Raw genomic sequence first — 57,671 nt, forward strand, 5'->3', positions numbered from 1 at the left:
GTTGAACCAAATGGCATTTATAAAATGGGAAGATAGGAATATGTAGAGATTTGTCGATTTGTGTGTTGCTTTGCTTATTGTCAAAAGTGGTAAGCCTCATCTTTATACTAATTTACGCTAGAATACGGTAAAACCAGCATAGTAAAATAGTCCTGTTTATAAATTAGGGAGAAAATCCGACTTTTTTTTACAAAGTCTTAATAGACTTTAAGACTATTATTTCATACAATTAGAGATGGAATTAACACATTTCGACATTATACGATTCGCAACTACGTTTCATTTTGTGGGGGGATATTATGAATTTTTTTTCAAATACAATCACAAGTTTAGAAAAAGCTATTTCTCAATCAACAGCAAAACAAAGAGTTATCTCTAATAATATTGCAAATGTTGATACCCCGAATTATAAAGCTCAAGATGTTCGGTTTAATACTGCATTAACAAATGAAATGCAAAAGCTTCAAGCAAAAAAGACAAACAGTAAGCATTTAGAGTTTGGTGGTTCAAATTCTTCTAGTTATCGAATCGTAACGAAGAATAATACAAACTACAACCATAACGGAAATAATGTTGATATAGATCAAGAAATGACCGAAATGGCAAAAAATCAAATTCAATATAATGCATTAATTGAAAGGTTAAGCGGGAAATTTAATTCATTAAAAACGGTAATAAAAGGTGGCAATTAACAATGTCTATTTTTCATTCAATCAATACATCGGGTTCGGCATTAACAGCTCAACGAGTAAGAATGGATGTTATTTCCTCAAATATGGCGAACATGGATACAACAAGAGGAGAATATGTGAACGGTGAATGGCAACCATATCGTAGAAAAATGGTTGTGACCCAACCACAAGGAGGTCAGTTTTCTTCTTTTTTAAGTAAGGCTATGGGCTCAAAGGAAATGTCAGGTGGGGTAAAGGTAACTGAAATTACTGAGGATGATACTCCCTTTGAACTCATATATGATCCAGAACACCCGGATGCTAATAATGAAGGTTATGTAGCAATGCCTAATGTTGATCCGTTGAAGGAAATGGTCGACCTCATTAGCAGTACAAGGTCATATGAAGCAAATGTAACGGTTATGAATGCATCTAAAGGAATGCTAATGAAGGCATTAGAAATAGGGAAATAGGTGATAGAGATGATTAATAGTGTGAATCCTTTCCAGTTAACAAATCAACCCGTTCAAGTACAGCCCAAGTTTACGGCTGGTAACATAACTCAATCAGAAAACAAGGCAAGCTTTGGAGATGTGTTAAAGAAAGCAATTGATCATGTTAATAAAGCACAAATAGAATCAGATAAAATGACAGAAGCATTGGCGAGTGGGAAAAATATTGAACTTCATGATGTTATGATTACTGCCCAAAAATCTAGTATCACACTTTTAACAGCAGTGGAAGTGAGAAATAAAGCAATTGAAGCCTATCAAGAAATGATGAGAATGCAAGTATAGGCATTTTGAAATTTTACAGAATTTATTTAGAAAAGATCAGGAAGGATAAAAGACTTAAAGAAGATCATATAAAGAAACGGAGACTTTCGCCATTAGGATTAGGTGACAGTCCAAGTCTTTCTAATTAGTGAACAGCAAATGTATTGTTACCGGGGGATTTTATGGAATGAACGAAAAAATACTGAATGTTAAAGATAAACTAACCGGGTATTGGAAAGAAAAAAGTAAGATACAAAAAATAATCATGATAACTAGTATTATTTTGTTTTTTGTAGTGGTTGGGACCGCCACTTACTTTATGTCCAGACCGAATTTAGTTCCTCTTTATTCTAATCTTTCTCCAGCTGAAACAGGACAAATAAAAGAAACACTTGATGCTAAAGGTGTTAAGTCTGAAATCTCTAATAATGGTACATCAATATTGGTACCAAAAGAGATGGTCGACACGTTAATGGTTGAGTTAGCAGCAGAGGGTGTTCCTGATTCTGGAATGATAGATTATTCTTATTTCGGTAAGGATTCTGGATTTGGGATGACGGATAAAGAGTTTGATGTAATTAAATTAAAAGCAACACAAACTGAGCTTGCAAATTTAATGAAAGGAATAGATGGAGTAAATAATGCAAATGTGATGATTAACCTTCCAACAGAATCAGTTTTTGTAGGTGATCAAACAGAAGGTTCTTCTGCTTCCGTCGTTCTTAATCTAAAGCCAGGGGCTCAATTGGATCAGGAAAAAGTTAATGCGCTTTTTCATTTAGTTTCAAAAAGCGTACCAAACCTTTCAACGGATAATATCGTTATTATGGATCAGAACTTTAATTATTATGATTTGAATGGTGGTCAAAGTACTACACTTGGAACTAATTATGCTTCCCAGCAAGAAATTAAATCACAAATCGAGCAAGACATTCAAAGAGATGTCCAAAAATTATTAGGCACTATGATGGGACAAGATAAGGTAGTAGTTGCAGTAACAACTGATATCGATTTTACACAAGAAAATCGTGAAGAAAACCTTGTATCCCCTGTAATTGAAGGTGAGGACGAAGGAATTGCTGTAAGTGTTGAGCGGATTACCGAAGCCTATACTGGAAATGGAGCTGCAGCTGCAGGTGGTGTAAATGGTACGGGTGAGACTGATGTTCCAGGTTACGAAGCAACAGTAGAAGGTACCGGTGATGGTGATTACGAACGAATTGAGGAAAGAATTAATAATGAAGTAAACCGTATAAATAAACAAATCGTTGAAAGTCCTTATAAAATTCGTGATTTAGGCATTCAGGTTATGGTTGAACCGCCAGATCCTGAGAACCCTCTTTCATTCACACCAGAGCGAGAAGAAGACATTCAGCAAATTCTTTCTACAGTAGTGAGAACTTCGATTAATAAGGATTATACTGCTGAGCCTCTAACTGATGAGGAAATCGCCTCTAAAATTGTTGTTTCTGTTCAACCGTTTGACGGCAAACAACAGGTAGAAGAAACAGTAACAGCACAAGCAGTTCCATTATGGATGTATATCGTTGGAGGAATCTTATTAGTTGCGATTGTCACCCTAATTATTCTTTTGATTAGGAAGAAAAAAGAAGATGAAGAAGAATACGAAGAAGATGAAATGCCTGTTGAAAGAGTGTTTGATGTTCCGGATATAAACAACGAAGTTGAATCAGAAACGACCGTTCGGAAAAAACAGCTTGAAAAGATGGCAAAAGAGAATCCGGAGGATTTTGCAAAACTATTACGTACATGGATATCTGAGGACTAGGAGGTTTGAGTTTTGGCTAGGAAAGACAATAACACATTGACAGGGAAACAGAAAGCTGCCATTCTCTTAATCTCTTTAGGGCCAGAGGTGTCAGCATCTGTTTATAAACATTTATCTGAAGAAGAGATTGAAAGACTTACTTTGGAAATTTCTGGTGTTCGTAAAGTTGAGGCAGAAAAGAAAGAAGAGATAATAGAAGAGTTTCACGATATTGCAATGGCACAAGAATTTATAAGTCAAGGTGGTATTGCTTATGCAAAAGAGGTGCTGGAAAAAGCTCTTGGTACAGAAAAGGCAACAAGTATCATACATAGGCTTACTTCGTCATTGCAAGTAAAACCGTTTGATTTCGCAAGAAAGGCGGATCCATCTCAAATTTTAAATTTTATTCAAAACGAGCATCCACAAACAATTGCACTTATTCTTTCATATTTAGAACCTTCGCAATCAGGTCAAATATTATCAGAGCTCCCACAAGAGCTACAGGCTGATGTTGCACGAAGAATCGCAGTGATGGATCGAACTGCTCCCGAAATCATAAATGAAGTTGAACAAATTCTTGAACGAAAGTTATCATCTACTGTTACTCAAGATTTTACACAGACTGGTGGAATTGAAGCTGTCGTCGAGGTGTTAAATGGAGTAGACAGGACAACAGAAAGAACAATTTTAGACTCACTAGAAATTCAAGATCCCGTTTTAGCCGAAGAAATTAAGAAAAGAATGTTTGTGTTTGAAGATATTGTTACACTCGATAATCGGGCAATCCAGCGTGTGATTAGAGATGTCGAAAATGAAGACTTAATGCTATCACTTAAAGTGGCGAGTGAGGAAGTTCGTGAAGTAGTTTATAAGAACATGTCTAAAAGGATGGTTGACACGTTTAAAGAAGAAATGGAATTTATGGGTCCTGTTAGACTTCGCGATGTAGAAGAGGCTCAATCAAGAATTGTTGGTGTGATTAGAAGACTTGAAGAAGCTGGTGAAATTGTCATAGCCCGTGGCGGGGGAGATGATATTATTGTCTAGGCTGATTAAATCGCAATATACGAATCATCAAGAAGAGAAAAAGAAGATCACTGTTCAAACAATTAGAAGTTTGCTTCAAGAAAAAATGAATGAAAAAGACCCTGAATTAGTAAAGCAGTCTTCTCTACTTATTCAATCGGCAAAAGAAGAGGCGGAACAAATTATTCAAAAGGCAATGGAAGATTCTTCAATTATTCAACAGCAAATAGAGTTTGAAAAGAATAATTGGGAACAAGAACGTGATCAATTCATTGAGCAAGCTAGACAAGAAGGATATGCAGAGGGGTTAGAGCTTGGAAGATTGGAAGCACTAAGACAATATCAGTCTACTATCGAAGAATCGAATCGTATTATTGACTTAGCAAAGCATGATTATGACGAAAAAATTCAATCTTCAGAGAATGCTATTTTAGAACTTTCTATAAAAATTGCTGAGAAAATCATATCTACTAAATTAAAAGAGTCACCTGATCATTTCCTTCCTCTCGTTAAAAAAGGATTAAGCGAAGTGAAAGAATATGAACATATTAAAATTCATGTCCATCCTCTCTTTTATGAATTAGTTTTAAGTCAAAAAGACGAACTTAGAACATTGGTGACAAATGACACAGACTTTAACATTTATGCTAATACAGAATTAAATGAGCATGATTGTTTTATTGAGTCTGCGTTTGGACGAATTGATATTAGCATTGATACACAGTTAGAACAACTGAAAAAACATTTAATCGATTTATTAGCGTAAGAGGTGACCTAACCTGAGAGCGGCAGATTTGATTCATGCAATTGATACATTAGATTCTTATAAACGATATGGAAAAGTGAAAAGAGTGGTAGGGCTCATGATTGAATCAAGAGGGCCTGAAAGTTCAATTGGAGACTTATGTTATATTTATGCTGGTTCAACTATTAAAACAAAAATCCCTGCGGAAGTTGTTGGATTTAAGGATGAAAATGTCCTTCTCATGCCTTATCTGCAAGTTACAAATATATCACCTGGAAGTATTGTGGAGGCCACTGAAGAGCCTTTAACAGTTAAAGTTGGAACAGGTCTTATTGGACAAGTACTTGATTCCTTTGGCTTACCATTAAACGAAATGGCTCTTCCAAAGGGATTGACTAGCGTTCCAACAGATCAATCACCTCCTAATCCAATGAAGCGGCCCCCAATTCATGAAAAAATGGAAGTTGGTGTACGAGTTATTGATAGTCTATTAACAGTTGGTAAAGGTCAACGTGTTGGTATATTTGCAGGTAGTGGCGTTGGGAAAAGTACCTTAATGGGGATGATCGCAAGAAATACAAATGCTGATTTAAATGTCATTGCACTTATTGGTGAACGTGGTCGAGAAGTACGTGAGTTTATTGATCGCGATTTAGGTCCTGAAGGGTTAAAAAGATCAATAGTTATTGTAGCCACATCTGACCAACCGGCATTGATGAGACTCAAAGCGGCATACACGGCCACAGCTATCGCTGAATATTTTCGAGATAAAGGATTAAACGTCATGTTTATGATGGACTCGGTTACTCGTGTTGCTATGGCCCAACGTGAAATTGGACTCGCTATAGGAGAGCCGCCAACGACAAAAGGTTATACACCATCAGTATTTGCTATTTTACCAAAGCTATTAGAAAGAACTGGTACGAATGAAGCCGGAACAATCACTGCATTTTATACAGTTTTAGTTGATGGTGATGATTTAAATGAGCCAATTTCTGATACTGTTCGAGGAATATTAGATGGTCATATTGTCTTAGATCGACAATTGGCAAATAAAGGTCAATTTCCAGCTATTAATGTGCTAAAAAGTATAAGTCGTGTCATGAACCAAATTATTGATTCGAATCATCGAAACTCAGCATCAAAGCTAAGAGATCTTTTATCAACATATTTAAACTCTGAAGATTTAATAAACATTGGTGCATATAAAAGAGGATCTTCGCGAGAGATTGATGAAGCCATTAAGTATTATCCTAAGATTCTTTCATTCTTAAAACAAAATGTAGAAGATAAAGTATCAATTAAACAGAGTATTGAATCGCTTAATTTGTTAATTGAAAAAGGTGATTTCTAATGTCAATTAATTTTCGATTTCAAAAAATTATGGATATTAAAGAAAATGAAAAAGAACAATCTTTAGCCGAGTATAACCAGTCTGTGAATGATTTTGAAACTGTTGCTAATAAACTCTATGAATCACTAAAACAAAAAGAAGTATTAGAAGAGAATACTCTATCAAAGCTTAATCATGGTATGTCTGTTCAAGAAATTAGACACTATCAGCAATTTGTGACAAACATCGAAAAGACCATTTCTCATTATCAAAACCTAGTTCTTTTAACTCGTAATCGAATGAATGAAAAGCAAACAAAGCTCATGTATCAAAACATGGAATTAAAAAAATATGAAAAGTTGAAAGAAAAGCAATATAACGAATTTGTCATGACAAATAAAAAGATTGAAAATAAATTTATGGATGATCTTTCTATACAAACTTATATGTACCGTGGAAATTAGGTGAATGCAAATGGGAACTGAAAAGCAGGACTATGGTAAATTTCAATGGTTTTTCTTTGTTATCTTTATTCCGATTATTTTCACATTAACATTAGTTGTTGTTATTCTATCTGTTGCAGGCTTTGATGTATTAGGAAAAGCAAAATCAACGTTTACAACTATTCCGGTTGTTGAGAATTTGTTTAATAAAGAAGACGATACAGATGAAACAGCACAAGCACTAAAAGAACAAGAAACATTGGAAGAAAATAAGAAGCTGGAGAAAACCATCGAAGAACAAGCGACAATGATTAGTGCATTAGAAAATGATGTTGGAATTAAAGAAAAAGAAATACAGAGGTTAACGCAAGAAATTTCTTCCTTAGAAAAGCAACTAGAAGAACTGGCAAAAGCTGAAGAAGAAAGCAAGTCGAGAGATATTGGTAAACTTTATGATAATATGAGCAGCAAAAAAGCCGCAGAAATTATACCAAATCTGTCACAGGATAAGGCTTTATTGATTCTGTCTTCTCTTGATGACAAACGAGTTGCGGATATTTTATCTAAAATGGCTGTAGAGGATGCTGTGAAATATACAAACTTATTATCATCAAGCTCACAATAGGAGGGAGGTCAATCTATTGGAGATTTTACCGTTTTTGCAAAATGTAAAAACATTAAGCAGTTCCGGCAAAAGTAATGGTCTCGACTCTACATCTACATCTAGTAGTAGTTTGGGTTTTCGAAACTTATTGTCTCGAACAAGTATGGGACAGCAAACTCAATCCGATAATCACATGAATTTTTCTCATTCTGAAAAGATTTCTCCTGATGAGATTATGAAAGATTTAAATAGTATTGTGGAGCAGATTTCACTTAATTTTAATGCATCTGAAACTTTTGGTATCGATAAGTATTTTGATGAACCGTTGGAAAACGTGGCTTTAAATACTATTATCAATGAAAATTCAGGTATACCAACAATCGTAAATGTGATTAACAATGAAGTAAAAGATGTACTTGCTGAAAATCAAACAATGAAAGACCTTGCAGAAAAAATTAAAAACAAACCTTCAGTTGTAAATATTTTATCTGTAGTTAAAGCAATCGAATTTTTTAATCCCGCACCACAATTGGATCTTAAACAAGTTTTATCAGGAATTAACACATTCTTAGAACAGGAATTTCCTTCGTTTAAAAATAACGAAACACCCAGTTTAGAAAACATGTTAAAAAGTATGGCTAATATGGATTCCAAAGATCAAGCAAAGCTAGTTGGACAGATTTTACACGATAGGTTACTAGATCAAGAATTGAAAAAAGAGACCATAGGAGTATTTGACTATCATCATGATACCTTATTGAATACATCAGATTTGCAAATGATTCAATCAATTCTTATGAAGACAGATAACCATTTCTTGCTAAAAAACACTGATCGTAAACTCCATACAGTAAATAATTTCGATGAGTATGGGTATTTTATGACGGTAAATGATAAAAAAAATGAAAAAGAATTTTCATTAAAGTTATTTCCATTGAAAACGGTAGAGGAAAATGTACAGCCCGAGTTAAGTAAATACAAGCAATCTCAACATATCGAAACATTACCATTTCATCAAAAAAGTAATGAGAGCTTGAAACATAATATAGATGATTCTAAAAATGTATTGAAAGAAAAAATACATAATGGCTCAAACCGTGAAACAATTAATACCCAATTTCAGTCCATTAAACAACCAGTTGATAATCAAATACAAGTTGAAAAGTTTGTTAAAGAAATAAGGGAAGAGACATATGGTATTCAATTAAATCATTTGAGTTCAAGTGAGAATGAGTCACAAGGATCTGCCAAAACAGATTTATCTACTCGTCAGGAGTTTACAAATCAGCTTTTGAATGTTTTTAAGAACAGTAAATTTGCACAAATGCCAAATGGGACCAATAGACTTATACTCAAGCTAAATCCAGAGCATTTAGGTGTCATTACGGTAAAACTCATTCAAAAGAACGGTGAAATGGTTGCACGACTCATTACTTCTTCTGGATCAGCAAAAGATTTATTAGATCATAGTATTCATCAATTAAAGCAGGTACTTCCTTCGGTTCAAATAGAAATTGAACGGTTTGAGGTTCAAATAGAGCAACCTCAAAAGACATTAAAAGATCATTCTGAAAAGAGAGATGACAATAGTAGAGAACACCAGCAACAACATCATGATGAAGAAAATAATAGAGAAGAATCTTTTATAGATTCATTGAAAGAAGCATTAAACACAACTGTGTAAGGAGTCGATATTGTGACATCAATTGATCCTAGCCTACTATTAGAAAACAGGCCAAAAACAAACAATACAGGTAGTTCAAATCTTGGAAAAGATGAATTTTTGAAGATTTTAATGACTCAATTACAAAATCAAGACCCGTTAAATCCTATGGAAGATAAGGAATTTATCGCACAAATGGCTCAGTTTTCAACTTTAGAGCAAACAACAAATATGGCTGGCATGTTAGAGAAATTTATTAATCTCCAAACTCAAGGGGAGTCCATCATAAAGTATTCAGAAATGATTGGTAAGCAAATCGAATGGAAGGACTCTAATGGAGAAACAGGAATAGGAATCGTCAAATCTGTGAAGAAAAATGACACAGGCTTTGAGCTGGAACTTGAAAATGGTCAATTTATTGCAGTAGATAGCATCATGAAAGTAAGTAAAGCAGATTCATAGTAGAACAATTATTATGAATGAACCGCTGGATCAATTTGGAGGCAATTGGTTGTGGAATGACAGAAGCAACCGTAACTAATTATCATTTAAAGGGAGAGACTACTGATGTTACGTTCATTATATTCAGGAATTAGTGGAATGAAAAACTTTCAAACAAAATTAGATGTTATTGGGAATAATATTGCCAATGTTAATACGTATGGGTACAAAAAGTCTCGTACAACTTTTGCTGATTTAATCAATCAGCAAATTACAGGAGCAGCTGCTGCAACCCAAACTCGAGGAGGAACGAATGCACAACAAATAGGGCTGGGTTCAAAAATTAGTTCTATTGACACAATTCATACTTCTGGTTCAACTCAAACAACATCTAGAACTTTAGACATTTCATTATCAGGAGATGGGTTCTTTCCTGTCGCTACAATTAAAGACATTGGTAGAGTTAATATTGATCAAGGAAATCAAATTAAAAACAATCAAATTATCGGAGCTATTGATAGTGCTGTGGATTTAAATTATACACGAGCAGGTAATTTTTATTTAGATGACCGCGGTTATCTTGTAACTGCTGAAGGAATGTTTATTGTTGGTGAGGCAGGCGAAAAAACAATACCTTCACAAGCAGCTTTAGATAAATCCCAGGATGCTTTAAATGCAGTTAAAAATTTTACAGACCCGTTTGTTAATATTTCAGAATCACTTGAAGGTGTTATTAAACAAGCAAATGAATTGATGAATGCATATCAAGAATACATTGATGCACAAAGCAGTTGGAGCAAGAATGGTTCACCAGAAACCGGTACGTTATATAATGCAATGAATAGTGCACACCAGGCACTGGAGTCTATTCTAAATCAATTCGATACCTCTGCTACAGCATTTAATACATTAGCAGAAAATTTCAGAAATAATAATGTAACTACTTTTAACACAGATGGAATAAATGAATTTAATACAGCTCAGCCCTTGGGAACTATCGTAAGGCAGATTACTACAATAATAGATTCTATTGAAAATGCGTATCCTGCAGATGTACCGGATTTAGAGGATCCTGTTACGGATAATGATCTTTCTTTAATGAATAACCTTATCTCAGATCTCGATAATTTTTCAGTGGACTTAAATAATATTGGAAGAGCTGTTATGGATTTTGAAACACTTGCAGAAGAGTTACAAGATCCCAAGTTCTCAAATAAATTAAGCGGTGAAGCCGGGCTGATCCAAATTCCGTTAACAGCTCAGAGCTTTAGTATTTCTCCAGATGGAACTGTAACATTCGTAAATGCTAAAGGAGAATTAAATGTTGCAGGACAAATTCGAGTAGCAACTTTCGCAAATGCTGGTGGACTAGAAAAATTAGGCGGCAATTTATTCAGACAATCTTCTAACTCTGGTTCAATTGATAAAAATAATAATGGCATTCAACTTGAAGAATTGTCAGTTGCTGGATCAGATGGCGTTGCTTCCATCATTTCTGGTGCACTAGAAATGTCAAACGTTGACTTATCAGAAGAATTTACTGAAATGATTGTTGCTCAACGTGGATTCCAATCAAACACAAAAATTATTACGACATCTGATGAAATTTTACAGGAATTAGTTAATTTAAAACGTTAATAAGGGGGTAAGAGGCTAACACTTAGTACTCTTGTTAGCCTCTGAATATATGATTCAATTAACAAGGTTGAATGGAAAGTCCTTTACTTTAAATGCATTATTCATAGAAGTAATTGAGTCATTTCCTGATACAACGATTACCTTAACAAATGGTCATAAATATGTTGTTAAAGAACCTGAACATGAGGTTATTACGAAAATTTCTTCCTTTTATCGAGATATCAATGTTTTGTCTCCTGAGAAAAGACACGGAGGTTATGGGGAATGAATAAGAAGCTTTTAACAATTATGCTTGTTATTATTGGGTCAATTACATTAATTGGTGTTACAGCACTTGTCATCGTTACTAAGTTTATAGGAAATGAAGATGAGCATAAAGAGCCCTCTATTGAAGAGGTTGTTGAAGCATCTGTTGATATACCCGAAATAACCACAAATTTATCCAGTGGTAATATTGTGCGCATTTCATTAAAAATTGAAACAGATTCCAAAAAAGCAAAAGAAGAATTAACAAAACGGTCTTTCCAAGTGCAGGATATCATCATTTCTGAGCTAGCTAACATGGAGGCTTCACAACTAGAAGGAACTGAAGGCATGAATAAGTTCAAAGATGCAATTACACAAAAAACTAATGAATTAATGCAAGAAGGCAAGGTCAATAAGGTTTATACCACATCCTATATCCTTCAATAATTGAACAACAATACAAATAGGAGGTGAAAAACTTTGGCAGGTGATATTTTATCACAAAGTGAAATTGATGCCTTGCTGTCGGCCATTTCAACTGGCGAAATGGATGCAGATGAGTTAAAAAAAGAAGAGTCTAATAAAAAAGTAAAAGTTTATGATTTTAAGAGAGCATTACGATTTTCAAAAGATCAAATTCGGAGTTTAACAAGAATACATGAAAATTTTGCGAGATTGTTAACAACTTATTTTTCAGCTCAATTACGAACCTATATACAGATCACGGTTGGATCAGTCGATCAACTGCCGTATGAAGAATTTATCCGTTCGATTCCGAAAATGACGGTTTTGAACATTTTTGAAGTAGCACCATTAGAAGGCAGAGTCCTCATGGAAGTTAATCCAAATATAGCATATGCTATGATGGATCGAATTATGGGGGGGATTGGGGCAAGTGTTAACAAAATTGAAAAATTAACTGAAATTGAAACGAAAATTATATCAAATATTTTTGAAAAATCATTAGAAAATTATCAGGAGGCATGGGAGTCATTAATTGAAATTGAGCCAACCATGCTGGATTTTGAAGTGAATCCACAGTTTTTACAAATGGTTTCCCCGAATGAAACAGTTGTTGTAATATCCTTGAATATTCAGGTTGGAGAAACAAGCGGAATGATTAACCTTTGTATTCCGCATGTTGTATTAGAGCCGATTATTCCAAAATTATCTGTTCATTATTGGATGCAATCTGATAGGAAAGAGCCTAAACAACATGAGATTGACGCTTTAAAAAGGCAAATTAATCTCGCTGATCTTACAATTGCAGCTGAGCTTGGGACATCGGATTTATCAATACAAGACTTTCTTCAATTGCAACCTGGGGATGTCATTCAATTAGATTGTGCCATCGACCAACCATTGGTGGTTAAAATAGGAGATAAGCCAAAGTTTACTGGACAACCTGGAAAAATAAACAAAAAATTAGCGGTTCAAATTATTGACCACTTATCGAGAGGTGACGAAGATGGTGAGTAATGATATGTTATCGCAGGATGAAATCGATGCACTCTTAAAAGGAGCAAGTATTGATGAAGATGAAAATCCTGCAGTAACGCAAGAAGAGGTACTATTAAAAAATGAAGATTACTTTGACCCAATGGAAGAAGACGCAATAGGTGAAATAGGAAATATTTCATTCGGAAGCTCAGCCACAGCTTTATCTACTCTTCTTCAGCAAAAGGTTGAAATTACAACACCAAGTGTGTCGGTCGTTCACAAAAATAAATTAGGTGATCAATTTCAACAACCTTATGTTGCGATTGAAGTGAACTATACAGAAGGGTTTTCGGGAAGTAACTTACTTGTTATTAAGCAAAGTGATGCAGCCATTATAGCTGATTTAATGATTGGTGGAGACGGGACAAGCCCTGATGAGATGTTAGGGGAAATTCAGGTTAGTGCTGTACAGGAAGCAATGAATCAAATGATGGGTTCTGCCGCTACATCAATGTCAACTATTTTTAATAAAAAAGTAGATATTTCACCTCCTTCTGTTGAACTTCTTGACGCAAATGAAACAGATGATGTGAATACAATTCCAAATGAGGATTTATTAGTACAGGTATCATTCAGGCTAAAGATTGGAACATTGATAGATTCAAATATTATGCAATTATTACCACTAAATTTTGCAAAGGATTTAATCGACCAATTAATCAATCCAAAGCAAGAGGCAGCTACTATGGAAGCGATAGAAGATGTCCAAGAACCACAAACACTAACACAAGAGGTGTCACCTTCATATCAACAAAATGTCCAACAAAGCACCTCTATTGGTCAACAAGTCTATGAACAACAAATGCAGCAACAACAACCAAACTATGAAAACCCTATGTACCAGCAACATATGGGACAACCAATGTATGGAACTGCTTCAAAGCAGCCTATTCAACATAGAGAGCAGCCATCAGTCAATGTAAAGCCTGTTGAGTTTGCTTCTTTTGAGCAAATTTCGTATCAACAACAAGAAATTCAAAACTTAGATATGCTGTTAGATATTCCTTTAAAGGTAACGGTAGAATTAGGCAGAACAAAACGTTCTGTAAAAGAAATCCTGGAATTATCCTCAGGTTCCATTATTGAATTAGATAAGCTTGCTGGTGAACATGTTGATATATTAGTAAATAATAAGATTGTTGCAAAAGGGGAAGTTGTTGTAATCGACGAGAACTTCGGAGTCCGTGTAACAGATATTATTAGTAAATCTGAAAGATTAAATAAATTAAAATAAACTTTCAAATTAGGAGTGGGGAAATAATGGCACATAAAATTATGATTGTAGACGATGCAGCATTTATGAGAATGATGATCAAAGATATTTTAACAAAAAACGGTTATGAAGTAGTTGCTGAAGCAGCTGATGGTGCACAAGCAGTTGAAAAATACAAAGAACATCAACCGGACTTAGTGACAATGGACATTACAATGCCAGAAATGGATGGGATTGCAGCACTTAAAGAAATAAAAAAAATCAACAGCAATGCCAAAGTGATTATGTGCTCTGCAATGGGACAACAAGCGATGGTTATTGACGCAATTCAAGCTGGTGCAAAAGATTTTATTGTGAAACCGTTCCAAGCAGATCGTGTATTAGAGGCTATTGGAAAAACATTAAGTTAAGGGTGGGAAGATTTTGCTTCATAGAAACTGCCTCAAATTAATGCTAGTATCACTTATCTTTTTTTCTCCGCATGCTACAGTTACTGTAGATGCGGAGGAAAATGAAAGTGTATATGAAAACATAAATAAACAAGTACAAGAAGATCAACAAGACCTTGAAGATGTAAACAAATCAAGTGAAAATCTCGTAAAGCAAGATGAAGAACTCAATGTACAAGGTGGTGCCTTGTCTGTCACAGCTTGGGATTTTATAAAAATGATGTTTGCCCTAGGATTTATCCTTTTTCTTATTTATGTTCTATTGAAGTTTGTCACGAAGAAAAATCGGGTTTTTCAACAGGGACAAGCAATTGTGAATTTAGGTGGAACAAGCCTAGGTCAAAATAAATCAGTTCAAATGATTAAAGTTGGAAAACGTGTTTTAGTCGTTGGCGTTGGGGAATCTATCACCTTATTAAAAGAGATTGATAATGAACAGGAAAGCAGCAGTATAATAGAAGACTTTGAGAAAAAGCAAGAAATGGTTGTTGATTCAAAAGATCTTTTCAAGAAATTAACTTCGATTCTAGTTCAACAAACAAATGGGAAGAAATCCAAAACAAATTCGAATACAACTGTTTTTTCATCAGAACTAAATGAACAACTACAAAAAATAAAGGAAGAACGGACGAAGCAGTTTGAAGATATTAAGAGAAAGGGTCTAAACAAGAATGAATGAGTTTATGGAGTTTTTTAATAATAGTAACCCAGAAGATGTAAGTACTTCTGTTAAGCTTCTATTATTATTAACGGTATTATCGATTGCACCCAGTATTTTAATATTGATGACTTGTTTTACAAGGATCATTATCGTATTGTCGTTCGTTCGAACTTCACTAGCAACACAATCAATGCCTCCGAATCAGGTGTTAATAGGCATTGCTATGTTTTTAACATTTTTTATCATGGCACCAACATTTTCTCAAGTAAACGAACAGGCGTTAACGCCTCTTTTTAATGAGGAAATAGAATTAGAAGAAGCTTACGAAAAAGCTGCAATTCCTTTTAAAGAGTTTATGAGCAAGAATACCAGGCAAAAGGACTTGGCTTTGTTTTTGAATTATGCCGGTATCGAAAACCCTAAATCTCTAGGGGACATACCATTAACCGCTCTTGTTCCTGCTTTTGCTATAAGTGAAATCAAAACAGCTTTCCAAATTGGATTCATGATTTTTATTCCTTTTCTAGTGATTGATATGGTTGTTGCGAGTGTTTTGATGTCCATGGGAATGATGATGTTGCCTCCGGTTATGATTTCTCTTCCATTTAAAATCCTTCTATTTGTATTAGTAGATGGTTGGTATCTAATTGTAAAATCGTTGTTACAAAGTTTTTAGAATGGGTGTGAATAAATGAGCTCAGAGTTTGTCATTTCATTAGCTGAAAAAGCTGTTTATACTGTATTGATCATTAGTGGGCCTTTGTTATTATTAGCATTAGTCATTGGGCTGATTGTAAGTATTTTTCAAGCTACAACACAAATTCAAGAACAAACACTTGCCTTTATTCCTAAGATCGTTGCTGTGTTAGTTGGATTGATTTTTTTCGGACCGTGGATGTTGTCTACACTCATTTCCTATGCACAAGATATTTTTGGTAATTTAAATAGGTTTGTAGGATAAAATGGTCACTCTACTCGAAAATTATCCCGCGTTTCTTCTCATTTTCATGAGGGTAACAGCGTTTTTTGTCACATTACCTTTTTTCTCATATCGAAATATTCCTAATACACATAAAATTGGGTTTTCCTTCTTTTTAGCTTGGATCATGTTCTTATCCATAGATCCTGAGACTATTGAGGTTGATGGGCAATATTTCATGCTTATTCTAAAAGAAGTATTGTTTGGGCTTGCTATTGGGTTTTCAGCTTTTTTTATCCTTTCTGCTATTCAAATTGCCGGGAGCTTTATCGATTTTCAAATGGGGTTTGCCATTGCGAATGTGATTGATCCTCAAACAGGTGCACAAAGCCCATTAATAGGGCAATTTCTTTATACTTTTGCATTATTATTACTTGTTACAACAAATGCACATCATCTTTTACTGGATGGTATTTATTATAGCTATCAATTTGTACCAATTAATCAACCTTTTCTTCCTATGGGAAATGAGAACATCATTGAGTTTATTATCACATCGTTTAATTCTATGTTTATTATAGCTTTTCAAATGTCCATCCCTGTAGTAGGGTCGCTTTTTTTAGTTGATCTTGCATTGGGAATAGTTGCAAGAACTGTACCGCAGTTAAATATTTTTGTTGTTGGTTTACCGTTAAAAATTATAGTGAGTTTTATTATGCTGATTTTAACAATGAGTGCACTATTTGTGTTAATGTCACAGCTATTTGAAACGATGGCATATACAATGCGTGGTTTAATGGAGTTGTTTGGAGGTGGAGGCAATCAATCTACTTAAATTAGATTTGCAGTTTTTTGCTGGTGAAAAGACAGAGAAAGCAACTCCACGAAAAAAACAAGATGCAAGGAAAAAAGGTCAGGTAGCAAAAAGTGCGGATGTAAATACTGCCATTTCTCTCCTTACAGTTTTTTTATCGTTATTATTTATTGGCGCATATATGAGAGATCGAATCCTCCTTATGATGAGAGGAGTTTTTCAGGATTATTTATTAATTGATATAACAGATGAAAATGTACATGACATTTTTTTAACACTAGCCTATCAAGCAGCCTTGATTTTAGGTCCGATTATGGGTGTCGCATTGGTTTCCGGTGTGTTAGCTAATTATTTACAAGTAGGCTTCTTGTTTTCAACTGAAGCCATTCAGATGAAGTTAAATAAACTTGATCCAATTCAAGGATTTAAACGAATCTATTCGATGCGTGCGATAGTTGAATTGTTTAAGTCGATGTTAAAAATATCGTTTGTTGGTGCTGTAACATTTTCAGTTCTTTGGTTTGAACTAGATAATGTGTTGAGGTTATCACAAATGACAGTGGAACAATCTCTACTATTTATAGGGTCTTTAACAGTTAGAATGGGATTATTTGCTTCTGTTGCACTATTATTATTATCTTTATTAGATTATTTGTATCAAAAATATGACTATGAAAAAAATCTAAGAATGTCCAAACAAGACATAAAGGATGAATATAAAAAATCTGAAGGTGACCCACTCATAAAATCGAAAATAAAGCAAAGGCAGCGTGAAATGGCGATGAGGAGAATGATGCAGGACGTTCCAACTGCAGATGTTGTTATCACAAATCCAACTCACTATGCAATTGCATTAAAATATGATGAAACAAAAATGGATGCTCCCTTTGTTGTTGCCATGGGAGTAGATCTAGTTGCACAAAAGATAAAGGAAATTGCAAAAGAAAATGACGTCATAATGGTAGAAAATCGACCTCTTGCAAGAGCGCTATATGATCAGGTTGATATTGGACAGGCCATTCCTGATGAGTTTTTTCAGGCTGTTGCAGAGATTATTGCTTATGTATATCAGGCAAGATCCATTTCACGATAGAGGCTGTTACCTACTATTAAAATAGATAGATTGGATTTAAGGAGAGAAAAACATGTCCGGAAAAGACTTATCCGTATTACTTAGTGTTATTTTAATTGTGGCAATGCTGATCATTCCGTTCCCGGGCTGGTTGTTAAGCTTTTTAATTATAATAAATATTTCTCTTGCACTATTAGTTATTCTTACGTCAATGAATATGAATGAGCCGCTGCAATTTTCAATCTTTCCTTCTTTGATTCTTCTTTTGACTTTATTTCGTTTAGGTTTGAATGTGTCGACAACCCGAGCGATTTTAGCAGAAGGTGATGCAGGGAGAGTAGTTGAAACATTCGGAACGTTTGTTACTGGAGGGAATGTTTTAGTAGGTTTTGTTGTTTTTATTATCTTAATCGTTATTCAGTTTGTTGTTATTACAAAAGGGTCAGAGCGTGTATCAGAAGTCGCTGCCCGTTTTACGCTTGATGCGATGCCAGGTAAACAAATGAGTATTGATGCTGATTTAAATGCAGGCATGATTTCTGAACAACAAGCTCGTGAGAGACGAGACAAAATCGCTAATGAAGCTGATTTTTATGGAGCCATGGATGGGGCCAGCAAATTCGTTAAAGGTGATGCAATCGCTGGAATTATTATGGTACTGATCAATATGTTATTCGGAATTATTATTGGGATGATGCAGCTTGGAATGTCAATAAATGAGGCTGCCTCTCATTTTACAATGCTTACAGTTGGTGATGGAATTGTGAGCCAAATTCCAGCGTTGTTAATTTCAACTGCTACAGGAATTGTCGTAACAAGAGCTGCATCAGAAGGAAACCTTGGTACAGATATCACCTCTCAGCTGTTTGCTTTTCCAAAAATGCTTTATGTAGCAGCTGCAACTATTTTTCTATTAGGCATTTTTACGCCAATTGGAATTCTATTAACACTTCCAATTGCAGCATTACTTGCTCTTGGTGGTTATATGATTACAAGGTCTAAAGAACAGAATGTACCAGATGAAGAGGAAATAGAACAAGAGATTGAAATGGACGAAATGAAGAGCCCGGAAAGTGTCGTGAATTTACTTAATATTGATCCAATTGAATTTGAGTTTGGATATGGATTAATTCCACTTGCTGATACAAACCAGGGTGGGGACCTTCTAGATCGTGTTGTCATGATTAGAAGACAGTTAGCCATTGAACTTGGGATTGTGATTCCTGTTGTACGTATACGAGATAACATTCAATTGCAGCCTAATGAATATCGCTTAAAAATTAAAGGGAATGAATTGGCTAAGGGTGAAATTCTCCTTGACCACTATTTAGCAATGGCTCCAGGTATTGAAGATGATTCAATTGAGGGAATTGACACAATCGAGCCATCATTTGGTTTACCTGCAAAATGGATTGCGGAAGAGATGAAAGATACCGCTGAAATGTATGGCTACACAGTTGTTGATCCACCATCTGTTGTATCAACTCATATTACTGAGGTTATAAAGCAACATTCTCATGAATTATTAGGACGACAAGAAACCAAACAATTAATCGACCATTTAAAAGAATCTTACCCGATTTTAGTTGAGGAAGTAACACCATCTCCACTCGGGATAGGTGAGATTCAAAAAGTACTCGCAAAGTTATTGCGTGAAAAAGTATCGATAAGAAATTTACCGATTATTTTCGAGACTTTAGCTGATTTTGGAAAAATGACATCAGATACAGAATTACTTGGAGAATATGTAAGACAAGCTTTAGCAAAGCAAATAACCGCTCAATATGCTGAGCAGGATGAGATTTTAAAGGTTGTCACTTTATCAGGGAAAGTAGAAAAAATAATTGCTGATGGTGTACAACAAACAGAACATGGTAATTATTTATCATTAAGCCCTGATGTATCTCAAATGATGATAGAATCAATCGCGAAGGAAGTAGAAATGTTATCACTACAACAGCAAACACCGATTATTTTATGTTCTCCTGCAGTGAGAATGTATGTAAGACAATTAACAGATCGATATTTTCCTCAAGTTCCTATTTTGTCTTACAATGAGCTGGAAGCAAATGTTGAAGTACAGAGTATTGGGGTGGTGAATGTAGAATGAAGGTAAAAAAGTATATCGCACCATCTATGCAAGAGGCTATGAAAAAAATTAGAACTGAGATGGGAAATGATGCAGTTATACTAAACTCAAAAATCATTCAAACCGGAGGATTTTTGGGACTTTTTACTAAAAAGAAAATAGAAGTGATTGCTGCTATGGACCCGGATGTTCCTGCAAATGAGAACAAGGCTGTAAACCCGATAAATAAAGAAACATCAAAGCCTCAAGTACATTTGAGTCAAAATGATTTAGGACGCCCAGTTGCATATGGCTCACAAATAAATTACGATCAAACACCACTCTTTGATGAAATCAGTGAATTAAAAAGCATGATTAGAGCTATTTCTGTAGATGGAAAAAGTGAAATTTATCCGCAACCTTTAAAACTTTTATTAGAAAAAATGACAAAACAGGAGATTTCCTCTGCATTAAGGGGGGAAGTAATAACAGATCTATTAGACTTTTGGTATTCGCAAAAAGGTAATGTTTCAAATGAAGACTTAGTAATAAAGCAAAAAGAATTTTTTGCCCATTACCTTGCCGAGCTTGATTTTGAAGGTATTTCATATAAACGGAAATATATTAATGTTATCGGTCCTACTGGTGTAGGTAAAACAACGACTCTAGCAAAATTGGCTGCTGAATGTGTTCTTCAAAAAAAGAAAAAAGTTGCTTTTATAACGACAGACACTTATCGAATTGCAGCAATTGATCAACTAAAAACCTATGCGAAGATTTTGGATGTACCAATTGAGGTCTGTTATACAATCGATGATTTTAAACAAGCAAAACAAAAACTTTCAATGTACGATTATATTTTCATTGATACTGCAGGCAGAAATTTTCTAGAACATAAATATGTTGCTGATTTACAAAAAATTATTGATTTTGATGATGAAATGGAAACATTTTTAGTTTTAGCTGCTACGGCAAAACTAGCTGATATGCTTGCAGTATATGAACAATTTGCTGTTATTCCAATTCATAAACTAATTTTCACAAAATTAGACGAAACATCAGCAAGTGGATCATTATTCGATGTCATGATAAAAACAAAAAAGGGCATTGCATATACAACTCACGGTCAAAATGTTCCTGATGATATCAAAGCCGCAACAAGAGAACATATAGTTGAACAAATTTTGAGGTAATGAAAAATGGGATATGATCAAGCACAGCGTCTTAGAGAACGTTTAAACAGCCTTAAAACAGAAGCGAGAACAGTTGCTGTTATGAGTGGAAAAGGGGGAGTAGGTAAGTCTAATTTTTCTCTTAACTTTTCGTTGGCATTACGGAAAGAAAATAAACGAGTATTGTTATTTGATTTAGATATTGGTATGGGCAATATTGAGATATTAATTGGTGAAAATTCAACCTATTCAATTGTTGACTTTTTCAATCATGATATGTTGCTCTCAGAAATCATTTCAACAGGTCCCGATGGTCTAGATTATATTTCAGGCGGAACAGGATTAGGGGAGATTTTTTCTTTAAATGAAGAAAAATTTCAACGATTTTTGCAACAACTAGGGATTTTATTTAAATTATATGACTTTATTGTTTTCGATATGGGGGCAGGTATTTCAGGAGATAGTTTGCGATTTTTATTATCTGTGGATGAAATTATCGTGATTACAACACCTGAGCCTACATCTATGACAGATGCGTATGCAGCTATAAAAAATGTCTGCGTAAATAATAATACAACCCCTTTTGCAATCGTTGTAAATCGAGCTTTTAATAAAAAAGTTGGTGTATCTACTTATAAAAGATTAGAACTGACGATTAATCAGTTTTTAAATCGAGGAATTTCGCTACTTGGAGTAATTCCTGATGATTCCACCATCATGAAAGCGGTAGTTGAACAAAAGCCGTTTATTCTTTTTCATCCAAGTTGTCAAGCTAGTAAAGCTTTAGTAACGATCTCAACAAAATATTTGAATAGCAAACACCCAATGAATGAAGCTCAAGATGAAACACCTTTTATTTCGAAATTAAAACATTTCTTCATGAAAGGCAGGTAACAACTTATGGATAAAACAAGTGTCTTGGTCGTCGATGATTCCGCTTTTATGAGAAGGTTAATTACAGATTTTCTATCTGAACATGACCAAATTCATGTAGTAGGAACAGCTAGAAATGGAGAAGATGCATTAAGAAAAATTGAACTGCTAAATCCCGATGTTGTTACTCTAGATGTTGAAATGCCTGTTATGGATGGATTAGAAACTCTTAAAAATATAATGATGAAATGTCCAAGACCTGTGATTATGCTTTCAAGTACAACGAAAGACGGTGCAGAAAATACTATTTTATCGTTGCAATATGGTGCTATCGATTTTATTTCAAAGCCTTCCGGATCTATATCTTTAGACCTATACAAAGTTAAAGAAGAGCTTAAAAATAAGGTTATTCTAGCAAAAACAGCAAATTTAAAGAAAGTAAATAATCAATTATTACCAAAAACTAAAAAATATAGTAAAATAGACTTATGTGTTGATGAAAAATCTATTTTGTTCGACAGAAATCGTCCTTTTCAATCGATCGTTTGTATGGGGACCTCTACAGGAGGACCCAGAGCATTACAACATGTATTAACAAAATTACCATCAAATATTAATGCACCTATTTTTATTGTTCAACACATGCCGCCAGGCTTTACAAAGTCACTTGCTAATCGTCTTCACTCAATCTCTTCAATTGAGGTAAAAGAAGCTGTAAACGGAGATGTTGTAAAAAACGGCACAGCATATATAGCACCTGGCGGATCACATATGAAAATTGTTAAGTCAGGGGCAACACTAACAATAAAAATAGACCAAACTGACATAAGGAATGGTCATCGTCCATCAGTTGATGTGATGTTTGAATCTATAAGTGAGCTAAAGAATTATCGCAAAATTGCGGTTATTATGACAGGGATGGGATCTGATGGTTCAGAAGGATTAAAAAAAATGAAGTCAAACGGATTTGTAAAAGCTATTTCTGAATCTGAAGCCACATCTGTTGTATATGGAATGCCTAAATCAGCTGTTGCGACAAATCTAGTTGATAGAATTGTAAATGTGGAAGAAATTTCAGATGCTATTTTATATTTTCTTTCAACCGCTAACGAATAACAGCCTGACTTTATTGTATTCAATAAGAATCATCTTATTAAATAAAAGTGGTCTTAGCTGTTTGATCCAATACTTAACTCGAAACTTAGGGGTGTTACCTTATGGAAATGAACCAATACTTAGAAGTGTTTATTGAAGAAAGTAAAGAGCATTTGCAATCTTGTAATGAAAAATTACTAGAATTAGAGAATAACCCTACGGATTTGTCAATTGTGAATGAAATATTCAGGTCTGCCCATACATTAAAAGGCATGAGTGCCACAATGGGTTATGAGGACTTAGCAAACTTAACACACCAAATGGAAAATGTTCTTGATGCTATTAGAAATGGAAAATTAAAGGTAACAGCTGAAATATTAGATGTAGTTTTTGCCTCTGTAGATGATCTTGAAGAAATGGTTTTCTCTATTGCTGAAGGTGGAAATGGGAAAAAAGATGTTACAAAAGTCGTAGAGATGTTAAAACAGATTGAAAACGGAGAATCGATAGCGGAAAATCCTGAGTCTACTAGTGATTTAGCTTCACAACATTCTTTACAATCAATTCAATCTTATGATGATTATGAAAATGCTGTTATCCAGCAGTCAAAAGAGCAAGGCTTTTCTGCTTACGAATTAACCGTAACATTAAGAGCTGACTGTTTGTTAAAAGCAGCAAGAGTATTTATGGTGTTTGAAATTTTAGAGCTGGCAGGTGAGGTTATTAAATCGGTTCCTTCAGTCGAGCTCTTGGAAGAAGAAAAATTTGACCGTACATTTACTGTAGCTCTTGTTACAAAGGAATCTTCAGAAGATCTTAAAAATAAAGTAATGAAAGTTTCAGAGATTGAAAAGGTTTTTACTCAACCAATTCCTAATCATGTGACTTCGACTACTGCAGAAACTATTGAAGGGAATGAACATGAACTGCCAGAAAAACACGAAGTTGAACAGGCTGTGGGGGAAGTGAAAACAGCAACGAAACAGGTAACTGCCACAAGTTCGAAAACTATTCGTGTGAATATTGAACGTCTAGACATCTTGATGAATCTTTTTGAAGAGCTTGTTATTGACCGTGGGAGACTAGAACAAATTTCAAGGGAATTAAAAAATTCTGAGCTTAATGAAACAGTCGAGAGGATGTCAAGGATCTCTGGTGATTTACAAAACATTATTTTAAATATGAGAATGGTTCCTGTTGAAACTGTATTTAATCGTTTCCCAAGAATGATTAGACAATTAGCAAAGGATTTAAATAAAAAAATTAATTTAGAAATTGTAGGAGCTGAAACCGAACTAGATCGTACGGTTATTGATGAAATTGGAGATCCGCTTGTTCACTTACTGCGTAATGCGATTGACCACGGGATTGAAATGCCGGAGGAACGTGTAAAAAACGGAAAGAGTGAAGAGGGACATGTTGTATTAAGTGCTTATCATAGTGGAAATCATGTCTTCATTGAAATCGAAGATGATGGAGCGGGAATAAATCGAGAACGAGTACTTAAAAAGGCACTAGATCGCGGGGTTGTGACAGACCAAGTAGCTGCTACCCTTACGGATAAACAAGTTTACGAGTTAATCTTCTCATCAGGTTTTTCTACTGCTGAAAAGATTTCGGATATTTCCGGCCGTGGAGTAGGTTTAGACGTCGTAAAGAATACTATTGAATCTCTCGGTGGTACAGTTTCTGTTGATGCCGAAGAAGGTAAAGGATCATTATTCTCTATTCAGCTGCCACTCACACTATCAATTATTTCTGTCATGCTAGTTGAATTACGAAATGAAAAATATGCGATCCCGCTTTCATCTATTATCGAAACCGCTGTTATTAAGAAAGAGGATATCCTTCAGGCGCATAATCAAAAAGTCATTGATTTTAGAGGAAAGATCGTTCCATTAGTTTTCTTATCAGAGATTTTTGAAGCCCCTGAAGCAACAGAAAATGAAGATTTCGTTTCTTTGATTATTGTCCGGAAAGGTGAAAAAATGGCGGCGTTAGTTGTAGATTCTTTCATTGGTCAACAGGAAGTTGTTTTAAAATCATTAGGGAACTATTTAAATGCAGTATTTGCCATTTCAGGAGCGACCATTTTAGGTGATGGTCAAGTAGCATTAATTGTTGATTGTAATGCCCTTATTAAATAATTGATTACTATACACAATTGAAAGATAAACATGTAAGGAGCTTGTCTTAGAAAGGAGTATTTACGATGAATGAACATTTAACTGGAGACCTTAAAGTGATTGTTTTTCAGTTGCAGGATGAGGAGTACGGGATACCTGTGCACCAAGTACGTTCTATAGAGAAAGTTCAACATATTACAAGAGTTCCAAGAACAGCTTCATATATAAAAGGTGTTATAAATTTACGAGGTGTTGTCACTCCAATTATCGATTTACGTAAACGTTTTGGTCTTCAAGAACTTGAGGATACTGAAAGTACGAGAATGATCATTGTATCAAAGGATGATATTGAAGTTGGTTTTATTGTAGATGCTGCCAACGATGTCATCGATATTCATTCAGACATCATTGAACCTGCACCTGAAGTAGTAGGTTCTGTAGAGGTTGAATACATTCTAGGAGTTGCAAAATTAGAGAAGCGTTTAATTGTTATGATAGACCTTGAAGAAGTATTAAAAACTGGTCAAACCCCGGAAATTCAGGGTGTATAGTAATAGACATGGATTATACAAAGTCAATAACGTCTACACATTTAGATATATTAAAGGAGATTGGAAACATAGGTGCTGGGCATTCTGCAACATCTTTGTCTAAGTTATTAAATAAAAAGATTGATATGACAGTGCCTGATGTTAAGGTTATTTCGTTTAATGAGCTTATGGGTCTAGTTGGCGGGCCAGAAGTGGTTGTTGCAAGTGTGTTTTTAAGAATGGAAGGTGATATCCCAGGTTCCTTATTTTTTGTTCTTAGCATTGAACAAAGTGAGCGGTTCATTAAGAAACTAATAAATGATGAAAGCTTTTCTTTACAAGAACTGCCATATAATGAACTGGGGTTATCTGCTTTTCAGGAGCTTGGAAACATTTTAACAGGATCATATTTATCATCATTATCAGACTTAACAAATCTGATGATATATCCTTCAGTTCCTGCTTTAACAATTGATATGTTTGGTGCAGTTATAACACATGGCTTAATTGAATTATCGCATGCAAGTGATTATGCAATTATCATTGATACCGCAATTAAAGAAGAAGATCAGCTTGATATTGACTCAGTGAAAGGACATTTCTTTCTATTACCTGATCCGGACTCTTTTAAAAAGCTATTTGATGCACTTGGTATATCTGATGAAAAATGAAGTAGTAGAAATCTTTAAAGTAGGTATTGCTGATCTCAATATTGTGAAAACTCCTAACAGAATCCGGACTTCAGGTCTAGGTTCCTGTGTAGGACTTATCCTTTATGACAAAATCAATAAAATTGCGGGTTTGGCACATATTATGTTGCCTGACTCATCACTAGCTAATCAATCTACGATTAATCATGCGAAATATGCTGATACTGCTATCCCGCTACTAATGAATAAATTAGGAGAATCAGGAGCGAAAATGAAGTTTCTTCAGGCTAAATTGGCTGGCGGTGCTCAAATGTTTCAATTTCAATCATCAAATGACATGATGCGGATTGGACCAAGAAATGTTGAAGCAGTTAAAAGGATTCTAAAGACCTATAATATTCCAATTCTTAACGAAGATGTAGGTGGGAATAGCGGAAGAACAATTGAATTTGATCCAAAAACATCTGAGTTATTGATTCGAACTGTTAATCAAGGGACAAAAATAATATAAGTTTATGAAACGAAGATTAGATTTTTTCATGATATTAAGTTAAGCAGGGGGATAAAAATGACACAATTGACACAAACCGATGAACATGTAATTTGGCAAAAATGGATTGATGTACGTGACACACATGCTGGTGATGCTCTTATCAAAAAATATATGCCCCTTGTAACTTATCATGTTCAAAGGATATCTGTAGGGCTCCCCAAAAATGTGAACAAGGATGACTTAATGAGCCTTGGGTTATTTGGGTTATATGATGCTCTAGAAAAATTTGACCCAAAAAGGGATTTGAAATTTGATACATATGCTTCATTTCGAGTACGTGGCGCCATTATCGATGGTCTAAGAAAAGAGGATTGGTTATCAAGAAGCTCTAGAGAAAAAGCGAAACGTGTAGAAGCTGCAATTGATAAATTAGAGCAAAAGCATCTTCGTACCATTTCTCCTAAGGAAATTGCTGCAGAACTAGGGATATCTGAGGCGGAGGTGGTAGGTGTTATGAACGAAGGATTTTTTGCGAATGTTCTTTCCATTGACGATCAAATGTTCGACCAAGAAGATGGAGAAACGATTGGATTCACAGTAAAAGATGATCATCAAAAAACACCTGAAGAAAAGATCATAAATGACGAGTTGATTGCCCAATTATCTGAAGTTATTACACAATTAAGTGAAAAGGAACAGCTTGTCATAAGTTTCTTTTACAAAGAGGAACTGACGTTGACTGAAATTGGACAAGTTATGAATCTATCGACCTCTAGAATTTCTCAAATTCACTCAAAGGCATTATTTAAGTTGCGAAAAATATTAGAAAATGTGATCCATTAATCCTATGAAAAAATATAATCTAAGTACAAGTATTTACGATATCACCAAAGATTAGTCAAACTTGATATTTGTACTATTTAAGGGTGTGACTAATCTGAGCCTCAAAAACATCGAAATGCAAATTGCTCTACCACGAACTCATGATGCAAGTAAGATTCAAGAGCAATTAAATCAAAGAAACCAGCTAATTCAAGATCAACTTGCACAGTCTACTCAAAAGGAAGTAGATTTAAAAAGAACACAGGTATTAGAAAATAGTGAAAGTGAAAAATTAAAGTTAAAAAAAGATCAATCACAACAGCAGCACGAGCAAAATAAAAAAAAGAAAAAAGATCAAAAACAAGAGGGAAATCCTAATCACCCTTATAAAGGGAAGGAAATTGATTTTTTTGGCTAAGAAAGGATGCCTATGTTGACAACCTTGCTACTATTAAGTTTACTCCTTCATGTAGTAGCTTTTTATTTTATTATCATCCTTTATATGAAATATTCAACTATGAAGGACATTACTAATACACAACGTCAGATTCTTGAAGAAACCGAAAACTCAATGACAAGCTTTTTAATCGACATGAAGGACGAAAATGAAAAATTGATTAAAACCTTACTTACCTCTACTAATATGAAAAGTCAAAAACCATTGGCTAAAGATCTTATTGAAGTCAACCAAAAACCGAATCCAGAAATAAAGGAACATCCAAAGATCGAGCTAGATCAAAACTCAAAAGAATTGCCTAGTCATTTGTCTGGTCTTGACGAAGTGAAGGACATTGTAGAATTCACACAAACATCTAAGAAAAATAAGTCTCCATTTGAAATTGAGGCAATAAATTTATATAAAGAAGGAAATACTGTAGAACAGATTGCTAAAAAATTAAACAGAGGAAAGACAGAGGTTGAGCTGCTTCTAAAATTCCGGGAAATGATAAAATGATGTTCAAGTCGAAATAAAGTAGGACATCTTGTAAAGATATTTCACTTTACTCTTGATTGTCATATTTCGATATGGTATATTAATTTTTGGTGTTATTACACACGCTTATAGATTTAAGTATTGGTGCTGTTTTTTTACATACTTGTTTAAAAAGACAGTTATGCTTAAAGATGATATAAGCGGAGGAGATCAAAACCATTTAGGAGGAACAAACACATGTCAGTAATTTCTATGAAGCAATTGCTTGAAGCTGGTGTTCACTTCGGTCACCAAACTCGCCGTTGGAACCCAAAAATGAAACGTTACATCTTTACAGAGCGTAACGGAATCTACATCATCGACCTTCAAAAAACAGTTAAAAAGGTTGAAGAAGCTTACAAATTCGTTAAAGAACTTGGAGCTGAAGGTGGTACAATCCTTTTCGTTGGTACGAAAAAACAAGCACAAGATTCTGTTAAAGAAGAAGCAGAACGTTCTGGAATGTACTATGTAAACCAACGTTGGTTAGGTGGTACATTAACTAACTTTGAAACAATCCAAAAGCGTATCAAACGTTTAAAAGATATTCAAAGAATGCAAGAAGACGGTACTTTCGAAGTACTTCCTAAAAAGGAAGTAGTTCAACTTAACAAAGAGCTTGAGCGTCTTGAGAAATTCCTAGGTGGAATCAAAGACATGAAGCAATTACCAGATGCATTATTCATTATCGATCCTCGTAAAGAGCGCATCGCTGTTGCAGAAGCTCGTAAATTAAACATCCCGATCGTTGGTATCGTTGATACTAACTGTGATCCAGATGAAATTGATTACGTAATCCCTGCTAATGATGATGCAATTCGTGCTGTAAAACTTCTTACTGCAAAAATTGCAGATGCAATTTTAGAATCTAAACAAGGTGAAGAAACAGTAACACCTGCTTAATGTGCAAAAGGTGATAAGGGGATTTGGCCTTTTATCACCTTTTTTTAAAGTAAGCTACATAATTAGAAAAGCGTAAGCCTAGAGTATAGTGAGCTTACTCATCACTTAGGCTGAAGCTAGTATTTAAACTAGGTAAAGAATATTTTTCTATCAGTTCTTTGAACTTTGTGTTATGTATCACAACATAAGGTGTAACCTAACATAATGTGCATAACATATCCATTCTATATGATGGATATTGGAAACTTAAACCTAATTGACCTTAAGGAGGAATACCGTTATGGCAGTAACTGCTCAAATGGTTAAAGAATTACGTGAAAAAACTGGCGCTGGAATGATGGATTGTAAAAAAGCGTTAACTGAAACAAATGGAGATATGGATCAAGCAATTGATTATCTTCGTGAAAAAGGGATTGCAAAAGCAGCTAAAAAGGCAGACCGTATTGCAGCTGAAGGTTCTACTTTAGTAAAAGTAAACGGAAATGAAGCTGTTATTTTAGAAGTTAACTCTGAAACAGACTTCGTTGCAAAAAACGAAGGTTTCAAAGAATTAATTAACGGTTTAGCTGATTTCTTACTTGAAAAGAAACCTGCTGATGTTGAGGCTGCTTTAGCAGAAACGATGAACAATGGTTCTACTGTAGCAGATTATATTAACGCTGCTATCGCGAAAATCGGTGAAAAAATTACTCTTCGTCGTTTTACAATATTAACAAAAACTGATAACGATGCATTCGGTTCATACCTTCACATGGGTGGTCGTATTGGCGTATTAACACTATTAGAAGGTACAACTGATGAAGAAGCTGCTAAAGATGTTGCAATGCACGCTGCTGCAGTTAATCCAAAATATGTTTCTCGTGACCAAGTTTCTGCAGAAGAAGCTGAGCATGAGCGTAAAATCTTAACTGAGCAAGCATTAAACGAAGGTAAGCCAGAAAACATTGTAGCTAAAATGGTTGAAGGTCGTTTAGGCAAATATTTCGAAGAGATTTGCTTATTAGATCAAAGCTTTGTTAAAAACCCTGATCAAAAAGTAAAACAATTTGTTGAGTCTAAAGGCGCAACTGTGAAAACTTTCATCCGTTATGAAGTTGGTGAAGGTATCGAGAAACGTCAAGATAACTTCGCTGAAGAAGTAATGAGCCAAGTGAAAAAATAATCATCCACAAATTTAAACACAACGAAAATATTGTGTTTAAAGTGGATAGGATTTTCTTATAATGGAAAAAGGGAACACAGCCTGTGTTCCCTTCTTTTCGAGATAGACATGTTCATGTGTAAATGTAGGATGGCAAGTTAAGAGCGGAACAGAGAGTTGGAGGTAATCATGAGTAAACCTAAATATCAACGTATTGTACTTAAATTAAGTGGTGAAGCACTTGCAGGTGATAATGGTTTTGGAATCAATCCATCTGTTATTCAATCAATTGCAAAGCAAGTAAAAGAAATTGCTGAATTAGATGTTGAAGTTGCAGTTGTTGTTGGTGGAGGAAACATCTGGCGTGGAAAAATCGGTAGTGAAATGGGAATGGACCGTGCGACTGCAGATTATATGGGAATGCTTGCGACTGTGATGAATTCCTTGGCTTTACAAGATAGCCTTGAAACACAAGGAATTCAGACACGTGTACAAACATCAATTGAAATGAGACAGGTTGCTGAGCCTTACATAAGAAGAAAAGCAATTCGTCACCTTGAGAAAAAACGTGTTGTCATTTTTGCAGCAGGAACTGGAAATCCATACTTCTCAACTGATACAACTGCAGCCTTAAGAGCTGCGGAAATTGAAGCAGATGTTATTCTTATGGCAAAAAATAACGTTGATGGAGTATATAGTGCTGACCCGAGAGTTGATAAGGAAGCTGTAAAATATGAGACATTATCATACTTAGATGTTTTAAAAGAAGGTTTAGCAGTAATGGATTCAACTGCTTCATCTCTCTGTATGGATAATGATATTTCATTAATTGTTTTCTCTATAATGGAAGAAGGAAATATTAAACGTGCTGTTACAGGTGAAAATATCGGAACAATTGTAAGGGGGAAATAATCATGGCTAAACAAGTATTAGCAAACACTAAAGAAAAAATGGAAAAAGCTGTAGGTTCTTTAAGTCGTGAATTAGCGTCTGTCAGAGCTGGTCGTGCAAGTTCAAATCTTCTTGATAAAATCTCAGTCGATTATTATGGTGCTCCAACACCTGTTAATCAACTTGCATCTATCAGTGTTCCAGAAGCTCGCTTATTAGTAATTCAGCCTTATGACAAATCTGTTCTTGGTGATATTGAGAAAGCGATTTTGAAATCTGACCTTGGTTTAACACCTGCAAATGATGGTTCTCTAATCCGTTTATCAATCCCTGCTTTAACTGAAGAGAGACGTAAAGAGCTTGTAAAATTGGTAAAGAAATATGGCGAAGAAGCAAAGGTTGCCATCCGAAATATTAGACGTGATGGAAATGATGATTTGAAAAAGTTAGAGAAAAATGGTGAAATCACTGAAGATGAATTGCGTAGTTATACAGACGATGTCCAAAAATTAACAGATGAATTCATCGTGAAAATCGATCAAGTTGCCAAAGATAAAGAAAAAGAAATTATGGAAGTCTAATTCAGATTTCCTAGAATTAGATGTCGAGTACGCTGATTTTATAGCACACGGAAATTTATCGTTTCCTAATCGACAAAAAATATGTACAATAGGTATGAAAAGACCCTCTAATGTTTACAGGGGGTTTTTTTGTTAATACTGTTAACGTCTGAGAATGATGAATTATTGGGTGATGGAGGAATCACATGCTCAACATATTAAAAAAATGGAAAGGCTCTCCTCAGCTTTCCGACGATAAAATTGTAAATAAAGAGGAAGTTTTAAAGGGGGAAATACCCAACCATATTGCTATCATCATGGATGGGAATGGAAGATGGGCAAAAAAACGTGCACTTCCAAGAATGGCTGGTCACCACGAGGGTATGAAGGTTGTAAGAAAAATAACGAAACAAGCTAACGCGCTCGGTGTCAAAGCTCTTACATTATACGCTTTTTCAACTGAAAACTGGAAACGTCCAAAGATAGAAGTAGATTATTTAATGAAACTGCCTGAAGAATTTCTTACAACTTATTTACCGGAATTAATTGAAGAAAACGTGCAGGTTAGGGTAATGGGAGATAAAAATAAACTTCCTATACATACATTAAAAGCGGTAGAAAAAGCAATAGAGGATACTAAAACGAATGATGGGCTTGTTTTGAATTTTGCATTAAACTATGGTAGCCGTACGGAAATTATAACGGCTGTACAACAAATAGCAAAAGATGTAGAATCAGGAAAGTTAAATAGAGAGGAGATCGATGAAAGTCTTTTCTCAAATTATTTAATGACTCAAACACTACCCGACCCGGATTTATTAATTCGAACGAGTGGAGAAATAAGATTAAGTAATTTTATGCTTTGGCAGCTTGCTTATACAGAGTTTTGGTTTACAGATGTGCTTTGGCCTGATTTTAATGAACAATGTTTATTACAAGCAATCTACACTTATCAACAAAGAGGCCGCAGATTTGGTGGCATATAAAGGTGATGAAGTAAAAAATGAAACAACGAATTTTAACAGGAGTTTTAGCCGCAGCTTTATTTCTTCCGTTTGTTATTTACGGAAAACTTCCGTTTGCAATATTTGTTTATTTACTAGCGTCAATTGGATTATTTGAATTATTAAGAATGAAAAAAATTTCTTTAATGAGTTTTCCAGGGCTCGTTAGCTTATTAATATTATGGGTTCTATTAATACCAAATTCATATATATCATTATTAAATGATATGATTTTCTCCAAAGCTGAATTTGCGTTACTTGGACTTCTGTTGCTTTTAACCTATACAGTTATGACAAAAAACAAATTTACCTTTGATGATGTAGGATTTGTAGTAATTACTGTATTTTACTTAGGTATCGGGTTTTACTTTTTCATTGAGACGAGAAACTTGGAATTAAACCTTGTATTTTATGCATTAATTTTAATATGGGTTACAGATTCAGGTGCATATTTTGTTGGTCGTTCAATAGGTAAAAATAAACTTTGGCCAGAAATAAGTCCAAATAAAACAGTTGAGGGTGCTTTAGGCGGTGTATTTTTCGCGGTTATATTTGCATGTATATATCAGTATTTCACAAATGTGTTTGATCATTATGTAAATGTGATTATTATGACTGTTTTCCTCTCTATTTTTGGACAAATAGGAGATCTTGTTGAATCAGCATTTAAGCGGCATTATCAAGTAAAAGACTCAGGAAGTATTCTCCCTGGACACGGCGGAATCCTTGATCGTTTTGACAGTTTATTATTTGTATTGCCGTTAATGCATTTTTTAAATATCCTTTTAGGGGGATAGAGTCCAAGCAAACGTATTTTATTTTTGATTGGAAGTGACTTCGTGAAAAAAATTAGTCTTTTAGGTGCTACAGGATCAATAGGAATTCAAACATTAGATGTGATTGAAGCACACCCTGATCAATTTAACCTAGTATCAATGTCATTCGGAAGCAATATCTCATCAGGAATTAAGATTATTCGTAAATTCCAACCAAGCTTTGTTGCCGTTAAAGATAAAGAAACGTATGAGAAATTAAAACTAGAATTACAAAATGAAACTGTTAAGATCGGATATGGTCAAGAGGGGCTTATTGAGGCGGCCACTTTTGACGGTGTTGATTGCTTAGTGAATGCTGTTGTAGGAAGCGTTGGTCTTGTCCCTACATTAAAAGCTATTGAGAACAAAATTACCATAGCATTGGCAAATAAAGAAACATTAGTTACAGCAGGTCACCTTGTAAAAGAGCATGCTAAAAAATATGGTGTTAATTTATTGCCGGTTGATAGTGAGCACTCAGCAATTTTTCAATGTTTACAAGGGGAAAACCCTAAAAAGATTGAAAGACTAATCGTTACGGCTTCAGGAGGAAGCTTTCGCGACAAAACACGTGAAGAATTAAAAGATGTGACAGTAGAGCAAGCTCTGAATCACCCTAACTGGTCAATGGGTGCAAAGATTACAATTGATTCTGCTACAATGATGAATAAGGGGTTAGAAGTGATAGAAGCGCACTGGCTATTCGATATCCCCTATGAAAAAATAGATGTTTTATTACATAAAGAAAGCATTATCCATTCCTTAGTTGAATTTCAGGATCATAGTATTCTTGCCCAATTGGGGACACCAGATATGAGGGTTCCGATTCAATATGCTTTAACATATCCCGATCGATTGCAAGTAAAGAACTCAAAAAAACTTGAATTGTGGGAAGTTGGAAAATTACATTTTGATAAAGCTGATTTTAACAGATATAAATGCTTACAATTTGCATATGATTCAGGTAAAATAGGTGGAACAATGCCAACAGTTTTAAATGCTGCAAATGAAGTAGCTGTTGCTGCATTTTTAAAAGGACAGATAAAGTTTCTTCAAATTGAGGAATATATTGAAAGAGCAATGGATAAGCATAAGAGCATCGCACATCCAGGTTTGGAGCAAATTCAGGAAGTTGATCAACAAACTCGAAATTTTGTACAAACATTAATCTCATAAAGGTGGTCATACAAAAATGAATACAGTGATAGCGTTTGTCCTTATTTTCGGTGCTCTGGTTTTTTTTCATGAGCTCGGTCATTTAATCTTAGCTAATCGAGCAGGCATACTTTGCCGGGAGTTTGCAATAGGTTTTGGTCCTAAAATACTATCTTTCAAAAAGAATGAAACAGTCTATACAATTCGTCTTTTGCCTATTGGCGGTTTTGTCCGGATGGCTGGAGAGGACCCGGAGGTTATTGAGGTAAAGCCGGGTCATAATGTTGGTTTACTCTTTAATAAAGAAGATAAAGTTGAAAAAATTATCTTAAATAATAAAGAAAAATACCCAAATGCAAGAATCATTGAAGTTGAAAATGTAGACTTGGAGCATAACATGTTCATTGCAGGTTATGAGCATGGGGAAGAAGAATATTTAAAAAGGTTTGAAGTGAGTGAGACATCTTATTTTATTATGGATGGGCAACAAACACAAATTGCACCTTATAACCGACAATTCCAATCCAAAACGGTTGGTCAAAGGATTGCAGCAATCTTTGCTGGACCATTCATGAATTTTCTTCTTGCATTTGTCATCTTGTTTTCTTTAGGTTTTATTCAAGGAGCTCCTGTTAATGAAGCTAGATTAGGTGAATTAACATCAGACGGTTCCGCAAATAAAGCGGGATTACAAGAAGGAGATGTCATTCATTCCATTGAAGGAGAAGCAACTTCAACATGGGAGAAAGTTGTCTCAATTATCCAAGCAAATCCTGATAAAGAACTAACATTTGAAGTTGAACGAAACGGTGAAATCTTAAGTTATGAGGTTATCCCTGAAGCCACAAAAGTAGGGGAGAATGTGATTGGCCGCATTGGTGCGTATAATCCAGTTGATAAATCATTTGGAAGCTCTCTGAAGTATGGATTTGTTGAAACCTATACCTGGACAAAAGAAATATTAATTGGCTTTGGTAAGCTTATAACAGGTCAATTTTCAATTGATATGTTATCGGGTCCTGTCGGCATCTATGATATGACAGATCAAGTAGCTGAGTCAGGTACAACTAACCTGCTTAGATGGGCAGCACTGCTTAGTATTAATTTAGGTATTGTTAATTTATTACCTATTCCTGCTTTAGATGGCGGTCGGTTATTATTCTTATTTATTGAGGCATTAAGAGGAAAACCTATTGACCGACAAAAAGAAGGAATTGTTCATTTTATCGGTTTTTCATTATTAATGCTATTAATGCTCGTTGTCACATGGAATGACATCCAACGCTTATTTTTATAAACAAAAGTTTAATTTAAAACAGAGGTGCTCGTAATGAAACAAAGTATGACGTTTATTCCTACTCTTAGAGAAGTTCCAGCTGATGCTGAAGTGAAAAGCCATCAGCTAATGCTACGAGCTGGATTTATTAGACAAAACACTAGTGGTGTGTATAGCTACTTACCTTTAGCACAAAGGGTTCTAAAAAAAATTGAACAAATTGTGCGTGAGGAAATGGATAAAGCAGGGGCTTCAGAATTATTAATGCCAGCCCTGCAACAAAGTGAATTATGGCAGGAATCTGGTCGATGGTATTCCTACGGTCCAGAATTAATGAGATTAAAAGATCGTCATAATAGAGAATTTGCACTAGGTGCTACACATGAAGAGATGATTACTAGTCTAGTAAGAGATGAAGTAAAATCATATAAACGCCTTCCATTAGCTTTATACCAAATTCAAACAAAATTCCGCGATGAGAAGCGACCACGCTTCGGTGTTTTACGTGGACGTGAATTTATCATGAAGGATGCTTATTCATTTCATGCAACAAATGAGAGCTTGGATGAAGGGTATGAAAAGATGTTTGCCGCTTATCAAAATATCTTCTCTCGTTGTGGATTAGATTTTAGAGCGGTTATTGCAGATTCAGGTGCAATGGGTGGAACAGATACACATGAATTTATGGTTTTATCTGATATTGGGGAAGATACAATCGCATATTCTGATACATCACAATATGCTGCAAACATTGAGATGGCACCTGTAAATGCTACTTATGAAAAAAGCACTGAAGCGTTAATGGATCTGGAAAAGGTTGAAACACCGAACCAAAAAACAATTGACGAGATTTCTAGCTTCATGCAAGTGTCAAAAGAGAAATGTATAAAATCTATTTTATTTAAAGTTGATGAAAAATATGTTCTCGTACTCGTACGTGGGGATCATGAGGTAAATGATATTAAAGTTAAAAACCTATTTGGAGCTTCTGTTGTTGAATTAGCAACCGCCGAAGAAACGAAAGAAGTATTACAATGTATTCCAGGTTATGTTGGCCCAATTAATGTTTCGGACCAAATAGAGGTTATTGCTGATCTTGCAGTAGCTGCAGTTGTTAATGGGGTATGTGGAGCAAATGAAGAATCATTCCATTATACAGGTGTAAATATTGAACGAGATGCAAAGGTTTCCCAATTTGCTGATCTTCGCTTCATTCAAGAAGGTGATGCTTCACCAGATGGTGAAGGTACGATTAAATTTGCAAAAGGCATTGAAGTAGGTCATGTGTTTAAATTAGGAACAAGATACAGTGAAGCAATGAATGCAACATTCTTAGATGAAAATGGCCGTTCTAAGCCTATGATCATGGGATGCTATGGAATTGGGGTATCAAGAACACTAGCCGCTATCATTGAACAAAACAATGATGATAATGGAATTCTTTGGCCTGATTCAGTGGCTCCATTCCAATTACACATCATTCCAGTAAATGTAAAAAATGATGCACAAAGAGATTTAGGTGACAAATTATACAACAGCTTCACCCAGGCTGGATATGAAGTGCTTTTAGACGACCGTCAAGAGCGTGCTGGAGTAAAATTTGCAGATTCTGATCTAATCGGAATTCCAGTTCGAATCACAGTTGGAAAAAAGGCAGATGAAGGTATTGTTGAAGTAAAACTTCGCAAAACTGGTGAATCCTTTGAAGTCTCAGTAGATGAATTAGAAGAAAAAATTACTGAATTACTTGGAAACTAAAAAAGCTTACTCCTAAGTTAAAACCATGATAAAATAAAAAAATGACAAGAAGAGGCTGACTCGATTTAATAGGACAATTCCCTTTGTGAATTGTCTAAAATGAGGCAGCCTCTTCAATTGTGATAAAACAAGTCCATACTTGTTTGAGAGGGGGAACAAAAAATGGAGATGCAAGCAAATCAGGTTGAGCGATTCCAACTTTTGCTTCAGCAAATTAATTTAACAGAGGATGCAGCAGTTGTTCATTTCAGAAATGGCTCAATTGCTCGTTTAACTGTCCATAAGCAATCGAAGAAATGGCATTTCCACTTTCAATTTGAAAAAATCTTGCCTTTTAATGTATATCATTTATTTCATACAAAACTAACAAAAGCTTTTTCACATATAGCAGATGTTTCATTCAGTTTTGAAGCAAAGGACTCTTCATTTGATGAAAAGTTAGTTCAGGATTATTGGTCAATATGTATACAAGAAATGGATGGAATATCTCCACCAATGTTAGCATTGTTGAATGAACAAAAGCCGACTGTTCAAGGAGTTAAAGTCATTGTAAAAACAAAAAATGATACAGAAGCAATGACGATAAAACGCAAATATGCTTCTCTTATTCAAGATAGTTTTCAACAGTTTGGATTCCCTGCTTTTCAATTGGATACGACAGTAGCTGTATCTGAAGAAGAAATAAAGCATTTTCAAGAGCAAAAGCTCCAAGAGGACAAGGCTAGGGGACTTCAAGCTTTAACTGATATGGAAAACGCTGAGAAGGAAGAATCAAGTCAGCAAGAATTGACAGGTCCGCTAACAATTGGATACACAATTAAAGATGACGAAGAGATTAGAACAATGGCTTCAATTGAGGATGAAGAACGAAGAATTGCTATTCAAGGTTATGTGTTTGATGCGGAGACAAAAGAGTTACGAAGCGGAAGAACATTATTAACGTTTAAAATTACTGATTATACAAGCTCAATCCTTGTCAAAATGTTTGCAAGAGATAAAGAGGATGCTGTATTGGTTCAAGCTGTTAAAAAAGGCATGTGGCTTAAAGTGCGCGGGAGTATTCAAAATGATACTTTCGTACGTGATCTAGTAATGATTGCAAATGATATTAACGAGATCTCTCCAAAGGAAAGACAAGACCGTGCTCCTGAAGGTGAAAAAAGAGTAGAGTTACACCTTCATTCCCCAATGAGTCAAATGGATGCCGTAACATCTATAAGTAAACATGTTGAACAAGCGAAAAAATGGGGCCACAAAGCTATTGCCTTAACAGATCATGCCGTTGCACAGTCTTTTCCTGAAGCTTACTCGGCAGGCAAAAAGAATGGTATTAAAATATTATATGGAGTCGAAATCAATTTAGTTGATGATGGTGTCCCTATAGCATATAACGATGATAACCGTTATTTACCTGATGAAACCTATGTTGTTTTCGACGTTGAAACAACAGGGCTTTCTGCCGTTTATGATACGATTATTGAGCTGGCGGCTGTTAAGGTTCGTGGTGGAGAAATTATCGATCGATTTGAATCCTTTGCAAATCCGCATCATCCGCTTTCTGCAACAACGATTGAGTTGACCGGTATTACAGATGATATGGTAAGAGAAGCTCCAAATGTTGATGTTGTATTACGCAAGTTTAAGGAATGGATTGGTCAGGATATTTTAGTTGCTCATAATGCAAGCTTTGATATGGGCTTTTTAAATGTTGGATACAAAAAGCTATTAGGAGAAGAAAAAGCAAAAAACCCTGTTATTGATACATTAGAGCTTGGACGCTTTTTATATCCAGAGCTTAAAAATCACCGACTTAATACACTTTGTAAGAGATTTGATATAGAACTCACTCAACATCACCGAGCTATTTACGATGCCGAAGCAACAGGTTATTTATTAATAAAAATGTTAAAGGATGCGGCTGAAAAAGGCATTGAGTACCATAATCAATTTAATGACAATATGGGAAAAGGAAATGCTTATCAACGTTCTCGCCCTTATCATGCGACAGTCCTTGCTCAAAATGATACAGGCTTGAAAAACCTATTTAAATTAGTTTCTATATCACATATTAATTATTTTTACCGTGTTCCTCGTATACCTCGTTCTCAACTAAATAAATATCGCGAGGGACTTATTATCGGTTCTGCATGTGATAAAGGTGAGGTTTTTGAAGGGATGATGCAAAAATCTCCAGAGGAAGTAGAAGAAATTGCTGCGTACTATGATTATTTAGAAGTCCACCCTTTAGATGTATATAAGCATCTTATTGCCCTTGATTATATTAAGGATGAGCAAGCTCTACAAGAAATCGTCACGAATATTGTGAAGCTTGGCGAAAAACTCAATAAACCGGTTGTGGCCACCGGAAATGTTCATTATTTAAATCCAGTAGATAAAATATATAGAAAAATATTAGTGAGCTCTCAAGGTGGAGCAAACCCATTAAATCGCCATGAGTTGCCAGATGTTCATTTCCGAACAACGGATGAAATGCTTGAATGCTTTTCTTTCTTAGGTGGAGAAAAAGCAAAAGAAATTGTCATCGAAAACACAAATAAAATTGCTGATATGATAGAAGAAGTAAAACCTATCAAGGATGATCTGTATACACCGAAAATTGAAGGTGCTGATGAAGAAATCCGTGAGATGAGTTACTCAATGGCAAGGCGGATATATGGAGAAAACCTTCCGGAGCTTGTTGAGGCACGGTTAGAGAAAGAATTAAAAAGTATTATCGGGCATGGTTTTGCCGTTATTTATCTAATCTCACATAAGCTGGTTAAAAAATCGCTGGATGATGGATATCTTGTAGGCTCACGTGGATCTGTTGGTTCTTCATTTGTTGCAACTATGACAGAAATTACTGAGGTTAATCCATTGCCACCTCATTATGTATGTCCAGATTGTAAGCACTCTGAATTTTTTAATGATGGTTCAGTTGGTTCTGGCTTCGATTTGCCGAATAAAGAATGTCCAAAATGTGGTGCTCAATATACAAAGGATGGACATGATATTCCATTCGAGACGTTCCTTGGATTTAAAGGAGACAAGGTTCCTGATATTGATTTAAACTTCTCAGGTGAATATCAACCAATAGCCCATAACTATACAAAGGTTCTTTTTGGTGAGGATTATGTATATCGTGCTGGAACCATAGGAACTGTTGCTGAAAAAACAGCCTATGGTTATGTGAAAGGCTATGCGAATGATCACAATATTATCTATCGTGGTGCAGAGGTTGATCGACTTGTTCAAGGCTGTACTGGCGTCAAACGAACAACAGGTCAGCACCCTGGCGGAATTATCGTTGTACCTGATTATATGGATATTTACGATTTTTCTCCTATTCAGTATCCGGCAGATGCAACAGGATCTGAATGGCGAACAACACATTTTGATTTCCATTCCATCCATGATAATCTATTAAAGCTTGATATATTAGGACACGACGATCCAACGGTTATTCGTATGTTACAAGATTTAAGTGGTATTGACCCTAAAACCATTCCAACGGACGACCCTGAGGTTATGAAAATCTTTAGTGGTACAGAGTCTCTTGGTGTAACAGAAGAACAAATAATGTGTAAAACTGGAACTCTTGGAATTCCGGAGTTCGGGACAAGATTCGTAAGACAAATGTTAGAGGATACTAAACCAACAACATTTTCTGAGTTAGTCCAAATATCTGGGTTGTCACATGGAACAGATGTATGGCTAGGTAATGCGCAAGAGCTAATTCATAATAAGATTTGTACGTTAAGTGAAGTAATTGGTTGTCGTGATGACATCATGGTGTATTTAATTTACCAGGGACTTGAACCTTCTTTTGCTTTTAAAATTATGGAATCTGTTCGTAAAGGAAAAGGGTTAACAGAGGAAATGGAAGAGGAAATGAAAAAGAATGAAGTTCCTTCCTGGTATATTGATTCATGCTTGAAAATAAAATATATGTTCCCAAAGGCACATGCCGCTGCTTATGTATTAATGGCAGTCCGTATTGCTTATTTTAAAGTTCATTTACCACTTTTATATTACGCAGCTTACTTTACAGTTCGTGCAGATGATTTCGATATCGATACAATGGTAAAAGGCTCAACACCAATTCGTGCGAAAATCGAAGAAATTAACCTTAAGGGATTAGAGGCTTCACCAAAAGAGAAAAACCTTTTAACGGTTCTTGAATTAGCGCTAGAAATGTGTGAACGAGGATTTTCTTTTCAAAAGGTTGATCTTTATCGCTCAAGTGCTGATGAGTTTATTATTGATGGTAATAGTTTAATACCGCCGTTTAATTCAATACCGGGACTGGGAACAAACGCTGCCATTAACATTGTAAAAGCTAGAGAAGACGGTGAGTTCCTTTCAAAAGAGGACTTACAGCAACGTGGAAAAGTATCAAAAACAATTATTGAGTATCTAAGTACACATGGTTGTCTTGATGAACTGCCAGATCAAAATCAATTGTCATTGTTTTAATTTGATTGTAGGTTCATACGTCGATACCGGATCGCTTTTGTTTTTTCTAATAGAATTTAGGAATGAAAGTAATTGCTAATATTGCTGTCTAGTTACAGCGGCCAGCGACTAGTGAACTTCACTTCCTTACGATAAGTATAAGTCAACATCGAATCGCTTTCGCTCTTCGTGTTTCCTATATCTCATACGGAGGCCTCCAGTTCATACGTCGCTAACGGGTCGCTTTCGCTTTTCTAAATAATTTGCATAAAAAAGATGGTTATGTTATGCTTTTAATGGAAATGCTAACGATAAGCAGAGGAAAAGAGTGGGGTAATCTCCCACTCTTTCGTATTGTAATCGCCCTCGTCATTCGGATAGTATACTACATACCATTCCCTGCTCACAAGGCAGGGTTTTTCAGCAGCTAAAGGTGTTAAACCGCTATTGTTCAAATGTAAAGTTAGCGCACCAAGCTCCAATATGTAGTCAAAATGGAGAGGTTATTCAAAAGAAATTAATATCCTTGAATCCTCAATCTTAGCTGACTTATAGCTGAGCCTGAATGCAGGAGCATTGCGCTATTCTTACAAGGAGGAAGAGAATGAGCAAAAAAGTTACAGATATCGTTGAACAATTAGTCTCACCTATATTAGAGGATATGAACCTTGAATTAGTTGATATTGAATACGTTAAGGAAGGTTCTAGTTGGTTTCTTCGATTATTCATTGATTCTGAAACAGGTATTGATATTGAAGAATGTGGAGTTGTTAGTGAAAGATTAAGCGAGAAGCTTGATGAATTAGATCCGATTCAGCATAACTACTTCTTAGAAGTATCATCTCCAGGTGCAGAGAGACCTTTAAAAAAAGAAGCAGATATAAGAAAAGCAATCGGAAAACAAGTCCACATTAAAACATATGAGCCGATCAATGGAGAAAAGGTATTTGAAGGTGTCTTAACTGATTTCAACGGTCAAACGCTTACAGTCACTGTAACGATTAAAACAAGAAAGAAACAAGTTGAAATCCCTTATGATAAAGTGGCAAAAGCTCGTCTAGCTGTCACCTTCGGTTAACAAGGTGAAATTGTTTAAGCAGGGTAACTCCTTGTTTACACTCAACCTTATAGGATTCTCTTCTTTATTTTATGTAGGAAGAGATACAAGAAGTATTACATGAAGCTTATTTTTTAAGGGGGAAGCCGTTAAAATGAGTAGTGAATTATTAGATGCCTTAACAATTTTAGAAAAGGAAAAGGGCATCAGCAAAGAAATTATTATTGAGGCAATTGAAGCGGCACTTATTTCTGCTTACAAACGTAATTTTAATCAAGCTCAAAATGTTCGAGTTGACTTAAATCGTGAAACAGGAACAATGAAAGTGTTTGCTCGAAAAGATGTTGTTGATGAGGTTTATGATCCTCGTTTAGAAATTTCACTTGGTGAAGCACAAAGTATTAATCCTAATTACGTTGTTAATGATGTTATTGAAATGGAAGTGACTCCAAAGGACTTTGGCCGCATCGCTGCTCAAACAGCAAAACAAGTTGTTACTCAACGTGTACGCGAAGCTGAACGTGGAGTTATTTATGGTGAGTTTATCGACCGTGAAGAAGATATTATGACAGGAATTGTTCAACGTATCGATTCCAAGTTTATTTATGTAAGTTTAGGAAAAATCGAGGCGCTCTTACCTGTGAGTGAACAAATGCCTAATGAAACATATCGACCACATGATCGGATAAAAGTATTTATCACAAAGGTAGAAAAAACAACAAAAGGTCCACAGATCTTTGTTTCAAGAACACATCCAGGTCTGCTTAAAAGATTGTTTGAAATTGAGGTGCCTGAAATTTATGATGGAACAGTTGAAATTAAATCTGTATCACGTGAAGCAGGAGATCGCTCAAAAATTTCTGTCCATTCTGACAATCCTGAGGTTGATCCAGTTGGCTCATGTGTAGGGCCTAAAGGTCAACGTGTACAAGCGATTGTAAATGAGCTTAAAGGTGAAAAGATTGATATTGTCAAATGGTCACAAGACCCGGTGGAGTTCGTTGCAAATGCGCTTAGCCCTTCTAAAGTTGTTGAAGTTTTAGTTGATGAAGAGGAAAAAGCAACGACAGTTATTGTCCCGGATTACCAACTTTCATTAGCAATTGGAAAACGCGGACAAAATGCCCGTTTGGCTGCAAAATTAACTGGGTGGAAGATTGATATTAAGAGTGAATCAGATGCTGAAAAAGCAGGGATTTATCCAGTTCAAACTAATAAATCGGTTTTAGATGTTGATGATGATGACGAACCACTTTTGACAAGTGTACAAGAACCTGAGCTTAGTGAATAAGAGGTGAAATCACATGAACAATCGCAAAATTCCTTTGCGTAAATGTGTCGCAACTGGAGAAATGAAAAATAAAAAAGAACTAGTCCGCATTGTCCGGTCAAAGGAAGGCGATGTTTCAGTCGACTTAACCGGTAAAAAGAACGGACGAGGGGCCTATATTACTCTTGATAAAGAGAGCATACTTCTTGCAAAAAAGAAAAATATACTTGCCAATCATCTTAAAGCCAATGTAGATGAAGCGATTTACGATGAATTAATCCAATTGGCTGAGAAGGAGAAGCAATAAATAGATGAAACAGCAGCAACAATGGACGTCCTTATTGGGCTTAGCAAATCGAGCACGAAAAGTTATTTCGGGAGAGGAACTTGTTGTTAAAGAAATTAGACAACAAAAAGCTAAGCTTGTTCTTCTTTCACAAGATGCATCCGCTAATACAATGAAAAAGGTAACAGATAAATGCAAGTTTTATCAGGTCCCCTTTAAAATGGTTGAAGATCGCTACCTATTAGGGCAAGCAATCGGGAAAGAAGCGAGAGTCGTTGTAGCGATAAATGATGCAGGCTTTGCTGCAAAGTTAAAAACCTTGCTCGATTAATATTCTTGGGGGTGAACGTATGTCAAAAATGAGAGTATATGAATATGCGAAACAAACAAATGTATCTAGCAAAGACATTATTTCTACGTTGAAAGGAATGAATGTCGAAGTAAATAATCATATGTCAACAATCGAAAACGATGTAATTACAAAGCTTGATCAAAAATATAAAGCAACGAACAATGAAAACACAAAAAATGAATCAACAAAGAAACCGGGGAAACAAGTGGATAATACAAATAAAACAAATATCGAACAAAAGCCTTCTAATAATAAAAAACAAGCTCCAAATAATCAGAATAAGAAATCAAATCAGCCTGGAAACAAATCTAATCAAAAGGGTAAAAAGAATAACAAGAAAAATAAAAATAATTATAATGCTCCACAACCTAAACCGAAAAAAGAACTTCCAGAGAAAATTACGTTCTCAGGCAGCTTAACTGTTGGCGAATTAGCTGGTGAGCTTGGAAAAGAACCTTCAGAAATTATTAAAAAGCTTCTATTATTGGGTACAATGGCTACAATTAACCAGGAGCTTGACAAAGATTCGATTGAGTTAATTGCTGGTGAATACGGTGTAGAAGTCGAAGAAGAAATTGTGTTTGAAAAAACAGAATTCGAAAAATATGAAGAAGAAGATCGTGAAGAAGATTTACAAATTCGTCCAGCTGTAGTAACGATCATGGGTCACGTTGACCACGGGAAAACAACTCTTCTTGACTCTATTAGAAACACAAAGGTTACAGAAGGTGAAGCTGGAGGTATTACACAACATATTGGTGCATATCAAATTGTTGCTAATGATCAAAAGATTACTTTCTTAGATACACCAGGTCATGCTGCTTTCACAACTATGCGTGCTCGTGGGGCTCAAGTAACTGATATTACAATTTTAGTTGTTGCAGCAGATGATGGAGTAATGCCTCAAACAATTGAAGCTATAAACCATGCCAAAGCAGCAGAGGTACCAATTATTGTTGCAGTTAATAAGGTTGATAAACCAACTGCAAATCCTGATCGTGTTATGCAAGAATTAACAGAACATGGACTAGTACCTGAAGCTTGGGGTGGGGATACTATCTTTGTACCTGTTTCAGCTTTAACAGGTGAAGGCATTGATGAACTTCTTGAAATGATCTTGCTAGTGACAGAAGTTGAAGAGCTGAAAGCAAACCCAAACCGTCGTGCTACTGGTACTGTAATTGAAGCACAATTAGATAAAGGCCGTGGATCGGTTGCGACACTTCTTGTTCAAAACGGTACCCTTAAAGTTGGCGATCCAATTGTTGTTGGGAACACATTTGGCCGTGTTCGTGCGATGGTCAATGATCTTGGTCGTCGAGTAAAAGAGGCAGCACCATCTACTCCAGTTGAGATCACTGGCTTAAATGATGTTCCATTAGCTGGAGATCAATTTATGGTGTTTGAAGATGAAAAATCAGCTCGTCAAGTCGGAGAAGCAAGAGCTCAGAAGAAACTTGATGAACAACGAAGTGAAGGGTCAAAATTAAGCCTTGATGACTTATTTGAACAAATCAAACAAGGTGATATAAAAGATATTAATTTAATTGTTAAAGCTGATGTACAAGGTTCTGTTGAAGCTTTAGCAGCTGCACTGCAAAAAATTGATGTTGAAGGTGTACGTGTGAAAATTATTCACACTGGCGTTGGTGCAATTACTGAATCTGACATTATTTTAGCAGCTGCATCTAATGCTATTGTAATCGGGTTTAATGTACGCCCAGACGCAGGAGCTAAGAAAACTGCTGACGTTGAAGAAGTAGATATTCGTCTTCACCGTATCATTTATAAAGTAATTGAGGAAATTGAATCTGCAATGAAAGGGATGCTTGACCCAGAATTTGAAGAAAAAATTATTGGTCAAGTGGAAGTGCGTACAACTTTTAAAGTTTCTAAAATTGGTACGATTGCAGGTTGTTATGTAACAGAAGGGAAAATTACCCGTGATAGCGGAGTCCGCTTAATCCGTGATGGCATTGTTATTTTTGAAGGGGAAATTGATACGCTTAAACGTTTTAAAGATGATGTAAAAGAAGTAGCACGTAACTATGAGTGCGGAATCACAATTAAGAACTACAATGATGTCAAAGAAGGCGACATTATTGAAGCATATGTTATGGAAGAAATTGAGCGTAAATGATCGGATATGTTGATTGTGAATGTTTAATTTATGACTCACAGTCATTAAAAGATAAAAGAGCCGTATTACAACGAGTTCTAACTAGAGTCAAACAAAAGTATAATGTTTCTATTTCTGAAATAGATTTTCAGGATACATGGCAACACACAAAGTTTGGAATAGTAGCTATAAGCACATCAAAAGTACAAACAGAAAAAGAGTTACATCGTGTGTTACAATTTATTGATTCTTTTCCAGAAATAGAGAGAACAGTTACAATGTTTGAATGGTTTTAAGTTAAGAGGTGATAGACATGAGCTTAAGAGCAAACCGTGTCGGAGAACAAATGAAAAAAGAACTAGGGGATATTATCGGGCGAAAAATTAAAGACCCAAGAATTGGTTTTGTGACAGTAACGGATGTAAATGTTTCCGGTGATTTACAAATTGCAAAAGTCTTCATATCCGTTTTAGGGGATGAGGAGCAACGCCAAAACACATTAAAGGGTCTTGCTAAAGCCAAAGGGTTTATCCGCTCTGAAATAGGCCAACGGATTCGTCTTAGAAAAACACCTGAAATTCAATTTGAATTCGATGAATCAATTGATTATGGAAATCGGATCGAAACTCTGTTACATGAGTTGAATGTGGAAAATAAAGAGGAGGAATAACTCCTTTCAAAGGGATAGACACCTTCGTCTATCCCTTTTATTTTCGTTTTGTTCTTTGTTGATTTTTACATTGTAAATGTTTTTATATCAGAAAGTCGGAGGTAATAAGATGGAAGGTGTGCTTTTATTAAATAAGCCTGTTGGAATGACATCACATGACTGTGTTGCCAAAATGAGGAGACTTGCAAAAACAAAAAAAGTAGGTCACACAGGAACATTGGACCCGGATGTTACCGGTGTACTTCCAATATGTCTTGGGAGAGCAACAAAAATAGTTGAATATTTAACCGCAGCAACGAAAACATATGAAGCAGAAATAACAATTGGTTATTCCACTACTACTGAAGATGCATCAGGTGAATTAGTTGAGAGAAAAAAAGTTGAATCTCTGATAACTAAAGAAGAAGTTGAACAGGTTCTTGAATCGATGATTGGCACGATTGAACAAATTCCGCCAATGTATTCAGCTGTCAAAGTAAAAGGAAAAAAACTTTATGAATACGCTCGAGCCGGGATTGAAGTAGAAAGACCGGCCAGACTTATTACGATTAATGAACTAGTCATGTTAGGGGATGTGAAGCACAGCGATGATAAAGTAACATTTCGTTTTCGGGTGACATGTTCAAAAGGTACATATGTTAGAACATTAGCGGTGATGATAGGAGAAAGGCTAGGCTACCCTGCACATATGTCACATCTTATTCGAACAAAATCAGGTAATTTTGATTTGAATGAGTGTTATACATTTGAGGAAATTGAGGAAGCTGCTGAAAAAAAAGTACTCCAAAATTACTTACTTTCTATTGGAGACGCGCTAAATGATTTGCCGAAACTAATAATCCATGATACGCTAGCAGAGAAAGTGAAAAATGGTGCTGTATTAGAGCTGCCATCTCAATTTCAAAACATAGAGGCGGGTTCTCCTTTTGCTATATACAATGAGAATCAACAATGTTTAGCTATATATACAAAGCATCCTACAAAAAGTCACCTTATGAAGCCGATAAAAGTCTTATACATTGAAGAATAAGGTGCTTTTTTATATGACGAAATAGAATTATAGCATTATAAGCGAAAAAGGTGAAGTTGACTGTGAAACTAATTAACCTGTCCCACCCACATCATATAGAACAAATGGAACAGCCAGAAATGGCCCTAGCACTTGGATACTTCGATGGAGTTCATAAAGGACATCAAAAAGTAATACTAAAGGCGAAAGAAATTGCAGAAAACACAGGAATGAAAAGTGCTGTTATGACATTTCATCCGCATCCGCTTGTTGTCCTCCGAAAACAACAAGAGATCGAGTATCTAACACCTTTGGAGGAAAAGATCAAATTAATTGAACAGCTAGGTGTTGATATACTATTTGTTGTTGAATTTACAAAAGAATTTGCTTCTTTGCTCCCTCAACAGTTTGTTGATGAATTTATTATCAATCTTAATGTTAAACATGTAGTTGCAGGATTTGATTTTACATATGGTCACTTAGGAAAAGGAACGATGGAAACCATGCCATTTCATTCAAGAGAACAATTTTTACATACTACTGTTGAAAAATTAACAGATCATGATCGAAAAGTAAGTTCATCACTTATACGTGAAGTTATTCGAAGTGGGGATGTAGCATATGCCGATACTTTGCTAGGTCGACCTCATTTTGTAACGGGAACAGTTATCCATGGAGATAAAAGGGGTAGAACAATCGGTTTTCCAACTGCAAACATCGACGTTGAGGATAATTATTTACTTCCGCCAACAGGTGTATATGCAGTTTCAATTTTAATTGATGGCCAAGTTTATGAAGGTGTGTGCAATATTGGGTATAAACCTACTTTTAAAGATGAAAAAGCGCTAAAACCAAGTATAGAAGTTCATATTTTTGACTTTCATAACGAAATTTATGGAAAAAAAGTATCTGTTTCTTGGTATAAACGTTTAAGAAGCGAGCAAAAGTTCCATAATATAGAAGAGCTTATTGAGCAGATATCTAAAGATAAAGCAGCTGCCGAAGAATTCTTTGAAAAAAAGACGGTTTAGTCCTTGCAATATCAGTTGAAAAATAGTATTCTAATTGATGTAGTTTAAAACCATTGCTTGGCAATTCGATTCACCAACGATTGCTCGGTAATTGGGGTTTTGCAAATTAAGGAGGTGAAAAGGATGGCTATCACACAAGAACGTAAAAATGAACTAATCGCTCAATACAAAACACATGAGTCTGATACTGGATCTCCAGAAGTTCAAATTGCTATCCTTACTGAGGACATCAATAATCTTAACGATCACTTACGTGTTCACAAAAAAGACCACCATTCTCGTCGCGGTCTATTAAAAATGGTAGGTAAACGTCGTAACTTATTAACTTACCTACGTAATAAAGACGTAACTCGCTATCGTGAGTTAATCAACAAGCTTGGTTTACGTCGATAATTACTTTAAAAGCGGGATTTCTCCCGCTTTTTTAGTGTATATAAAACTGAAAAAGAAATAAATAAATCTAATTATTTTGTGGTTGGAGCAATATTAAAACCACAAAGATATGGGAAATCTATTTACATATAAAAACTATACTGATATGTTGAAATTAAATGGTTCATACTAATACATAATGTGATTAAAAAGAGAAGGAGTTTTACATATATGGGACAAGATAAACAAACGTTTTCCATAGACTGGGCTGGTCGAAACTTAACAGTTGAAATTGGTCAGCTTGCAAAACAAGCAAACGGATCAGTATTGATTCGTTACGGTGATACAGCCGTTTTAAGCACTGCTACTGCATCAAAGGATCCAAAACCTCTAGATTTTTTTCCACTTACAGTGAATTATGAAGAGCGTTTATATGCCGTTGGGAAAATTCCAGGCGGATTTATTAAAAGAGAAGGTCGTCCTAGTGAAAAGGCTATTTTGGCAAGCCGTTTAATAGACCGTCCAATTAGACCTTTATTTGCAGAAGGCTTTAGGAATGAAGTTCAAGTCATTAGTATTGTCATGAGTGTTGATCAAGATTGTTCATCTGAAATGGCTGCAATGTTTGGTTCATCCTTAGCACTTTGTGTATCTGATATTCCATTCGAAGGACCGATTGCTGGTGTAACAGTTGGAAGAATTAATAATGAATTTGTTATTAATCCAACTGTTGAACAAGCCGAACAAAGTGATATACATCTAGTTGTAGCAGGAACTAAAGATGCCATTAACATGGTTGAAGCAGGTGCAGATGAAGTTCCTGAAGAAACCATGTTAGAAGCAATCATGTTTGGTCATGATGAAATTAAGCGCCTTATTGCTTTCCAAGAGGAAGTAGCTGCTGCTGTTGGGAAAGAGAAAATGGAAGTTCAGCTGTTTGACCTTGATGCTGATTTAGAGAAGGATATTCGAGAACTAGCCGAGAATGATCTTTTAAAAGCGATCCAAGTGCAGGAGAAACATGCACGTGAGGATGCCATCAATGCAGTTAAAAATAGCGTTGTAGAAAAATATGAAGCAGAAGAAGCGGATGAAGCTACAATCAAAATGGTCAAACAAATTTTATCAAAGATTGTAAAAGCAGAAGTTCGTCGATTAATTACTGAGGATAAAGTAAGACCGGATGGACGTGGTGTAGATGAAATTAGACCACTTTCATCAGAAGTTGGTATATTGTCAAGAACCCATGGCTCAGGATTGTTTACTCGTGGGCAAACACAAGCATTAAGTATTTGTACTCTAGGAGCACTAGGAGATGTGCAAATTTTAGATGGATTAGGGATCGAGGAATCAAAGCGCTTTATGCACCATTATAATTTCCCGCAATTCAGTGTGGGTGAAACTGGACCAATGAGAGGCCCTGGTCGTCGGGAAATTGGTCATGGGGCATTAGGAGAACGTGCGTTGGAGCCGATCATTCCTTCTGAGAAGGACTTCCCATATACAATTCGTTTAGTATCAGAAGTTCTAGAATCAAATGGTTCAACTTCTCAAGCAAGTATTTGTGCTAGCACCCTTGCGATGATGGATGCTGGTGTTCCAATCAAGGCACCTGTAGCAGGTATTGCGATGGGACTTGTGAAATCTGGTGAACATTACACTGTTTTAACAGATATTCAAGGTATGGAAGATGCTCTTGGAGATATGGACTTTAAAGTAGCTGGTACTGAAAAAGGCGTAACAGCTCTACAAATGGATATTAAGATTGATGGTTTATCTCGTGAGATACTTGAGGAAGCTTTACAACAAGCGAAGAAAGGTCGTATGGAGATCCTCAAATCGATGATGGCAACAATCTCAAATCCGAAGGAAGAGCTATCACAATATGCTCCTAAGATCTTAATGATGTCGATTAATCCAGATAAAATTCGGGATGTAATCGGACCAAGTGGAAAACAGATCAATAAGATCATTGAAGAAACAGGTGTTAAGATTGATATTGAACAAGATGGTACAGTGTTCATTTCTTCAGTGAACGAGGAAATGAATCAAAAGGCGAAGAAAATCATTGAGGATATTGTACGTGAAGTTGTTGTCGGTCAAATGTATTTAGGAAAAGTGAAGCGAATTGAAAAGTTCGGAGCGTTTGTTGAAATATTCAGTGGAAAAGATGGACTAGTTCACATTTCTGAATTGGCAGAAGAACGAGTAGGAAAAGTGGAAGATGTTGTATCAATCGGTGATGAAATATTAGTAAAGGTTACTGAAATAGACAAGCAAGGTCGTGTAAATCTATCTAGAAAAGCAGTACTAAAGGAACAAAAAGAAAATCAACCAGAAAAACAGGATTGATTTTCATGATTGGAGGCCGTGGGTAACCAGGCTTCTTTTTTCAATTATATGCTTTGGTAGATCATTTACAGGACAAACTCCATTTTTGTTCTACCTTGTCCCCTTTTTACATATTTTTTAGTAAAAAGGGGGATACATAATGCAAAGGAAAATTATTCAACTTGTAGGAATTGTGTTCATTATAACAGTAGCCATAGGCTTTATAAAAAATCCATATACCTCATCATATCTTGATCAAATAAAAGAAGCTGACATAACGGTTGCTAAACATCAAGATAAGCTATATGAAGAGATTGCAGCTAAAGCAAAGGAATATAGAATTCCAGCTCAAAATGCAGAAATACATAAAGTGTGGAAAGCTACCCCTGGTTATAATGGGTTAGAAGTAGATATTGATGAGTCATATAAAAAGATGAAAACGAAAGGCTCCTTTGATGAAAATCTTCTAGTTTATCGACAAGTACAACCATCTATTCACCTTGAAGATCTAGAAGCTGAGCCAATTTATAGAGGTCATCCTGATAAGCCTATGGTTTCTTTTATAATCAATGTAGCTTGGGGAAATGAGTACATTCCTGATATGCTTGAAACGTTAAATAAATATCATGTTAAAGCAACTTTTTTTCTTGAAGGAAGATGGGTTAAAGAAAACCCTGATATGGCAATGATGATTGTTGACGCAGGACATGAAATAGGGAATCATTCCTATACTCATCCCGATATGAGTCAACTGTCGTCAGATAAAATAAGAGAACAATTAGCCAAAACAAATGATGTGATAAAGTCTGTTACAGATATCACTCCAACTTGGTTTGCTCCTCCAAGTGGCAGTTTTAAAAAAGAGGTCGTAAAAATTGCAGATGAAATGAATATGAAAACAGTCATGTGGAGTGTTGATACTATTGATTGGCAACGTCCAGAACCACATGTATTAGTATCTCGAGTTATGGGAAAAGTCCATAACGGAGCACTCATCTTAATGCATCCAACATCTTCAACATCAGAAAGTTTAGAAACCTTAATACTATCGATTAAGCAAAAGGGATATTCCTTTGGTTCAGTGACAATGCTCGTTGATGAAGAACGATTATTTAGAAAAGATATACAACCAAATAAGGAATAGACAACGAAGAAGGAGGAACACTTTTGATCAAAAAATATACGTGTCAAAATGGAGTAAGGATTGTACTGGAAAATATTCCAACAGTTCGATCTGTTGCAATAGGAGTTTGGATTGGAACGGGATCTCGAAATGAAAACCTTGAAAATAACGGTGTGTCTCACTTTCTAGAGCATATGTTCTTTAAAGGAACGAAAACAAGAACAGCAAGAGAAATTGCAGAATCTTTCGATAGTATTGGTGGTCAAGTAAATGCTTTTACTTCGAAGGAATATACATGCTATTATGCAAAAGTTCTTGATGATCATGCTAGTTATGCATTAGATGTACTTGCTGATATGTTCTTCAATTCAACCTTTGATGAGGAAGAATTAAAAAAAGAAAAAAATGTTGTATATGAAGAAATTAAGATGTACGAAGATACTCCTGATGATATTGTTCACGACATTCTGAGCAAAGCAACATATGAAAATCATCCGTTAGGTTATCCTATTTTAGGAACGGAGGAAACCTTAACGTCTTTTAATGGTGATACATTAAGAGAGTATATGAATAATCACTATACACCAGAAAATGTCGTTATATCTGTTGCAGGAAACGTAAATGAAAGTTTTATAAAAGAAGTTGAAAAGTTTTTTGGATCGTATGAAACCAAAGCACAAAAACGAGAATTTCAAAAACCAAGTTTTCATGATCAAAAACTAGCTAGACAAAAAGATACAGAACAAGCTCATCTATGTATCGGATTCAATGGTCTTGAGGTTGGACATGATGATATTTATAGTTTGATCGTCTTAAATAATATACTAGGTGGTAGTATGAGTAGCCGTTTGTTCCAGGATGTTCGTGAGCAAAAAGGTCTTGCTTACTCTGTTTTCTCCTATCACTCTTCATATGAAGATAACGGCTTGCTTACCATCTATGGCGGTACAGGCAGCAAGCAATTAAATCTTTTGTTTGATACAATTCAAGAGACATTAGCAACTTTAAAGGCTGAGGGAATTACAGCAAAAGAATTAGCAAATAGTAAGGAGCAAATGAAGGGTAGTTTAATGTTAAGCCTGGAAAGTACAAATAGTCGAATGAGTCGAAATGGGAAAAATGAACTCCTGCTTGGCTATCATCGCTCTTTAGACTCGATTATAGAAAAAGTGAATGAGGTAAGTGAAGAAAGTGTAAATACGCTTGCTAATCAAATATTCACTGACACCTATTCTGTTGCTCTTATCAGCCCTGAAGGGACATTACCAACGAAACTTCAATCATAAATGAAACTTCCATCAGTGGGGGCTTCATCCCCCGCTGATGGTTAGTTGAACCAATCGGACCTTGACGGGCAGTTATCGCCCACCTTCCCTCTATGTAAACTCAAAAAATTGAGCTGGGGGTCTTAAATAAAAAATAGATGTCTACGATTTATTTTTATATAAATTGTAGGCATTTTTTTATGAGGTCGGTTGATAAGATAGTAATAAGGAGGAATGAATATGAGACTTAGTGAACTATCTGGAAAAGAAATCGTTGATGTGAAACGAGCAGAACGATTAGGGGTACTTGGGCAAACAGATCTTGAGATTAATGAACAAACTGGGCAAATTACAACGCTTATCATCCCTTCGTTAAAATGGTTTGGTTTAAAAAAACAAGGTCAAGAAATTCGAGTTCCTTGGCAGCATATTAAAAAGATTGGAACTGATATGATTATTCTCGACATACCGGATGAACAAATTGATAAAATTGAGTCTTAAAACCTCTACGATTGGCAATTTGCCGATCGTTTTTTTGTATACCCACTAAGATTTTTTTATACCAATCCGTTCATGAAAACCTCTTTCTTTTTCTCTTCTGTTTATTCACCCATATGTCGATTTCTACATAGTATGTTGAAGTAAGTTATCCTAGGATCTCAAGGAACTGTAAACAGAAACATAAGCAAAAAGAAGGTGAACATACAACATGTTAACAGGATTAAACGTAGCTGTTATTGGCGGTGATGCAAGACAGCTAGAAGTTATCCGTAAATTAACTGAACTTGATGCAAAGCTTTTTCTCATTGGTTTTGACCAACTTGATCATGGGTTTACTGGTGCAACCAAAGTCAAAATGGATGAGGTTCCATTTCAAGAAATAGATGCGATTATATTGCCAATCCCTGGTACGAATCAAGAAGGGATTGTGGAAACTGTCTTTTCAAATGAAGAGGTCATTTTAACTGAAGAGTTAATGAATCAAACACCTTCTCATTGCACCATTTATTCTGGTATTTCAAATTCTTATTTAGATAATCTAGTTCAAACAACAAATAAAAAATTAGTTCAACTCTTTAAAAGAGATGATGTAGCAATTTATAACTCGATTCCAACGGTAGAAGGAACGATTATGATGGTGATCCAACATACAGATATAACAATTCATGGCTCAACTGTTGCTGTATTAGGTTTAGGCAGAGTTGGTATGAGTGTGGCGAGAACATTCTCTGCACTAGGTGCAAACGTAAAAGTAGGTGCAAGGGATACAGCAGATTTAGCTAGAATTACCGAAATGGGACTTAGTCCGTTCCACATTAATCATCTAGAACAAGAGGTAAAAGACATAGATGTATGTATAAATACAATTCCAGCAATGGTTGTAACAGCTAAGGTCATTTCCAAAATGCCGGCACACACCTTAGTAGTTGACCTTGCGTCAAAACCAGGTGGAACAGATTTTCGATTTGCAGAAAAACGTGGGATTAAGGCACTATTAGCACCAGGATTACCAGGGATAGTAGCTCCAAAAACAGCCGGGCAAATTGTCGCGAATGTTTTAACACAGCTTTTATGTGAGTTAAAGATAGATGGAAAGGGGTTATCTTCATGAAATTAGAAGGTAAGCGGATAGGATTTGGTATTACAGGATCTCATTGCACATATGAGGAGGTCTATCCACAGATCAAATCATTATTAGATGAGGGAGCAGATGTTATTCCTGTTGTTTCCTTTACAGTAAAAAACACAACAACCCGTTTCGGAAAAGCGGGAGAATGGGTAGAAAAAGTAGAAGAGTTAACAGGAAATAAAGTGATTGATTCCATTGTTGCAGCAGAACCTCTTGGTCCTAAACTACCGCTGGATTGTATGGTGATTGCTCCACTAACAGGTAATTCGATGAGTAAATTTGCAAATGCTCTCACTGATTCACCGGTACTAATGGCTGCAAAAGCAACCTTAAGAACTCATCGCCCTGTAGTTGTAGGAATTTCTACAAATGATGCCCTTGGTTTAAATGGAGTAAATCTTATGCGCCTGA

At 35.4% G+C, this 57,671-nt stretch carries 59 protein-coding genes (1 of these 59 running past the window's edge); all 59 read left to right on the plus strand.

Translation table 11 applies throughout. The features are described from left to right. Positions 1–299 precede the first annotated feature (299 nt). The gene (flgB, locus tag AC4GZ8_RS03395) at positions 300–692 is read left to right on the plus strand and encodes a flagellar basal body rod protein FlgB (protein WP_491080422.1); all 393 of its coding nucleotides are present in this window, start codon (positions 300–302) and stop codon (positions 690–692) included. Between the two features lie 2 nt (positions 693–694). Next, positions 695–1,144: a flagellar basal body rod protein FlgC gene (flgC, locus tag AC4GZ8_RS03400; RefSeq protein WP_491080423.1), complete on the plus strand. Its 450-nt coding sequence runs from the start codon at positions 695–697 to the stop codon at positions 1,142–1,144. 9 nt (positions 1,145–1,153) lie between these two features. Further along, positions 1,154–1,468: a flagellar hook-basal body complex protein FliE gene (fliE, locus tag AC4GZ8_RS03405; protein WP_491080424.1), complete on the plus strand. Its 315-nt coding sequence runs from the start codon at positions 1,154–1,156 to the stop codon at positions 1,466–1,468. A 166-nt stretch (positions 1,469–1,634) separates the two neighbouring features. Continuing rightward, positions 1,635–3,236 carry a flagellar basal-body MS-ring/collar protein FliF gene (fliF, locus tag AC4GZ8_RS03410; RefSeq protein WP_491080425.1) on the plus strand — a complete coding sequence of 534 codons (1,602 nt, stop codon included), beginning with the start codon at positions 1,635–1,637 and terminating at the stop codon, positions 3,234–3,236. A gap of 12 nt (positions 3,237–3,248) precedes the next feature. Beyond that, on the plus strand, positions 3,249–4,265 hold the full coding sequence (fliG, locus tag AC4GZ8_RS03415) for a flagellar motor switch protein FliG (RefSeq protein ID WP_491080426.1): 1,017 nt from the start codon (positions 3,249–3,251) through the stop codon (positions 4,263–4,265). Beyond that, a complete protein-coding gene (gene fliH / locus AC4GZ8_RS03420) occupies positions 4,258–5,010 on the plus strand; it encodes a flagellar assembly protein FliH (protein WP_491080427.1) in 753 nt (250 codons plus the stop codon). Before fliG ends, fliH begins: the two co-directional genes overlap by 8 nt. Before the next feature lie 13 nt (positions 5,011–5,023). Further along, entirely contained in the window at positions 5,024–6,343 is a 1,320-nt protein-coding gene (gene fliI, locus AC4GZ8_RS03425) for a flagellar protein export ATPase FliI (RefSeq protein ID WP_491080844.1), read from the plus strand. Continuing rightward, entirely contained in the window at positions 6,343–6,786 is a 444-nt protein-coding gene (gene fliJ / locus AC4GZ8_RS03430) for a flagellar export protein FliJ (protein ID WP_491080428.1), read from the plus strand. The genes fliI and fliJ overlap by 1 nt, the downstream gene beginning before the upstream one ends. Positions 6,787–6,796: 10 nt before the next feature. Then, positions 6,797–7,390 carry a MotE family protein gene (locus tag AC4GZ8_RS03435; protein ID WP_491080429.1) on the plus strand — a complete coding sequence of 198 codons (594 nt, stop codon included), beginning with the start codon at positions 6,797–6,799 and terminating at the stop codon, positions 7,388–7,390. A 16-nt stretch (positions 7,391–7,406) separates the two neighbouring features. After that, on the plus strand, positions 7,407–9,053 hold the full coding sequence (locus AC4GZ8_RS03440) for a flagellar hook-length control protein FliK (RefSeq protein WP_491080430.1): 1,647 nt from the start codon (positions 7,407–7,409) through the stop codon (positions 9,051–9,053). A 12-nt stretch (positions 9,054–9,065) separates the two neighbouring features. After that, the gene (flgD, locus tag AC4GZ8_RS03445; protein ID WP_491080431.1) at positions 9,066–9,494 is read left to right on the plus strand and encodes a flagellar hook assembly protein FlgD; all 429 of its coding nucleotides are present in this window, start codon (positions 9,066–9,068) and stop codon (positions 9,492–9,494) included. A 105-nt stretch (positions 9,495–9,599) separates the two neighbouring features. After that, the gene (locus tag AC4GZ8_RS03450) at positions 9,600–11,111 is read left to right on the plus strand and encodes a flagellar hook-basal body complex protein (RefSeq protein ID WP_491080432.1); all 1,512 of its coding nucleotides are present in this window, start codon (positions 9,600–9,602) and stop codon (positions 11,109–11,111) included. A 49-nt stretch (positions 11,112–11,160) separates the two neighbouring features. Beyond that, positions 11,161–11,379 carry a flagellar FlbD family protein gene (locus tag AC4GZ8_RS03455; RefSeq protein ID WP_491080845.1) on the plus strand — a complete coding sequence of 73 codons (219 nt, stop codon included), beginning with the start codon at positions 11,161–11,163 and terminating at the stop codon, positions 11,377–11,379. Continuing rightward, positions 11,376–11,804, plus strand: a complete 429-nt coding sequence (fliL, locus tag AC4GZ8_RS03460; RefSeq protein WP_491080433.1) for a flagellar basal body-associated protein FliL — start codon at positions 11,376–11,378, stop codon at positions 11,802–11,804. The genes AC4GZ8_RS03455 and fliL overlap by 4 nt, the downstream gene beginning before the upstream one ends. Positions 11,805–11,837: 33 nt before the next feature. After that, the gene (fliM, locus tag AC4GZ8_RS03465; RefSeq protein WP_491080434.1) at positions 11,838–12,836 is read left to right on the plus strand and encodes a flagellar motor switch protein FliM; all 999 of its coding nucleotides are present in this window, start codon (positions 11,838–11,840) and stop codon (positions 12,834–12,836) included. Beyond that, a complete protein-coding gene (gene fliY / locus AC4GZ8_RS03470; RefSeq protein ID WP_491080435.1) occupies positions 12,826–14,091 on the plus strand; it encodes a flagellar motor switch phosphatase FliY in 1,266 nt (421 codons plus the stop codon). The genes fliM and fliY overlap by 11 nt, the downstream gene beginning before the upstream one ends. Before the next feature lie 26 nt (positions 14,092–14,117). Continuing rightward, positions 14,118–14,480 (plus strand): chemotaxis protein CheY, encoded by a 363-nt coding sequence (cheY, locus tag AC4GZ8_RS03475; protein WP_026559341.1) that lies wholly within the window; start codon positions 14,118–14,120, stop codon positions 14,478–14,480. A gap of 13 nt (positions 14,481–14,493) precedes the next feature. Next, positions 14,494–15,198 carry a flagellar biosynthetic protein FliO gene (locus AC4GZ8_RS03480; protein ID WP_491080436.1) on the plus strand — a complete coding sequence of 235 codons (705 nt, stop codon included), beginning with the start codon at positions 14,494–14,496 and terminating at the stop codon, positions 15,196–15,198. Next, the gene (fliP, locus tag AC4GZ8_RS03485; protein WP_491080437.1) at positions 15,191–15,856 is read left to right on the plus strand and encodes a flagellar type III secretion system pore protein FliP; all 666 of its coding nucleotides are present in this window, start codon (positions 15,191–15,193) and stop codon (positions 15,854–15,856) included. The genes AC4GZ8_RS03480 and fliP overlap by 8 nt, the downstream gene beginning before the upstream one ends. Positions 15,857–15,871: 15 nt before the next feature. Continuing rightward, positions 15,872–16,141: a flagellar biosynthesis protein FliQ gene (gene fliQ, locus AC4GZ8_RS03490; protein ID WP_491080438.1), complete on the plus strand. Its 270-nt coding sequence runs from the start codon at positions 15,872–15,874 to the stop codon at positions 16,139–16,141. Between the two features lies 1 nt (position 16,142). Further along, entirely contained in the window at positions 16,143–16,934 is a 792-nt protein-coding gene (gene fliR, locus AC4GZ8_RS03495; protein ID WP_491080439.1) for a flagellar biosynthetic protein FliR, read from the plus strand. Continuing rightward, positions 16,921–18,006, plus strand: a complete 1,086-nt coding sequence (gene flhB / locus AC4GZ8_RS03500) for a flagellar biosynthesis protein FlhB (RefSeq protein WP_491080846.1) — start codon at positions 16,921–16,923, stop codon at positions 18,004–18,006. Before fliR ends, flhB begins: the two co-directional genes overlap by 14 nt. 52 nt (positions 18,007–18,058) lie before the next feature. Beyond that, complete coding sequence (flhA, locus tag AC4GZ8_RS03505; protein WP_491080440.1) at positions 18,059–20,095, plus strand: flagellar biosynthesis protein FlhA; 2,037 nt, start codon at positions 18,059–18,061, stop codon at positions 20,093–20,095. Beyond that, positions 20,092–21,246, plus strand: a complete 1,155-nt coding sequence (flhF, locus tag AC4GZ8_RS03510) for a flagellar biosynthesis GTPase FlhF (RefSeq protein WP_491080441.1) — start codon at positions 20,092–20,094, stop codon at positions 21,244–21,246. The genes flhA and flhF overlap by 4 nt, the downstream gene beginning before the upstream one ends. Before the next feature lie 6 nt (positions 21,247–21,252). Then, entirely contained in the window at positions 21,253–22,119 is an 867-nt protein-coding gene (locus tag AC4GZ8_RS03515) for a MinD/ParA family protein (RefSeq protein WP_491080442.1), read from the plus strand. Positions 22,120–22,125: 6 nt separating this feature from the next. Beyond that, positions 22,126–23,214: a protein-glutamate methylesterase/protein-glutamine glutaminase gene (locus AC4GZ8_RS03520; RefSeq protein WP_491080443.1), complete on the plus strand. Its 1,089-nt coding sequence runs from the start codon at positions 22,126–22,128 to the stop codon at positions 23,212–23,214. A 101-nt stretch (positions 23,215–23,315) separates the two neighbouring features. Then, positions 23,316–25,340: a chemotaxis protein CheW gene (locus AC4GZ8_RS03525; RefSeq protein WP_491080444.1), complete on the plus strand. Its 2,025-nt coding sequence runs from the start codon at positions 23,316–23,318 to the stop codon at positions 25,338–25,340. A gap of 65 nt (positions 25,341–25,405) precedes the next feature. Next, the gene (locus AC4GZ8_RS03530; RefSeq protein ID WP_491080445.1) at positions 25,406–25,870 is read left to right on the plus strand and encodes a chemotaxis protein CheW; all 465 of its coding nucleotides are present in this window, start codon (positions 25,406–25,408) and stop codon (positions 25,868–25,870) included. 8 nt (positions 25,871–25,878) lie between these two features. Next, positions 25,879–26,520: a chemotaxis protein CheC gene (locus AC4GZ8_RS03535; RefSeq protein WP_491080447.1), complete on the plus strand. Its 642-nt coding sequence runs from the start codon at positions 25,879–25,881 to the stop codon at positions 26,518–26,520. Then, positions 26,510–27,010: a chemotaxis protein CheD gene (locus AC4GZ8_RS03540; RefSeq protein ID WP_491080448.1), complete on the plus strand. Its 501-nt coding sequence runs from the start codon at positions 26,510–26,512 to the stop codon at positions 27,008–27,010. Before AC4GZ8_RS03535 ends, AC4GZ8_RS03540 begins: the two co-directional genes overlap by 11 nt. A gap of 57 nt (positions 27,011–27,067) precedes the next feature. Then, complete coding sequence (locus tag AC4GZ8_RS03545) at positions 27,068–27,835, plus strand: FliA/WhiG family RNA polymerase sigma factor (RefSeq protein ID WP_491080449.1); 768 nt, start codon at positions 27,068–27,070, stop codon at positions 27,833–27,835. 61 nt (positions 27,836–27,896) lie between these two features. Beyond that, on the plus strand, positions 27,897–28,232 hold the full coding sequence (locus AC4GZ8_RS03550; RefSeq protein ID WP_491080450.1) for a hypothetical protein: 336 nt from the start codon (positions 27,897–27,899) through the stop codon (positions 28,230–28,232). A 15-nt stretch (positions 28,233–28,247) separates the two neighbouring features. Next, positions 28,248–28,769, plus strand: coding sequence for a hypothetical protein (locus AC4GZ8_RS03555; protein WP_491080451.1), 522 nt, complete (start codon positions 28,248–28,250; stop codon positions 28,767–28,769). A 216-nt stretch (positions 28,770–28,985) separates the two neighbouring features. After that, positions 28,986–29,690, plus strand: coding sequence for a 30S ribosomal protein S2 (rpsB, locus tag AC4GZ8_RS03560; protein WP_491080452.1), 705 nt, complete (start codon positions 28,986–28,988; stop codon positions 29,688–29,690). A gap of 280 nt (positions 29,691–29,970) precedes the next feature. Continuing rightward, positions 29,971–30,852, plus strand: a complete 882-nt coding sequence (gene tsf, locus AC4GZ8_RS03565) for a translation elongation factor Ts (protein WP_491080453.1) — start codon at positions 29,971–29,973, stop codon at positions 30,850–30,852. 168 nt (positions 30,853–31,020) lie between these two features. Then, entirely contained in the window at positions 31,021–31,743 is a 723-nt protein-coding gene (gene pyrH / locus AC4GZ8_RS03570) for a UMP kinase (RefSeq protein ID WP_491080454.1), read from the plus strand. Positions 31,744–31,745: 2 nt separating this feature from the next. Next, entirely contained in the window at positions 31,746–32,303 is a 558-nt protein-coding gene (frr, locus tag AC4GZ8_RS03575) for a ribosome recycling factor (protein WP_491080455.1), read from the plus strand. A gap of 185 nt (positions 32,304–32,488) precedes the next feature. After that, entirely contained in the window at positions 32,489–33,268 is a 780-nt protein-coding gene (gene uppS, locus AC4GZ8_RS03580) for an undecaprenyl pyrophosphate synthase (RefSeq protein ID WP_491080456.1), read from the plus strand. 17 nt (positions 33,269–33,285) lie between these two features. Beyond that, positions 33,286–34,083, plus strand: a complete 798-nt coding sequence (locus tag AC4GZ8_RS03585; RefSeq protein ID WP_491080457.1) for a phosphatidate cytidylyltransferase — start codon at positions 33,286–33,288, stop codon at positions 34,081–34,083. 42 nt (positions 34,084–34,125) lie between these two features. Further along, positions 34,126–35,277 carry a 1-deoxy-D-xylulose-5-phosphate reductoisomerase gene (gene dxr / locus AC4GZ8_RS03590; protein WP_491080458.1) on the plus strand — a complete coding sequence of 384 codons (1,152 nt, stop codon included), beginning with the start codon at positions 34,126–34,128 and terminating at the stop codon, positions 35,275–35,277. A 16-nt stretch (positions 35,278–35,293) separates the two neighbouring features. Beyond that, positions 35,294–36,553, plus strand: a complete 1,260-nt coding sequence (gene rseP / locus AC4GZ8_RS03595; RefSeq protein ID WP_491080459.1) for an RIP metalloprotease RseP — start codon at positions 35,294–35,296, stop codon at positions 36,551–36,553. 33 nt (positions 36,554–36,586) lie between these two features. After that, positions 36,587–38,290 (plus strand): proline--tRNA ligase, encoded by a 1,704-nt coding sequence (locus AC4GZ8_RS03600; RefSeq protein ID WP_491080460.1) that lies wholly within the window; start codon positions 36,587–36,589, stop codon positions 38,288–38,290. Positions 38,291–38,452: 162 nt separating this feature from the next. Next, positions 38,453–42,766, plus strand: a complete 4,314-nt coding sequence (locus AC4GZ8_RS03605; RefSeq protein WP_491080461.1) for a PolC-type DNA polymerase III — start codon at positions 38,453–38,455, stop codon at positions 42,764–42,766. Between the two features lie 583 nt (positions 42,767–43,349). Then, positions 43,350–43,823 carry a ribosome maturation factor RimP gene (gene rimP, locus AC4GZ8_RS03610; protein ID WP_491080462.1) on the plus strand — a complete coding sequence of 158 codons (474 nt, stop codon included), beginning with the start codon at positions 43,350–43,352 and terminating at the stop codon, positions 43,821–43,823. A 133-nt stretch (positions 43,824–43,956) separates the two neighbouring features. Further along, on the plus strand, positions 43,957–45,093 hold the full coding sequence (gene nusA, locus AC4GZ8_RS03615) for a transcription termination factor NusA (protein ID WP_491080463.1): 1,137 nt from the start codon (positions 43,957–43,959) through the stop codon (positions 45,091–45,093). Between the two features lie 13 nt (positions 45,094–45,106). Next, on the plus strand, positions 45,107–45,379 hold the full coding sequence (rnpM, locus tag AC4GZ8_RS03620) for an RNase P modulator RnpM (protein ID WP_491080464.1): 273 nt from the start codon (positions 45,107–45,109) through the stop codon (positions 45,377–45,379). A 4-nt stretch (positions 45,380–45,383) separates the two neighbouring features. Further along, on the plus strand, positions 45,384–45,689 hold the full coding sequence (locus AC4GZ8_RS03625) for a YlxQ family RNA-binding protein (protein WP_216773193.1): 306 nt from the start codon (positions 45,384–45,386) through the stop codon (positions 45,687–45,689). 19 nt (positions 45,690–45,708) lie between these two features. After that, positions 45,709–47,850, plus strand: coding sequence for a translation initiation factor IF-2 (gene infB / locus AC4GZ8_RS03630; protein ID WP_491080465.1), 2,142 nt, complete (start codon positions 45,709–45,711; stop codon positions 47,848–47,850). After that, positions 47,847–48,125: a DUF503 domain-containing protein gene (locus AC4GZ8_RS03635; RefSeq protein WP_491080466.1), complete on the plus strand. Its 279-nt coding sequence runs from the start codon at positions 47,847–47,849 to the stop codon at positions 48,123–48,125. Before infB ends, AC4GZ8_RS03635 begins: the two co-directional genes overlap by 4 nt. Positions 48,126–48,142: 17 nt before the next feature. Continuing rightward, positions 48,143–48,499 (plus strand): 30S ribosome-binding factor RbfA, encoded by a 357-nt coding sequence (rbfA, locus tag AC4GZ8_RS03640; protein WP_026559308.1) that lies wholly within the window; start codon positions 48,143–48,145, stop codon positions 48,497–48,499. A gap of 109 nt (positions 48,500–48,608) precedes the next feature. Continuing rightward, positions 48,609–49,529, plus strand: a complete 921-nt coding sequence (truB, locus tag AC4GZ8_RS03645) for a tRNA pseudouridine(55) synthase TruB (protein WP_491080467.1) — start codon at positions 48,609–48,611, stop codon at positions 49,527–49,529. A gap of 62 nt (positions 49,530–49,591) precedes the next feature. Continuing rightward, positions 49,592–50,539, plus strand: a complete 948-nt coding sequence (gene ribF / locus AC4GZ8_RS03650) for a bifunctional riboflavin kinase/FAD synthetase (RefSeq protein WP_491080468.1) — start codon at positions 49,592–49,594, stop codon at positions 50,537–50,539. Positions 50,540–50,662: 123 nt separating this feature from the next. After that, the gene (rpsO, locus tag AC4GZ8_RS03655; RefSeq protein WP_026559305.1) at positions 50,663–50,932 is read left to right on the plus strand and encodes a 30S ribosomal protein S15; all 270 of its coding nucleotides are present in this window, start codon (positions 50,663–50,665) and stop codon (positions 50,930–50,932) included. Between the two features lie 210 nt (positions 50,933–51,142). Next, on the plus strand, positions 51,143–53,263 hold the full coding sequence (gene pnp, locus AC4GZ8_RS03660) for a polyribonucleotide nucleotidyltransferase (protein ID WP_491080469.1): 2,121 nt from the start codon (positions 51,143–51,145) through the stop codon (positions 53,261–53,263). Positions 53,264–53,402: 139 nt separating this feature from the next. After that, positions 53,403–54,386, plus strand: a complete 984-nt coding sequence (locus AC4GZ8_RS03665) for a polysaccharide deacetylase family protein (RefSeq protein WP_491080470.1) — start codon at positions 53,403–53,405, stop codon at positions 54,384–54,386. Between the two features lie 23 nt (positions 54,387–54,409). Then, the gene (locus AC4GZ8_RS03670) at positions 54,410–55,651 is read left to right on the plus strand and encodes a M16 family metallopeptidase (protein ID WP_491080471.1); all 1,242 of its coding nucleotides are present in this window, start codon (positions 54,410–54,412) and stop codon (positions 55,649–55,651) included. 219 nt (positions 55,652–55,870) lie between these two features. Next, a complete protein-coding gene (locus tag AC4GZ8_RS03675; protein ID WP_491080472.1) occupies positions 55,871–56,131 on the plus strand; it encodes a YlmC/YmxH family sporulation protein in 261 nt (86 codons plus the stop codon). 208 nt (positions 56,132–56,339) lie between these two features. Then, the gene (gene dpaA / locus AC4GZ8_RS03680; RefSeq protein WP_491080473.1) at positions 56,340–57,242 is read left to right on the plus strand and encodes a dipicolinic acid synthetase subunit A; all 903 of its coding nucleotides are present in this window, start codon (positions 56,340–56,342) and stop codon (positions 57,240–57,242) included. Further along, positions 57,239–57,671: the 5' portion of a dipicolinate synthase subunit B gene (locus tag AC4GZ8_RS03685; protein WP_491080474.1), read on the plus strand. Its footprint extends 170 nt past the window's final position; the window shows 433 of its 603 coding nt (coding positions 1–433); it begins with the start codon at positions 57,239–57,241; its stop codon lies beyond the right edge, outside the window. The genes dpaA and AC4GZ8_RS03685 overlap by 4 nt, the downstream gene beginning before the upstream one ends.

Source organism: Metabacillus sp. RB-C-LZQ-3-1, from assembly GCF_058315175.1.

Bases quoted from the DNA above. Each gene is read 5' to 3' on its own strand.
- AC4GZ8_RS03605 (WP_491080461.1), top strand. From the start codon at position 38,453: ATGGAGATGCAAGCAAATCAGGTTGAGCGATTCCAACTTTTGCTTCAG.
- nusA (WP_491080463.1), top strand. From the start codon at position 43,957: ATGAGTAGTGAATTATTAGATGCCTTAACAATTTTAGAAAAGGAAAAG.
- rbfA (WP_026559308.1), top strand. From the start codon at position 48,143: ATGAGCTTAAGAGCAAACCGTGTCGGAGAACAAATGAAAAAAGAACTA.
- AC4GZ8_RS03635 (WP_491080466.1), top strand. From the start codon at position 47,847: ATGATCGGATATGTTGATTGTGAATGTTTAATTTATGACTCACAGTCA.
- fliF (WP_491080425.1), top strand. From the start codon at position 1,635: ATGAACGAAAAAATACTGAATGTTAAAGATAAACTAACCGGGTATTGG.
- AC4GZ8_RS03675 (WP_491080472.1), top strand. From the start codon at position 55,871: ATGAGACTTAGTGAACTATCTGGAAAAGAAATCGTTGATGTGAAACGA.
- flhA (WP_491080440.1), top strand. From the start codon at position 18,059: ATGTCCGGAAAAGACTTATCCGTATTACTTAGTGTTATTTTAATTGTG.
- rnpM (WP_491080464.1), top strand. From the start codon at position 45,107: ATGAACAATCGCAAAATTCCTTTGCGTAAATGTGTCGCAACTGGAGAA.
- fliP (WP_491080437.1), top strand. From the start codon at position 15,191: ATGAATGAGTTTATGGAGTTTTTTAATAATAGTAACCCAGAAGATGTA.
- rseP (WP_491080459.1), top strand. From the start codon at position 35,294: ATGAATACAGTGATAGCGTTTGTCCTTATTTTCGGTGCTCTGGTTTTT.
- AC4GZ8_RS03520 (WP_491080443.1), top strand. From the start codon at position 22,126: ATGGATAAAACAAGTGTCTTGGTCGTCGATGATTCCGCTTTTATGAGA.
- AC4GZ8_RS03455 (WP_491080845.1), top strand. From the start codon at position 11,161: ATGATTCAATTAACAAGGTTGAATGGAAAGTCCTTTACTTTAAATGCA.
- AC4GZ8_RS03600 (WP_491080460.1), top strand. From the start codon at position 36,587: ATGAAACAAAGTATGACGTTTATTCCTACTCTTAGAGAAGTTCCAGCT.
- AC4GZ8_RS03530 (WP_491080445.1), top strand. From the start codon at position 25,406: ATGAATGAACATTTAACTGGAGACCTTAAAGTGATTGTTTTTCAGTTG.
- frr (WP_491080455.1), top strand. From the start codon at position 31,746: ATGGCTAAACAAGTATTAGCAAACACTAAAGAAAAAATGGAAAAAGCT.
- flgC (WP_491080423.1), top strand. From the start codon at position 695: ATGTCTATTTTTCATTCAATCAATACATCGGGTTCGGCATTAACAGCT.
- fliY (WP_491080435.1), top strand. From the start codon at position 12,826: ATGGTGAGTAATGATATGTTATCGCAGGATGAAATCGATGCACTCTTA.
- fliJ (WP_491080428.1), top strand. From the start codon at position 6,343: ATGTCAATTAATTTTCGATTTCAAAAAATTATGGATATTAAAGAAAAT.
- AC4GZ8_RS03585 (WP_491080457.1), top strand. From the start codon at position 33,286: ATGAAACAACGAATTTTAACAGGAGTTTTAGCCGCAGCTTTATTTCTT.
- flgB (WP_491080422.1), top strand. From the start codon at position 300: ATGAATTTTTTTTCAAATACAATCACAAGTTTAGAAAAAGCTATTTCT.
- infB (WP_491080465.1), top strand. From the start codon at position 45,709: ATGTCAAAAATGAGAGTATATGAATATGCGAAACAAACAAATGTATCT.
- AC4GZ8_RS03525 (WP_491080444.1), top strand. From the start codon at position 23,316: ATGGAAATGAACCAATACTTAGAAGTGTTTATTGAAGAAAGTAAAGAG.
- AC4GZ8_RS03625 (WP_216773193.1), top strand. From the start codon at position 45,384: ATGAAACAGCAGCAACAATGGACGTCCTTATTGGGCTTAGCAAATCGA.
- fliE (WP_491080424.1), top strand. From the start codon at position 1,154: ATGATTAATAGTGTGAATCCTTTCCAGTTAACAAATCAACCCGTTCAA.
- rimP (WP_491080462.1), top strand. From the start codon at position 43,350: ATGAGCAAAAAAGTTACAGATATCGTTGAACAATTAGTCTCACCTATA.
- cheY (WP_026559341.1), top strand. From the start codon at position 14,118: ATGGCACATAAAATTATGATTGTAGACGATGCAGCATTTATGAGAATG.
- AC4GZ8_RS03545 (WP_491080449.1), top strand. From the start codon at position 27,068: ATGACACAATTGACACAAACCGATGAACATGTAATTTGGCAAAAATGG.
- AC4GZ8_RS03535 (WP_491080447.1), top strand. From the start codon at position 25,879: ATGGATTATACAAAGTCAATAACGTCTACACATTTAGATATATTAAAG.
- AC4GZ8_RS03515 (WP_491080442.1), top strand. From the start codon at position 21,253: ATGGGATATGATCAAGCACAGCGTCTTAGAGAACGTTTAAACAGCCTT.
- AC4GZ8_RS03665 (WP_491080470.1), top strand. From the start codon at position 53,403: ATGCAAAGGAAAATTATTCAACTTGTAGGAATTGTGTTCATTATAACA.
- AC4GZ8_RS03540 (WP_491080448.1), top strand. From the start codon at position 26,510: ATGAAAAATGAAGTAGTAGAAATCTTTAAAGTAGGTATTGCTGATCTC.
- dpaA (WP_491080473.1), top strand. From the start codon at position 56,340: ATGTTAACAGGATTAAACGTAGCTGTTATTGGCGGTGATGCAAGACAG.
- truB (WP_491080467.1), top strand. From the start codon at position 48,609: ATGGAAGGTGTGCTTTTATTAAATAAGCCTGTTGGAATGACATCACAT.
- AC4GZ8_RS03435 (WP_491080429.1), top strand. From the start codon at position 6,797: ATGGGAACTGAAAAGCAGGACTATGGTAAATTTCAATGGTTTTTCTTT.
- rpsB (WP_491080452.1), top strand. From the start codon at position 28,986: ATGTCAGTAATTTCTATGAAGCAATTGCTTGAAGCTGGTGTTCACTTC.
- fliL (WP_491080433.1), top strand. From the start codon at position 11,376: ATGAATAAGAAGCTTTTAACAATTATGCTTGTTATTATTGGGTCAATT.
- pnp (WP_491080469.1), top strand. From the start codon at position 51,143: ATGGGACAAGATAAACAAACGTTTTCCATAGACTGGGCTGGTCGAAAC.
- pyrH (WP_491080454.1), top strand. From the start codon at position 31,021: ATGAGTAAACCTAAATATCAACGTATTGTACTTAAATTAAGTGGTGAA.
- AC4GZ8_RS03450 (WP_491080432.1), top strand. From the start codon at position 9,600: ATGTTACGTTCATTATATTCAGGAATTAGTGGAATGAAAAACTTTCAA.
- tsf (WP_491080453.1), top strand. From the start codon at position 29,971: ATGGCAGTAACTGCTCAAATGGTTAAAGAATTACGTGAAAAAACTGGC.
- rpsO (WP_026559305.1), top strand. From the start codon at position 50,663: ATGGCTATCACACAAGAACGTAAAAATGAACTAATCGCTCAATACAAA.
- flhF (WP_491080441.1), top strand. From the start codon at position 20,092: ATGAAGGTAAAAAAGTATATCGCACCATCTATGCAAGAGGCTATGAAA.
- uppS (WP_491080456.1), top strand. From the start codon at position 32,489: ATGCTCAACATATTAAAAAAATGGAAAGGCTCTCCTCAGCTTTCCGAC.
- fliQ (WP_491080438.1), top strand. From the start codon at position 15,872: ATGAGCTCAGAGTTTGTCATTTCATTAGCTGAAAAAGCTGTTTATACT.
- fliR (WP_491080439.1), top strand. From the start codon at position 16,143: ATGGTCACTCTACTCGAAAATTATCCCGCGTTTCTTCTCATTTTCATG.